Below are 57671 nucleotides of genomic sequence, written 5' to 3' on the forward strand. Positions count from 1 at the left end.
AATTGCAAAAAAATAAAAATATATTGGTTCTTCTATACGATACATTGTTTATATAAAACTTTTAAATAATGTGTTTTTTAATACGAATTCTAATAGTAAAAAGATACCTGCTAATAATACAAGTAACCTGTATTTTTCAGTATAATTATAATACTTAAATTCTTCTATTTTTGTTTTTTCAAGCTTATCTATTTCGTTATAAATAGCTTTTAATTTAGAGTTATTTGTAGCTCTGAAATACTTTCCTTCTGTTTCTTTGGCAATATGTTTAAGTAAAGATTCATCAATTTCCACTTGTTGATTTCTAAATGAAATTTTCCCAGTTCTAGGGTCTTTTGCCCAAGGAAAAGGTGCCATTCCATTAGTTCCTATTCCAATAGTATATACTTTAATGCCGTTTCCTTTTGCTAACTCTGTTGCTGTTTTAGGATCAACAAAACCTGCATTATTTACACCGTCAGTTAAAAGAATAATGATTTTACTTTTGGCTTTGCTCTCTTTTAATCTATTTACTGCAGAACCTAATCCCATACCAATGGCTGTACCACCTTCAAGTTGTCCCCATTTAATTTCAGAAATAGTTCTTTTTATAATAGACTTATCACTTGTAATAGGAGTTTGAGTAAAGCTTTCTCCAGCATATACAACTATACCAATACGATCATTAGGTCTTCTATTAACAAAATCAGTAGCAACTCGTTTAAGAGCTTCTAAACGATTAGGTTTTAAATCTTTTGCAAGCATACTTGCAGATACGTCAATTGCCATAACAATATCTATACCTCGGTTTGTTTTTGTTTTTTTACTTACAGCTACATTTCTTGGTCTAGCTAGAGCAACAATTAAACATGTTAAAGCAAGTAATCTAAAAATATATAGTGAAGGTTTAAGTTTAGGAAGTATAGAGCCTTGAGCTTTAAATCCTTTTATGCTAGAAATTGTTAAATGAGCACTGTCTTTTTTTCTAGAATAGTAATTCCAAAAAGCAAGTAAAGGAATTAATATTAGTAACCATAAAAATTCAGGGCTATGAAATTCAAAATTATTCCACTTCATCTTCTATTTCTTCTTTTTTAGGTTTTAAATTATCAATTACATTTTTAGCATCTTTACGATCTTGCTCAATTTCATTAGATAAAGGCTTAGATTTTGCAAACTTTACTAAATCCGATTCTTGTAATAACTCTTTTAATTTTTGAATTGTTTCTTTAGTCGTTTCAATTGATTTTATGTCATCAAAATCTTTTAAAGTATCTATCAATTCATCAGTTGTGCTTTCTAGTGCAGGTATTTTTAATTCTCTTTCAATATAAGCTCTAACAATACCTGTTAATTCACTGTAATATTTTTTAATATGGTTGTTTTGCCATAATAACTTATTGTCTAATTCTTGAAGTCTCTGTATAGCTTCTTCATAAGGAGGTAATGAAGGTACAACGATGGCTTCTTTTTCTTCTTTTTTCTTTTTAAATATGAAGTAATATACTAGCAATCCAATAAGAATTAATAAGGCTATAGCCCAATAAATATATCCTTTAAAGTCGTCTAGTTGGTAAGGCTCTCCTTTAATTCCTTTGATTGGGAATTTTTTAATTTTTGTTGTATCTATAGCAATTGTGGCAACATTAATAAGTAAGCTATCAGTTAAATATGCTTGGTTCTTTATAAAAATTTGTTGCTGAGGAATATAAAATGCACCACTATCAAAACCTGTTAAAATATATTTTTGAACAAGTTTATTCTTAATAGTATCAATCTTTAAAGTATCAATAACTTCTAAGCCTTTTAAATTATTCAATTTAGGAATAATTACATTTTCAGTTTCATCAACTGAAATTTTGTATTGAAATTGCTCTCCAATTTTAATATTGGTAGTGTCAACTTCAACATGTATTTTGTTAGATTGTGAAAATCCAACAGAACATATAAGCAAGAAGATGTAAAATATATTTTTTCTCATTTTATACTGTCTTTTTAAAGTAGACAATTATCCTTTTCGTTTAAAATAACCTAATAATTTTTTTACATAGCTTTCATCAACACGTGTGCTAATTGTTCCAGATCCACTTTTCTTAAAAGTGGTTTCGAAATAATCAGTTAAACGTAATGCATTCGCTTTATATTGATTTCTTACAGATGATGAACTCGTATTTACTAATTGTGTTTTTCCTGTTTCAGCATCTACCATTGGTACCATACCTAAATTAGGAATTTCCTCATCAGATCTATCATATACACGTATGCCAGTAACATCATGTTTATTACCAACAATTTTTAATGTACGTTCATAATTATCATCCATAAAATCTGAAAGCATAAAAACAATAGCTTTCTTTTTCATAATATTAGACAAGAACTTTAAGGCCTCTCCAATATTTGTTTGCTTACTTTTAGGGTGAAACTCGATTAACTCTCTAATAATTCTTAAAACATGACTTTTTCCTTTTTTAGGAGGAATATATAGTTCAACTTGATCAGAAAATAAAATTAGGCCAACCTTGTCGTTGTTTTGTATTGCAGAAAAAGCTAGAGTTGCAGCAATTTCTGTAATAGTATCTTTTTTAAATTGATTTGTAGTACCAAAAAATTCCGAACCTGAAATATCAACAACAAGCATCATTGTTAATTCACGCTCTTCTTCAAAAACTTTAATATAAGGTTCGTTATAACGAGCGGTTACGTTCCAGTCAATAGCTCTAATATCATCTCCATATTGGTATTGACGTACTTCAGAGAAGGTCATACCACGACCTTTAAAGGTCGAGTGGTATTCTCCTCCGAATATATGATTAGACAACCGACGTGTCTTAATTTCTATTTTCCGAACTTTTTTTAGTAATTCTTTTGTGTCCATTTAATTTAACCAAGCTTCTGGTAATGGCGGTAAATCCATCTCAGTATACTCAGCATCTTGTTTAATTGCTAATAAAGGTGCCTTTTGTATTGATAAATTCACATTGTTTTTCTTACCAATTTCTTTAATAACTTCGTCTAGTCTCCGTTGTTGACATAGTACTAAACTGTTCATCTTAACATTAGATTCAGTCTGTAAGTCAAAACAGTCTACAAAAAAACTAGGGGAGTCGTCTTTGTAAACAATGGCTTCAGTACTTTTTCTTCTGTTTAATTCTAAAATTTTTTTTGTTCCATTTAACGTTTTGTACGTTGTTAATTTAAATCTCATAATAGCTTGTTTAAGGGGGTAAAACTTTTGCTTAGTTGAGTTGTCGTTAAGGTTTAATTATTATTTTCTAGGTGTTTTTTGATTAAGGTACCTGAACCTCATTTATGATTGAATTAATAATATCTAATGATGTGATGTTTTCAGCTTCAGCTTCATATGTAATTCCAATTCTATGACGTAATACATCATTTACTATGGCTCTAACGTCTTCTGGTATTACATAGCCTCTTCGTTTAATAAAAGCATAGCATTTTGCTGCTTTAGCTAAGGCAATACTACCACGAGGAGAAGAACCAAAGCTAATTAAAGGCTGTAATTTTTCTAAATTATATTTTTCAGGGTAACGGGTAGCGAAAATAATATCAAGAATATACTTCTCAATTTTTTCATCCATATATACTTCGTTAACAACTTGTCGAGCTTTTATAATTTGTTCGACAGAAACAACTGGATTTACTTTACCAAAACTTCCATTTAAGTTTTGGCGCATAATTAATTGTTCGTCTTCAAGCTTCGGGTAATCAATAACAGTTTTTAACATAAAACGGTCTACCTGAGCCTCAGGAAGAGGGTATGTACCTTCTTGTTCAACAGGATTTTGAGTGGCCATTACTAAAAAAGGTTCTTGTAACTTGAAAGTTTCATCACCAATAGTAATTTGTCGCTCTTGCATTGCTTCTAATAAAGCAGATTGCACTTTAGCTGGAGCACGATTAATTTCATCTGCTAACACGAAGTTTGCGAAAATTGGTCCCTTTTTAATTACAAAGTCACTTTCTTTTACATTGTAAATCATGGTACCTACAATGTCAGCAGGTAATAAATCGGGAGTAAACTGAACACGGCTAAAACTTGCTTGAATAGCTTTAGATAGTGTGTTGATTGCTAGTGTTTTTGCTAGCCCTGGAACACCTTCTAATAGAATGTGTCCGTTACCAAGAAGTCCAATGAGTAATCGTTCAACCATATATTTTTGACCAACGATAACTTTACCCATTTCATTTGTTAGTAAATCAACAAAAGCACTTTCTCTTTCTATTTTTTCATTAATAGCTCTTACATCTATGTCCATATTAATTGAAATATATATTTGAATTTTTGTGAAACAAAGCTACAATAATAAGAAAATAACAGCTGTTAAAGTAAGGTTAAAGCAAAAAAAGGTTTATTCAATGATTATTAACTTGATTGATGTAATTAATGTTAAAAAAGTTAATTTTATAAAAATAAAATATTAAAAATGTTATTTATTTAAATAAAAGACTGAAAAACATTGTTTTTTGTGTGTATAATTTAAATATTTGTAGACTAATTAAATTTAAACAATAGTTCATGAAAAAAAACTCACTATTCAAAAAAATTCTATTTTTTAGTTTATTTTTTGTAACAATTTCTATGACAGCACAAACTGTTAAAGGACTGGTCGTTGATGAAAACAAAGAGCCATTACCTTTCTTTAATGTGCTTGAGAAAGGGACCACTAACGGTGTAACAACCGATGACAAAGGAGAATTTTCAATTAATGTAAAGAAAATTCCTACAACACTAATAGTTTCTTCTATTGGATTTAAAACAGTAGAAAAACTAATTAATTCAACTAAATATGTTACTATTGAAGTAAAGGAAGTTAGTGAAAATTTAGACGAAGTAGTCTTGGTAGGATCAAGAAACAAATCAAGAACAGCGATAGATACCCCCGTACCCGTAGACATTATTGATGTAGCTGAATTAACAGCAACATCACCACAAGTTAATTTAAATCAAATTTTAAATTACGTAGCTCCTTCTTTTTCGTCAAATACACAAACAATTTCCGATGGTACAGATCATATAGATCCAGCCTCTCTAAGAGGATTAGGTCCAGATCAAGTATTGGTGTTAATTAATGGTAAAAGAAGACATACATCTTCATTAGTAAATGTAAATGGAACATTTGGTAGAGGAAGTGTAGGTACAGATTTAAATGCAATACCAGCAGCTGCAATTAAAAGAATAGAAGTATTAAGAGACGGTGCTGCCGCTCAATATGGTTCAGATGCAATTGCAGGGGTAATTAACATTGTCCTTAATAGTAAAACAAATGAATTAAATTTAGCTGTTACTTCTGGAGCTCATGTTTCAAAAAATTCAGACAAGCAAACTGGAGGAATTGATGGTGAAAGTGTAAATGTATCTGCTAATTATGGAATTGATTTAGGAGAGAACGGTGGTTTTATAAACTTTACTGGAGACTTCGATTTTAGAAATCCTTATAACCGTATGAAGTCATACGAAGGAACTATTTTCAATGCATATAATTCTATAGAATGGGTAGCTAATAATTCAGGATTAGATCTTGCTAACTTATCTTTATCAGATATTCAATTTGCAGCTCAAGGAGTTACACATTTCGATTTAGCTACTAAAAGCGCTATTAATAATGCAGCAACAACACAAGACTTACAAGGATTGTTAAATTTTGACACTACAGAATCTGAATTAGCTGTTCGTGGTTTAGATAGAACAGATTTTACAATGAGAGTAGGGCAATCTGCACTTAGAGGAGGTCGTTTCTTTGCAAATATGTCATTGCCATTAAATGACAATGGAACAGAATTATACTCATTTGCAGGTATTAGTTCAAGAATAGGAAATTCAGCAGGTTTTTACCGTTTACCTAATCAGTCAAGAACATACACTCCATTTTATATCAATGGTTTTTTACCAGAAATTAATTCAAAAATAAGCGACATGTCTTTTGCTTTAGGAATTAAAGGTAAAATTAAAGATTGGGATGTAGATTTAAGTAATACATGGGGTAGAAATGCTTTCTTATTTGAAATATCAAATACTTCAAATGCTTCAATGTTAAATAACTCGCCAACTCGTTTTGATGCAGGTGGTTTCTCTTTTTCTCAAAACACAACAAATTTAGATTTATCTAATAATTATAAAGATATTTTTGAAGGATTAAATGTAGCTTTTGGAGCAGAATTTAGAAAAGAATTGTATGAAATTGTAGCAGGAGAAGAAGAGTCGTACACACAATACGATGCTAATGGATTACCTGTAACAGGAAATACAAACGCAACAGTAGATTTCTTTGGAAATACAAGACCAGGAGGCGCACAAGTTTTTCCAGGTTTCAATGCTAAAAACGAATTGTCAAGAGACCGTAGTAGTTTTGCTGCATATACAGATCTTGAAGCAGATTTAACAGATAAATTATTAATTGGAATCGCTGGTCGTTTTGAAAACTACAGTGATTTTGGTTCAACTTTTAATTATAAACTTTCAGGTCGTTATAAGGTTAATGAAAATTTTAATATTAGATCAGCTTTTAATACAGGATTTAGAGCTCCATCATTACATCAATTAAATTTTAGTACTACATCGACGCTATTTGGACAGAATGGAAATCCAGAAGAAGTTGGTACTTTTTCAAATGATAGTAGAGTTGCACAATTATTAGGTATACCTAAATTAAAACAAGAGGAATCTGCAAGTATAAGTTTAGGTTTTACTGCTAAAATTCCTTCAGCAAACTTAAAAATAACAGTAGATGGTTACTGGGTAGGTATTGAAGATAGAGTAGTTTATACTGGGCAGTTTAGAACAAATGATACTAATACGAATCCTAATGATGATTCAGATTCAGAATTTGGTAAGTTACTTAAAGAAGCAAATGCTACAGCAGCATCATTTTTTGCTAATGCTATAGATACGGAATCGAAAGGAATTGATATTGTAGTAACGCATAAAACAGCATTGAATGAGAAAATGAGTTTAAAATCGGACTTATCAGCTACATTTTCAAAAACAAATCAAGTAGATGATATTCACAGTTCAGAACAAATAGCGAATGCAGGTTTAATAGATACTTATTTTCCAGAGGATAGTAGAGTGTATTTAGAAGAGGCAGTGCCAAGAACTAAAGTGAATTTATCAAATACATTAAAAACAGATAAATTTAATGTGTTTTTAAGAAATGTATATTTTGGTGAAGTAACTGAGGCAACTACAAATGTAAATAGACAACAAGTTTTTAGTGGTAAGGTGGTTACAGATCTTTCTGTTGGATTTAAAGCAACAAAAGAATTAACATTTACTGTAGGTGCTAACAATATTTTGGATGTATATCCAGATAGAGCAGCACAAGCTTTAGGAGATGGAGGAAACAACCGAAGTAGTGGGCGTTTTGATTGGTCGCGTAGAGCACAACAGTTTGGTATAGGTGGTAGATTTTTATTTGCCCGTTTAAGCTTTGTTATTAAATAATATAATTTGCAGAAAAAATGAAAAAAATAAAATTATCTATATATACATTGTTACTTTCATTAGCATTAGTTTCTTGTGAAAGTGAAACAACAAACCTTGTTGAAGGAGTTGCTACTCCTACCGAACAAGTTGTTATTGAATTTAGTGATACTAACTTAAAAACAGATGTACTTGAAAATGGTGGGACAGCTACATATCAAGTAAGTTTGTCAAAACCATTACCTGTTGACGGTGTAGTAGTTTTTGATATTAGTTCATCAGATGGTTCTATAGAATCGACAGCTGGTGTAGGTGAAGTATCGCATAATGAGGTGAAAATACCAGCAGGAGAAACATCAGTAAGTGTTACGTTTACATTTACAGATGATACTGTTTCTGATGCTGAAGAAATTTATAATGTTTCAATTAAAAACCTTAATGTTTCTGAAACTCTTATAAAACACTTTATTACATTAAATGAAAAAAGTGGTGCAAGAACTATTAATGTATATGATACATTGCCTTTAGTGGTAGAAGCGCCTTTAGGAGATGCAGATATTGTATTGAATTGGCCAGGTTCTGAAGACTTGGATTTATACTTAAGGTCTGAAGCAAAAATAACTTCTACGGTAATTGCTAATAGTTGGTATTCTCAACCAGAGTCGGTTACAATTACACAAGCATTAGCAGATGGAGATTATTTTTTAGGGTTAGATAACTATAATGTTGCAACTCCATATAGTATTCCATGTACTTTAGCTATTAATTTTGCTGGAGGAAAGAGTGAAGTGCTTTTAACTAGTTTAGATACGGTTGCAACAGCGGCTGCAAATGGAGAGCCTGATATTTGGTATAAGATTAATAAAACAACCAATGGCAATAAAGTAGTTTATACAATAATTAAATTAAGCTAATTAAAATGAAATATATATATAAAATAAGCTCTTTATTAATTTGTGCAATTCTTTTATTGAGTTCTTGTGCAGTTAATGATGACGACGCAATAGTTGTGAAGTCAATGACAGATGTCATAGCTAAAACAGAAGCAAAGATTAAACGTATAATGACAACAGATACAAGTTATGATGCGGTAATTTCTTTTTCTAATCCTGTAACTAGTTTGGCTAGGTTAACGTATACGTTAGATGGAGAAGAAATGTCTATAGATGCAACTCAAGGAAGTCAAAGTGTAACAATTTCTGTTGATATGTCAGCAGCCGATGTGTATGTTAGGACAATAAAATTGGTAGATTTAAAAATCATAAATGCTAATATAGATGCAGTAAAACCAGAAGTTTCTCAAGACTTTAATGAATTAAAAATAGTTAAAGGAGAAAATACAGTGGTATTTACTTTTACTTGGGGAGATGATAGTGATTTAGATTGTGGAACAATTACTAAAACTCCCGCAGTAGCAGGAATAAATCTTTCAACAAGTACAACATCAACTACAGAAGTAGCGGTTTTACCTGATAATGTAGCAGATGGAGAATATTTCTTTGCTATTTTACCTTGGACGGTTAATAACAATTCAATTGAATGTTATGTTAATGTACTTAATGGTACAACGGAGACTGATTATACAGGTAATTTAGTAGGTGCAACACCAGGAGGATTTTTTGGGTACACAACTGTTGAAGATTTTATAAAAATAACAAAATCAACAGATGGGGTTACTGGAGAAGTAACTATCAATTTAGAGCAAGTATTATTTTAATAAAATAACTATGTTCTCATTAAGAAGTCGCCTATTTTTAGGCGGCTTTTTCATTTTAAATAAGGAAGGTTTTATCAGTATACTGACTGTTGAATTGTTTATTTTTATTTAATATGATTATTCATTTTGATATTTTTATCTAAAAAATATAATGTTTTATGAAATAAAATGACACTAACTTTTTGAAGGTGTTTTCACTCTTTAACTGTTTGTTTATGTGGTTTTTAAATTATTTTTAAGTATTATTGTTATAACTAACTATATAAATTTTTAACTATGAATTTAAAATCAACACTATTTGTATTGAGCTTCTTTTTAACCACAATAGTGGTTTTTGCTCAGCAAATTAATGGTAAAGTTATTGATGAAAATGGACAACCATTACCATTTGTAAATGTTCTAGAAAAAAATACTACAAATGGAACTAGTACGAACGATCAAGGGGAATTTGAACTCAGTGTAAAAAATATTCCTGTTACATTAGTTTTTTCTTCTGTAGGGTATACTACTTTAGAAAAAACTGTATATAAAGGAACATCTATTACAATAGTTTTAAAAGAGGACAATGTTTTAGATGAGGTAGTATTAACAGGTAATAGGGCGAAACCTAGAACAATATTAGATTCAGCAGTTCCTATAGATAATATAAGTGTAAAAGAGTTGCAAGCAACGGGTCAAACGAGTATTGATCAAATGTTAAATTTTGCAGTACCTTCTTATAATGCAAGTAATCAAACAGTTTCTGATGCAACAGCACATTTTGACCCGGCAGATTTACGCGGATTAGGGCCAAGTAGAACATTAGTTTTAGTTAATGGAAAACGTAAGAATCAAAGTGCTTTAGTGTATGTAAATGACACACCAGGTAAAGGAGAAGTTGGTGTAGATATGAAAAGTATTCCAACAGCAGCAATAGAGCGTGTAGAAGTTTTAAGAGATGGAGCATCTGCTCAATATGGTTCAGATGCAGTAGCTGGAGTTGTAAATATAATTTTAAAGAAAAATATATCCTTTACTGAAGTAAATGTTAGTTCAGGAGTTACATCAAGAGGAGATGGTTTTAATGGAGCAGCAGATGTAAATCATACATTTACTTTTAATGAAGGAGGTTTTGTAAATACAACTTTAGGGTTAAATTATCAAGATTTTACAAATAGAGCAGGAGAGCCAGGAAAAGATGATTTATTTGGAGTTGATAATCAATGGACAAAAGATAACCCAGCATTAGGAATGACAATAGGTCAACCAGAAATGAAAAAAGGAGATTTATTTGTAAATGGAGAATATCCATTAAATGATAATACTAAATTATATGCATTTGGAGGATTTAATTTGAGAAAAGGAAAGAGTTTTGCGTTATATAGAACACCATATTGGATTACAGATGATTTTGGATTGTTAACACCATCAGGTCAAACCTACAATGGATTTCAACCAACTTTTGAAACAGATATCCGAGACTTTCTGTTTACAGCAGGAAGTACATTTAAATTAGGAGCGTATAATGCAGATTTAAGTGCAAGTTATGGTAGTAATTCGGTAGATTATACTATAGGAAATACAATTAATGTGAGTTTGGGAGCAAATAGCCCAACATCCTTTAATGCAGGAGCATATGCTTTTAGTAATTTTATCGGGAATTTCGATGTCAGTCGTACTTTTGGTGATGTAAGTATTGGATTAGGACTTGAAGGACGTCAAGAACGTTTTGAAGTTACAGCAGGAGAAGAGTCTTCATATATAAATGGAGGAGCGCAATCATTTCCAGGATTACAGCCTAGTAATGCTTTAAATGAAACACGAACAAATATTGGAGGATATGGTACTTTAGATTGGGATGTTTCTGACGATTTTTTAATAGCTGGAGCAATACGTCATGAAAATTATTCTGATTTTGGAGGAAATACTTCGTGGAAAATTAGTTCAAGATATAAATTAGGAGAAGCAGGAGTATTAAGAGCTTCATATAGTACAGGTTTTAGAGCGCCTTCACTACATCAAGTATATTTAAGTAATGTACAGACATTAGTGTCAGGAAATACGATTTCAAATCAAGGAACATTTAATAATGTAAGTCAGGTAATTAAAGATTTAGGGGTTGCATCATTATTTGCAGAAACTTCAAAAAATATTTCAGCAGGATTAACAGTTAAAGCATCAAGAGATTTTACAATTTCATTTGATTATTATAATGTGCGAGTAAATGATCGAGTAGTATTTTCAGGAGAGATAGGAGCTACTGATGATAATGGGAATACAAATGCGACAGTGCAACAAATTTTAATCGACAATAGTGTAACCAGTATTAAGTTTTTTATAAATGCTGCGGATACCAAAACTGAAGGTTTTGATTATACGATGCGTCATAAAAATATTGATTTTGCAGCAGGTAAATTAGCAATAAATTTAGCTTTAAACATTAATAGAACTAAATTAGAAGGAGAAGTGAAAACACCTACGAATTTAGCGAATTATAAAAAATCTATTTTTAATAGAAAAGAGCAATCAAGAATTATAAGTGCAAGACCGAGTACAAAATTGTTATTTGGAGCAAATTATAAAATCGGAAAATTCACAACTAATTTTAACAACACTTATTTTGGTGAAGTTACATGGCAGCATGCAACAGATCCAAATAAAGATCAAACATTTAAAGGTAAAATAGTAACCGATTTATCTTTTGGGTATGATATTTCTGATAAGATTTCAGTTAATGCCCAAGTTAATAACTTATTTGATGTTTTTCCAGATGAGATTGATACAAAAGGTGATGTAGTAACTGATTTAGGAGGTCGATTTAGATATCCTTGGGAAGTAAATCAATTTGGATTTAACGGAGCAACTTTTAAAGGAGGAATAACGTTTAAGTTTTAGTAAATTAAAGAACTCATAAAAAAAGCACCTTTTAAAGGTGCTTTTTTTATGAGTTATATTCTTCTAAAAATAATTTTTGATCTTTAAAAATACCATAGGTAAAATACTTCACCCAGTCGCCAGTATTTATGTACTGACTATTTTCTTGCAATTGAATTTCTAAAGGCAGATGACGATGTCCAAAAACAAAATAATCGTAATGTTTAGTTTCTAATTTACGTTTACAATACTGAACTAACCACTCTTTATCTTCGCCTAAAAATTTTGCGTCATCATCACCAGAAATCAACTTGTTTTTAACAGACATATATTGCCCTAAACGGACTCCTAAATCTGGATGAAGCCATTTAAACATCCATTGAAAAGGTTTGAAAGTGAATACTTTTTTCATTCGTTTATAGCCCTTGTCTTCTGGACCTAAACCATCACCATGACCAATTAATAGTAGTTTGCCATTGATAGTGAATTCTTGTGGCGTATGATATACAGGGATATTTAATTCTTTTTCAAAATAATCAGACATCCATAAATCATGATTTCCAACAAAAAAGTAAATAGGTATTCCACTATCTTTAATTTCAGCAAGCTTTCCTAAAACACGAACAAATCCTTTAGGAACTACTGTTTTGTATTCAAACCAAAAGTCAAATAAATCGCCTAATAAAAAAATAGCCTCTGCATCTTTTTTAACTTCATTTAACCAGCATACAAATTTTTGTTCGCGAGGAAAACTAGCTTCAGGTGTTGGAGCTCCTAAATGTTGATCGGAAGCAAAATAAACCTTTTTATTATCAGAAGTGTTGATTGAAATCAAATTGAAATTTTTTGTAAAAATAAGTATTTTAAGCAAAGTCTGTACAATCAAATTTTAGCTACATTTGTTTAAACATCCATATAATACATAAATATGAATCCGTTTGAAGACACCTACTTTATGAAAAAAGCTTTACAAGAAGCAGAAATTGCTTTTGATAAAGGTGAAGTTCCAGTGGGCGCTGTTATTGTTTTTAAAGATCAAATAATAGCAAGAGCACATAATTTAACAGAATTGTTAAATGATGTTACTGCACATGCAGAAATGCAAGCTTTTACTGCTGCTGCGGATTTCCTTGGAGGGAAGTATTTAAAAGAATGTACATTATATGTTACTTTAGAGCCTTGTCAGATGTGTGCAGGAGCAAGTTATTGGACTCAAATAGGTAAAATTGTATATGGGGCAAGCGAACCTAAATTAGGTTTTAGTGTATTGCAAACAAAATTGCATCCTAAAACAAATGTAATTTCTGGAATTTTAGAAGAAGAATGTGGTTTCTTACTGAAGAAGTTTTTTATTGAAAAGCGAAACTTAAACTAAAAAAGAGTCTGTTGTTTACTACCACTTTCGTGTTCTAATAACCATTTTTTACGCCAAACACCACCAGCATAACCTGTTAAAGAGCCATCAGAACCAATAACTCTATGGCAAGGAATAACAATCCAAATAGGATTTTTTCCATTAGCAGAAGCTACTGCACGAATTGCTTTTGGGTCACCAATTTGTTTAGTTTGCTGTAAGTAAGTTCTGCTTTTTCCAAACGAAATATTTAATAATTCCTTCCAAACAGATTGTTGAAATTCTGTACCTTGAGGGTTTAATTTTAAATCAAATTCTTTTCTTTTTCCTGAAAAATATTCATCTAGTTGAGCTACACAGTTTTGTAAAGAAGATGGGGTTTCTGTTGAGGTTTCTATAGTATCATCTATAACAGAAATTGACTGAATTCCGTTTTCATCGCCAACAATTTTTGCTGTACCTATTGGTGTTTTATAATATGCGGTTTGTAAATTAGACACTAAAAATTTCTTTAGAATTCTGAGTTGTAATTTCGGAAATTTCATCGAAAGTTAATCCATAAATGTCAACCAGTTTATCAACAACGTTTGTTATATAACTACTTTCATTGCGCTTTCCTCTGTAAGGAGTTGGAGCCAAATAAGGAGAATCAGTTTCTAGTACAATATTCTTAATTTCAATTTCATTCAAAAATTTATCAATTTTTCCATTTTTAAATGTTGCTACACCACCAATCCCTAGTTTCATATTATATGAAATAGCTTTTTTAGCTTGTTCTAAAGTGCCCGTAAAACAGTGGAAAATTCCGAATAAATCGTCACTTTTTTCGCTTTCTAATACTTCAAAAATTTCATCAAAAGCATCACGGCAGTGAATTACAATAGGTAATTTTTTTTCTTTTGCCCATTGTATTTGTGTCCTAAAAGCTTCTTGTTGTTGTTTTAGGAAGGATTTATCCCAGTATAGATCAATTCCAATTTCACCAATAGCATAAAAATTACGTTTATCTAGCCATTCTTTTACGTGAGCTAATTCTTCCTTATAGTTTTCTTTAACAGATGTTGGATGTAGACCCATCATTAAAAACACATCGTTAGGATAATTATTTTCTAAATCCAACATTCTTTCTGTGTAAGAACTGTCAATAGCAGGGATAAAGAAACGAGATATACCAGCGTCTTTTGCGCGTTGTATCATTTCATTTCTATCTTCATCAAATTGTTCTGAATATAAATGGGTGTGAGTATCTGTAATCATAACTTGTTAAAGGCTTTTGAATGCTCTTAAGGTGATATTGTATTATTGTATCTTAGTGGCGACAAAAGTACGAGAAATGGCAAGTTTGAAAAAAGTATTAAGGAAAAAGAAATATATTAAAATAAAGCTTAAAAAGATTATCACAAATCATTTAGAGTTAGATGCTGAAATTAATGGGATAAAAGGAAAGTTTATTCTAGATACAGGAGCTTCTAATTCTTGTGTAGGAATAGATTTAATAGAGCATTTCAAGCTAATTTCTGAAGAAAGCGAAATAAAAGCAGCTGGAGCGGGGGCTACCGATATGGAAACTCAAAAATCGGATAATAATTCGTTGAAAATAGGGAAGTGGAAAACCAATCAATGTAATTTAGTTTTGTTTGATCTTACCCATGTAAATACAGCTTTAACGCAACATGATGCTGAGAAAGTTGATGGAATTATTGGCGCAGATATTTTAGAAGCTGGAAAGGCTTTTATTGATTATGATAAAAAAGTATTGTACTTAAGAAAATTAAAGAAAAAGAAGCGAAAAAAATTAATTAGAGTTCCGTTTTAAACTATTTTTTCTGTTAAAAAAAGTTAAAATTTAACTTTTAAAAACGTTCTTTTTTAGAGTGTTAAATCAATTTGCGTAAACCATTTTCATTGATTTTTCATTATTTTTTTGATTGTTTATTGTTGGCTTTTTTGAATGTTACATGTTTAAGAGATTGTAACATTTTATATTAATAGCCGTCATATTTGTGTAATCAATTTAAATCAACAACCATGAAATCATCAGTAAATAACTTAGTTTTAGAAAGAGGAATTTTAACATCCGCATACAAAAGAGAAATTCAACAAAATATCTGTACAATGAAGGCTCAATCTTTATATGGTGTAAAGAGTCGATTGAGATCTAAAGGAACAAGATTGTCAAGTGAAACAGGAGCTATTTTAAAAGTATCAATGTTTGTACTAGCTTTAGTAGTAATTGTTTTTTAAAACAAAAATCTCACCACATTGCTGTAGTGAGATTGTGTATGAATTGAGTTTTAATTTTAGCTTAAAACTTCTTTAATTCTTTTAATCGCTTCACGTAATTGCAACTCAGAAGCAGCGTAAGACAATCGAATGCAATTTGGTGCACCAAATGCCTCTCCGGTTACCGATGCTACATTAGCTTCTTCTAATAATAACATAGAGAAGTCGTTTGCGTTATTAATTTGTTTTCCTTTAAACGTTTTTCCAAAGAAAGCAGAGATGTCTGGAAATATATAAAAAGCACCTTCTGGTACGTTTAATTTGAATCCTTCAATTTCTCCTAATAAATTTAAAACCATATCTCTACGAGTTTTAAATTCATCAACCATGTATTGTACTTTACTAGGTTCTGCTAAAACAGCTGTAATTGCAGCTCGTTGAGCTATACAGTTAGTTCCAGACGTAATTTGACCTTGCATTTTTGTACATGCTTTAGCAATCCACTGAGGAGCTCCAATAAAACCTATTCTCCATCCTGTCATAGCAAATGCTTTTGCTAATCCATTGACAGTAATAGTTCTATCGTACATGTTTTCTATAGCTGCAAAACTAAATGGTTTAGTTCCGTAGTTAATATGCTCGTAGATCTCATCAGATAAGATATATATCTGTGGATGATTTTCTAAAACTTTAGCCAATGCTCTGTATTCTTTTTCACTATAAATAGATCCACTAGGGTTATTTGGTGAATTAAAGAAAATCATTTTTGTTTTAGGCGTAATAGCAGCTTCTAATTGTTCTGGAGTAATTTTAAAATCACTATCAATAGATGAAGGGATTTCAACAAACTTAGCTTCACATAAAGTTGCAATTGCAGAATAGCTAACCCAATATGGTGCTGGTAATAAAACTTCATCACCTGGGTTTAATAAAACTTGAGCAATATTTGCAATAGACTGTTTAGCTCCCGTAGATACTACAATTTGATTTGCAGCATAGGTTAAATTATTATCACGCTTAAATTTTTTGCAAATAGCTTCTTTTAACTCAACATATCCATCAACTGGAGTATATGAGTTGTAATCTTGATTAATAGCTTCTATAGCTGCATCTTTAATAAAATCAGGAGTGTTAAAATCAGGTTCTCCTAAGCTTAAACTAATAATGTCTCTACCTTCGGCTTTTAACTCTCTAGCTTTAGCTGCCATGGCTAAAGTTTGTGAAACAGGTAAACTGTTAATTCTGTCTGATAATTGTTGTGACATTGTGTTGTTAAGTTGTGTGTTGTTTATGCTAATTGTGGTTCTTTACCTAAAGAACTTAATTGTTTAAAGTGCTCGATAAGAGCTCTTGTCATTGTTTTGTATTCGTTGTAAGGTAAGTTAAATTCCTCTGCAGTTTGTTTTACTATTTTCGCTAATTTGTTATAATGAACATGCGAAATGTGAGGGAAAATATGATGCTCAACTTGATGATTTAATCCACCAGTATAAAAGTTAACTAACCAGTTTTTTGGTGCAAAATTTGAAGTTGTATATAATTGATGAACAGCCCAAGTGTGTTCTAAATTCCCGTCTTTATCTGGTAAAGGCATTTCAGTATTTGGTACTACGTGTGCTAATTGAAAAACAACACTTAAAATCATACCTGCTGTATAATGCATAATAAAGAAGCCTACTAATACTTTCCACCAAGCAATATTCATAACAAGTAATGGTAATACTATCCATAAAGAATAATATACAAGTTTAGATATCACTAATTTTGTCCATTCTACTTTAGGGTTAGGAAACTTACCGTACGATAACTTACGCTTTAAATAATTGCTCATTTGTTTAAAGTCAGTAGTTATAGCCCAGTTAATGGTAAGCAACCCATACAAGAATATTGAGTAAAATTTTTGAAATTTGTGTATTGGAAGCCATCGAGAGTGCTTTGAAAAACGGATAATTCTTCCAGCATCAATATCTTCATCATGTCCTTTAATATTAGTAAAAGTATGATGTAATACATTGTGTTGTACTTTCCAGTTGTATACATTTCCTGCTAAAATGTAAATGCTACTACCCATTAATTTATTTAACCAATTTTTACTTGAAAAAGAATCATGGTTAGCGTCATGCATTACATTCATACCAACACCAGCCATTCCGATACCTGTAACTACTATAAGTAAAGCCATTACCCATTGAGGCATGCTCACGGTTAAAATTAAGATAAAAGGAACTAAGAAAGCAGCAAACATAATAATTGCTTTAGAGTATAGTTTCCAATTACCAGTACGTTTAATATTGTTTTCTTTAAAATATGAGTTAACACGCTTATTTAGAGTTCTAAAAAACTTTGCGTTTTCTGTTCTTGAGAAGTTTATTGTATTCATTTATTCTGTGTTATAAACCGCAAAAGTAAACGTTTTTACTCGATGGTTATTGCTCAAAGAGAACTTTTTAACAAGAAATATATCTTTTGTTAGATAAATGTCTATTAACAATTAGTTTTTTATTTTTGCAGCGTAAAATTTACTTAATGGAACTTATAAAAAAATATTTTAGCAATTTAACAGAAACGCAACTAGAACAGTTTTCTAAACTTCAAGATTTATATGAAGATTGGAACCTGAAAATTAATGTAGTTTCTCGTAAAGATATTGATGAATTGTACTTGCGTCACGTATTGCATTCGTTAGGTATTGCTAAAGTGATGCAATTTAAACCAGGAGCAAAAGTAATGGATGTTGGTACAGGAGGTGGTTTTCCTGGGATACCATTGGCTATTTTGTTTCCAGAAACTCAATTTCATTTAGTAGACTCTATTGGAAAAAAGATTAAAGTAGTAAATGAAGTTGTTGAAGGATTAGGTTTAGAAAATGTAAAAACTACGCATGGTCGTGTTGAAGAGGTAAAAGATACTTATGATTTTATTGTAAGTAGGGCAGTAGCGCAAATGGAAACTTTTGTTGGATGGAACAAAGGGAAGATTGCTAAAAAGCAAAATCACGAGTTAAAAAACGGAATTTTATATTTAAAAGGAGGTGATTTAACTGAAGAGTTAGAAAAATATACTTCTTCTACAATTTACAATTTACCAGATTATTTTGAAGAAGACTTTTTTGAAACAAAGAAAGTAGTGCATTTAGCATTAAAATATAAAAGCTAGTTGAAAAACGAAGCTCTAAGTAAATTTTAAATCCATTAAATAGCGTAACGCTATTTAATGGATTTAAAAATATATAACATCTCAGAAGCTATTTCTAAACTTCGCTCTAAGTATTTATCTTTTTCTAAAGGCGTATTGTCGTATGCTTTAGGATCTTCATAGGTAACAGGTACTCTTTTTGCTGCACCAGCTATAAACGGACATCCTTCATCTGCTTGCGAGCAGGTCATAATAGCACAAAATTCATTTACAGGATTAAAAGGGTCATCATATTTTTTAGAGAAACCAATTATAGGCTGCTTATTTTCTGCATATTTTATTGCATAGATAGCGTTTTCTGTTTCTGATAAATTTTGAATTTTAAAACCTTTATCTATAAGAGTTTCTACCACATTCTTATTCATAGCAGTTGCTTCTGTACCTCCAGAGTAGCAATAAACATTTGGAATGTTTAAATAATAAGCCATTGTCTGTGCCCAAATTTGAGATAAATGACTTCTTCTAGAATTATGCGTACAAATAAAGTTAAGGTTAATAAGCTCTTTATTGTTTACTCCATTTTGGATATACGCTATTAAAGGCTGTAAAACTTTCTTTCTATCTTCTGTAATGCTTGTTGATAAGCTTGAAATAGTTTTTTCTATTTCAGAAAAAACAACTGTTTTTAATGTTTCCATAGCTTAACAACATCCTGAATTAGGTACACATGCAGTTTGCTCTTGTAAATCTGATAGTTTTACTTTTGTTTTTTCAGAAGGAATACCACATTCAGATTTTGCCAAACAATCGGTTTGTTTCGTTGTTAATAAGAAGTTTTTTCCGTCGAAATCTAATCCGTATTTACCTATGGTAGCACCTTGGTATTCCACTTCGATATTTAAATCTGGAATATTTAAAACTTTTTCTGATAGCTCAATAATGTGAACTAATTTCTCTGGGTGCAACCTATGATCGTAATCATTTGCTTCCCATAATTGAAAGTTTACCACTTCTTCATTTCTTATGGTACCCCCACAGTCAATAAAGTTCTTTGTTATTTTTCCTACTTCAGTTACGTGAAAGTGATTCGGGACTAATTCTCCGTTTGGTAACTGAAACGCTATCGTTTCTAAACTCCCCAAGTGATTTTTAATTTCTGATAATTTCATGTTTCTTAATTTTTTATTTTAATTGCAATATTACGATGAATAGATGTAAATTTTTTTAACAGCAATTGCTAGAGTTACTATTAAAATTTAAAAAGTTATTTAATAATATTCTTATTTCTTTCCAGTTTTCTTGATCTATACAATAACAAACGCTGGTACCTTCTATATTCCCTTTAATAAGATTTAAATTCTTTAACTCTTTTAAATGTTGCGAGATAGTTGGTTGTGCTAAACCAATAACTTCAACCAAATCGCCACAAACACAAGAGTTTATTTTAAATAAATGTTGCAGAATAGCAATACGAGCAGGGTGACCTAGCACTTTGGCTATTTTTGCAAGGTTGTTTTGCTCTTGGGTAAATATTTCTGATTTGGTAACTCCCATTGTGTTAATTATTATATTGCAATATTACGATTAATAATTGATTTAAAACAAAATGCTCCGATATTATTTTGTTATCGGAGCATTTTGATAATTTATAATAGGAATTAATACCAGCGTTTCTTCTTCTTTTTAGAAGCTTCAGATTTTCGTCCTTTTTTATTCTTACTAATAGTGTTCGGTTGTTTTTTGTGCTTTGGTTTTACTAAAAGAAAAGGATGGTCTTCAATAATTTTTATAGGCCTTTTCATAAACTCCTGAATGGTTTTTATGTATGAAGTTTCATCAGCACTACAAAATGAGAAGGCAATTCCAGATTTTCCAGCTCTACCAGTTCTACCTATTCTATGCACATAGGTTTCTGGTACGTTTGGTATGTCTACATTAATAACAGCATCTACTTTGCTAATGTCAATACCACGAGCAGCAACATCAGTAGCAATTAATATATTTACTTTATTGTTTTTAAAATCTTCTATCGCTTCATTTCGTAAAACTTGCGATTTGTCTCCGTGTACACTCGTTACTTTGTATCCGTTTTTTAAAAGTGTTTGTTCTAATTTATCAACACCAAACTTCGTACGTCTAAATATAATAATACGTCCTTTTATAGTGTTGCGTAATAAATGTAAACATAAGTCTACTTTATTCTTTTTAGGGGTGTAGTATAATAACTGACCTATATTATTAGCTGTTGTTTCAGTAGGAATAATAGCTACCGTTTCTGGCTTATACAACATTGATGCAGCTAATTGAGTTACCTTGTCTGGCATGGTTGCAGAAAACAATAAGGTTTGTTTTTTACGAGGACATAGTTCTTCAATTCTTTTTACATCTTGAATAAAGCCCATGTCTAACATTAAATCGGCTTCATCTAAAACAAAGGTATTTAGCAAATCTAAATCAATACTACCTTGTTTGTGTAAATCAATTAATCTACCAGGAGTGGCAATTAAAATATCAACCCCTTTGGTTAAAACATCTTTTTGTGGTTTGGTAGATATACCACCATATACAGCCGTTGTTCTTAAGTTGGTGTATTTACTATAGGTTTTAAAGTTTTCTTCAATTTGTATCGCTAATTCACGGGTAGGGCTTACAATTAAAGCTTTTATTTTCTTAGCTCCTTTTTCTACATCGTCTTCTTTAGCTAAATGATGTATAATAGGTAAGGCAAAAGCGGCTGTTTTACCAGTACCTGTTTGTGCCCCCACAATAACATCCTTTTTATCTAATACCAACGGAATCACCTTTTCTTGTACTAAAGTAGGTGTATGATATCTTTCCTCTTCTAGTACTTTTAATATAGATTTATTAAGCTGTAATTCTGAAAACTGCATTGATTCTTTTTTTGCAAAGGTACTCTAAAAGAAACAAGGATGTTTATCCGTTTAATAAATTAAGAACTTTTAGAAAAAAGTTAGTAAATACCCTAGGAATGAACCTCCTAGTACTATAAATGCACTGTTTAGTTTTTTAAAACCAAAAACGGTAATTAAACTAGCAATAGCTATTACAATTGTTCGCCAATCAATTAAAGTATCTTTTCCCATTTCTATACATACCGCTATAATTAATGCAACTGCTGCTACATTTACAGCATCTAAAACAGCACGAATGGTTTTAGATTTTCTCATTTTTGGCATTAATGGGTTTAGTATTAATACAAATAAGAACGATGGTAAAAAGATTCCCAGTGTAGCAACAAGGGCTCCAGTAATTCCATGCATTTGCCAGCCAATAAATGTTGCTGTAGATAACACAGGTCCTGGTGTTATTTGACCAACTGCAACCGCATCTATTAATGCCTGCCTAGTTAGCCAACCGTTTGCTACTAATTCTGAATCTAAGAAGGCAAACAATACATAGCCACTACCATATAGTATTGCTCCTATTTTTAAAAAGGTAAGGAATATTTTTATGTTACTTAAATTAAATGATTCACTTGCTTGGAATGCGAGCAGTGGTATAAAACTATGTAGGTTTGAGGTGTTTTTTTTAAAATAGTAGATACTTAAACCCAACAAACCACAGCCTACTAGTGTTATAATTTCATTTACGCCCAGCAAGCATGCCGCCAATGCAATAGCGCCTAAAATAGCGAGTTGGGTATTTTTAATTGCTTTTTTACCCAATCTGTAAGCTGCCATAACAATAATAGCAATTACAGCTGGTTTTATACCGTAAATAAAGGGTGCTACTTTGGGTAATTGTCCGTATTCTTGGTATAACCATGCGAATATTGAGGTGATAACTACCGCAGGAAAAATAAAACAAAATCCAGCTACGATTAATCCTTTCCAACCCGCTTTTTCATGTCCACAGTGCATGGTCATTTCTGTTGAGTTTGGACCGGGAATTAAATTAGTTGCTCCAATAAGGTCTAAAAAGTGCTCTTGGGTCATCCATTTACGCTTTTTAACTACTTCATCTTCCATCATGGCAATATGAGCAGCGGGACCGCCAAAGGCTATGCTTCCAAGTTTAAAAAAGAGTTTTGCTATTTCTTTTAAATCGTTTTTTTGAGACATCTTTTGTGCTGTGGTTTTTTTAAAAAATGTAGTTACAAATCTATCAATTTATTAGCTAAAAGTATTGTTGTTTTTACCAAGTGGTTTTATATTTCAGTGAGTTTAGCCATATATTCTACAGAATATGGAAATTCCTCTGTGAATTGTCTCATCAAATTTTACAATTCCCCTGTTTTTCTGAGGCGTTTTATAGTTTAATAGGTTGGTTTTAAAGGTAAATGTATTTACAAGATTATAAACGTATTGCTTAGCCATATGGTGAATTGAATAGTGAATTTTGCACTTTTTTTACATTTGATTCACATATTTCACAGCAAGCTGCCTCTATATTCGTACAAATATTAAATGTATTATGATGAGTAAAATTAAAAAGAGTGTTTTAGTAGTAGCTGTATTGGTAACCGTATTTATGGTGAGTGGGTATTCTAAAATTACATTGACAGATAAGAAGGTTGAAACCATAAAAGCAGCAAACCAAACCATTAACATGTTTGTTACCCATGGGCATTGTAGTACACCATTTGCTGGTAAGGTAAACGATTTAAAAGTTGAGTATCCAACACGATTGGATTTAGGAAACCCATTAGAAGATATGGTAATTTCGTTTGAAGTAGATCCTAACTCATTTAATGTATGTAGAGCTAAAGAATTAACACCAAGAATTAAAACGCCTGGTTTGTTTATTAGTGAAAAGAATGAGAAAATTACATTTACATCTACCAATGTGTATACGATGGGGCTAGATTGGTATCAGGTTAATGGTAAAATGGCTATTAAAGGCGTAGAAAAAGACGTGAAGTTATTTGTTACGGGAATTAGAAAACCAAACGAACAAATAGCAACAACCTTAGTGTTAGACGGACAAGTAAATTTATTTGATTGGGGAATTGATTATGATTTGATTGTTAACGGAAAGTCAAGCGAAGTATCCACCAAATGGTTGTATTTGAATATGAAAATTGAATTAGTATAGAAATAGAAAACACTCTTGTTAAAGAGTGTTTTTTGTTTTGGCGTTGTCTGCTTAAAAAACTGGACTTTCATTTTATTACTAAATGTTTTATTGGCTATGCGCCTAGTTATGTTTTTTTTAATTTAAAGAGCTAGGAAATTCTTCTTCTATTTCTTGTTGAACAGTTTTTTGAGTGTCAGGTTCATTCATTTTCTGAAGGATTGCTAATGTTTCTCTATATTCAATTGCTTCAGGTAGTTTTGTAAATTCTGCTTCTATTCCTGTTTCTTTAATTTGGGTTTCAATTTCGTCTAATGTTACGTTGAAAAATTCTTTACGGTAATTTAACATATTCACTTTTTTGTCCTCAAAAGCTCTATGCAATTCTTTTTCTAAAGTCGGTGCTTCATCAGAATATATCATTGCATGAATGTCAAATTTGAAAGGAACAGAAGCATCTCCTAATTCTTTAACTCTGTCTGTTGGTTCCAATCTTCTTGTCATTCCAATTTTGTATACATCTTCCCCAAATGAACCAATGTTGGAGATAATGTAAACGTGACCTCTTTTTGTTTGTTGAGCCATTGACATTGCACGTTCTTTTTTTTCTTGAGATTCTTTTAGTTCTTGTTCAAGTTTTTCTATTTGTGCTTGCAATTTGTCATGTTTGGCTCCCGTAACTTTTTCAATTTCTTTTCTTGCTTTTTCTAAAGCAGAGTGATAATTTTTTTCTTCTTTTTCTGCATCTTTTTGTGCTTTTTCGAATTCTCTTTTTGCTTTTTCTTCTTCTCTAATTTGTTCTTGGATTGCCCTTAACTCTTCTTTTTCTTTTTGTTTTTTCAATTGAAATTCGTGTTCAAGAATTAATTCTTTGACTTTTAAATTTAAGTATCTATCTTGAATTGAAATAGTAGAGCTTTTACCAAGTTTATTAATGGCTTCAAAAGATTTTTTAATTCTTTCTTGCATTTGATTAACGTTATTCCACTTAACCTTAGTAATTAAAGAGTTACATTCACCATTAAATGCACGCAATACCAATTTAATATTTCTTTTAGTTGAAGCACGTCCTTTAGCTTCACTTCCATCTACTGTCCAATTGGTGGCACAAATTGCAGCAGTTTCGTCTTTTATCATATCTTTTTGGAGCTGAATAATTCTTTTTTGTTCAGCTCTATATTCGTCAGATTTCTCAAAATCATAAACGGGTTCGTAAACTCCAAATTCTATTAAGTCAAGTTTTGATTCATAGAGACTAACTTCTTTTCTAAGTTTTCTATAAGTCTCTAATGAGTTTTTATATTTATTGCCTAATTCAGAAAGTTCTTCTTGCGATTTTTTGATTTCAGTAGATTGTCTCTCTGTTAATTCCTTGAACTCATTAGTCTTTTTCTCTACTTCTAAATCAATATTAGAGATAGGTTTGTATTTTTCTAACTGAGTTTTTAACTGCTTTATTTCTTCAAGTTCTTTTTTCTTTAAAAAATCAAATAACCCCATTTTTCTTTGTTTTAATTAGTTTCGTGAATAAGTACAAACTTTTTGGTTTAGCATTTATTAGCTATGTTTTATACACGTTTTTGATAGCTGGTTTTTCGGTCTGTGAGAATTAAATTTCGATATTTTGCCCATCCATAAATATATTCACGAATTTCTTGAACTCTGCTATTCAAATCTATTTTTCCGTTTCTAATTCCAACGGTAGAATTCAAACCAATTAAGTAATTAAAAACTCCAAGAGTATCAAATTGAGGCAGTTCATTTTGGTCATTAAATCCAGGATTTAACCATTGGGTATAAATTTGATAATCTTTGTCAGTAAAGTAATCGATTGTTTGCGAAACATCTTTTCGATATTGCATTGAACAAAGTACTATAGCTGGGTTTTCGATTGTAATTAATTTGCCAACGTATGTTTCTCGTTCTTCTGGACTTCCGCTAACCAAAAACACGTTTACGTATTCGGTTTCATTTAAATATAATTTTTTTAGTTTAGTTCCCGTTTTCACAGTTCGACTGAATAATGAATTCCAAGTTGAGGATTTTCCTGAATTTCTTTTTCCGATTACAGAGACTAAAAGTTTATTCATAATTTATTTTAAATATTTGTTGTAGTCTGATTCAGATTTTATTTTCTGAAAAACATCAGAAATTTGAGCGTCATTTAATCTTTTCAGAGCAAGATGTATTGCTAATTTGTTTTTTTGTTCTTCAGTTAAAGTAAATTTATCCATTTTATTTTTCTTGACGAGTGTTTTTTTACTTGTGGCTAACGGTCTCGTTTATGAGTAGTAAGCGAGAACAAGCAATTATTTATAGCCATTGTTGTGCGTTCGTTTTTATTCTTCATTAAGCAATTCTTGAAAACTTTCAATCTTCGCTTTTAATTCATCAAAGGTTATTATTTCAACATCTTTACTGTTACTTCTTGATAATTCAAATGAATATCTCTGGTCTTCATCTAAGTCAGCTAAGTTTCCAATTAGTACAATGCATTTAGAATTAAAGGTTTCAAAGTTTCCGTTTTTTCTACTTTTTGCTTTCAATGCATAAAATTCTTTTTGAAAATTATCTCTTTGATTCAAAACTTGAGCAGTTGAACCGGAAAGGTCCTTTGAAATACTATAAACGTCTTCTCCTCGATAGGAACTGTTCTCAACAAGTTTTGTTTTATGCGTCTTTATCTCTAAAAATGAAACGTTGTCGCTAAGACTATTTTTTATCAAAAAGTCGTTCATCTTTCCATTCTTGTTGTCTAGACTTTTTCCACCTACATATGCCTCTCTTTGATATAAGATTATTGGTTGAGCGAAAATTGATGAAAATACCCAACTGTTTTCTTGAAGAAATATTTGCCAATGTTTTTCAAGACTTTCCCCATCTGTAACTAAAGAAAACAATTCATTAAATCGCTCTATTGTTTTTTGAATAAACTTACTATCAACAATTTCCTTTGTTTTTGCTAAAGATTCTTTGCTTAAAAAATCTGTGCCTATTGATAGTTTGTCGAATAAATCTTGTATTGCTTTTTTATCTCCATCTGAAAATTCGTCAATTGAATTTCCCCAACTTGACAATGATGAAGCAAGAGCATTTGCAATATATGTCTTTTCAGGTTTGTCAATTACCTTTGGAAAAAGGCTATTTAAAGTCAATTGTAAAACAAAATCTACTTCAGAACGATTTTTCTTATAAATTGCACTAAATGCATCTTGAAGTTCTTGTAGACTTGTCTCATTAAGGTAAAGTACTTTGTTTGCTACATCTAATTCTGTTTTTCCTTTTTTTTCTATAATTACTTCCTTGACTTCATAAGTTTCGTCAATAAAATAAGTAAAAGGATTTAAAGTTTTAGTAAAACCCCAACCATATGACACAGCCTTTACAACTCCAATTGGTAATTTATCTCCAAAACCTAAGTAAGTAAACTTTTTGATAAACTTATATTTTTCTCCACCTTCAAACCCTCTTGGATAATGAATTACTTTGTCAGTTTTTTTAAATAATTCCTTAGAGATTTGCTTTATACCAGCTTCCGTATCATAGTAATACCAAACCTGTTTTGAAACTAATTCTTTTTCTATTTTTTCTCCTTTAAATTCTTCTGACATAGTTTTTAGGTGTTCTTTGGTCAAATGACGCACAACTTGTTTATACGCGGAACATTGTTCCAGTTATTAACCTAATATGTCCGGCTAAGCGGAACTTTTAGGTGTTTTTATACAACTCAAAATAGTTACTAAATTTTTGAGCATTCGAATGTAATATAAAAAAAGAAGCTGTTTCTACGGAAAACCGTACTATAAGTAAGGTTTTTCCCTATTTTTATATAGGGGTAATCACTTAGTGGGTGTTAAAAGGGGCGTAATAGGCTAAAAAAATGTAGTTTTCTTAGTTTTTTCCTTCAGCGAAGCTCGCTGGTGGTTTCGTTCTATATTTATTGCGTCAGCGAAGTTCGCTGATGGTTTCGTTCTGTATTTATTTCGTCAGCGAAGCTCGCTGGAGGTTTTGTTCTATATTTATTGTGTCAGCGGAGTTCGCTGATGGTTTCGTTTTATATTTATTGTGTCAGCGAAGTTCGCTGATGGTTTTGTTTTATTTTTGTTAGATGAGCGTAATTTTATGGATATAACCAAACAAAAAAGCAACCTTAGTTGAGGTTGCTTTTTGTTGTTTTGTAACATGTTTGTATATGGTTAGTTGTGGCTTTTTATCAAATGCAACTAAAAATTATTGGTATTAGTTTTAGTGAGTGTTTTCTATGTTGGATTGAGATTAGCAATTAATTATACATTTTGTTGCATACTGGCTTAATCATTATTATTTCCAAACTACCCTATTTGCATTTTTGAATTCACTTGTTAATTCTTCAATAATTCTTTTCAATTCGATTTCGCCCATTTCAAACTCTATAAACGATTTTTTGAATACATCTTCATATTTTAGACCTGAAGCGAGGGAATAAGCTCCATTTTCGAGTATTGGAATACTAGTATCATGAGTTATTCTAATTCTTTTAAATTCCGGATTATTCTCAAGTAAATCAAATTGTAATTGCCTTTCGTTTGTTAAAACCTGTTTATTTGGAATCTTATTTAATAAAAGATTTTTAAACCACTGAATTAATTCTTTGATTTCTGAAATCAAAATACTTGTGTGCCAAACGGAATTGTCAATTCCGAGATGTAAAGGTAAATTTATTAATTTTGGTTTTTCAGTATAGACGAATCCTGTCTGTTCGCAAACTTTAGGTTTTTTTATGAAAATTAAGGAAAATGTTAATTTTTGTCCGTTAGTTCCTTCTATTATCATGCAACTTTGTTTTAATTGTATACAGTGTTGTAGCCAGTTATTCTTTATTGTTTAGGTTGCAAATTCTAACTAATTCGTCTCTATTTAAATCATTTAATGCTTTAATCAACTCTTGTTTGTCTTTATGTTTAAAATTGATTCTATAATGATTTTCCCCTTCTAAAATACTCTGTTCGTGATTAAGGCTTTCAATTTCTGTTTTTTCATTTAAAGTATCGTTAATAAAGTTAAACAATTCTGTACCTTCTATTAATAAATAAAGTTCTTCCCAATCAGATTTGTATAGTATTACGTGAGGAAGCTCTAACAGTTTCTGGTCAGTTAATGGAAGGTCAACGATTCTAATTCCAATATCAAAAGGATTTTCATCAGTATAACCACAATCATTAAAATCAAATGGGTTTTCATCAAAACCTTCCCAAGTATCGTAGAATTTACTTGACATTATATTCCAAGCGTGATTTGGTAATTCAATCCAATTATTCTTATTTCTATCTTCTGTTATGTAATCTGACACTTTTAATGTCAACTTTCCAAGCTTTACTTTATCTCCGTTATCTAATTCAGATAATCGTCTAAATTCTTTTATAAAAGGAAATAATTCATCTTTTGTACCAACAAACCTTACTTTATTTGCAAACCATTCTTGTTGTATTCTATTAGGAATGTCAATTTCGAATTTAGTTTTATGTCGATTGAATAGGTTCATTTTTTAATTGGTTACAACTTGTTTATAAATGGAACATGGTTCCTGTTATTTGCCTAATATATCTGGCTAGGCCGGAACTTTAGGTGTTTTATACAATAACAAAATAACCACTAAATTTTTTAAGGATACTAATGTCGCATAAAAAAAGAATCTGGTAGTGCGGAAAACCAGGGAGGATTTTCGAGAGTAGGCTTGTATTAGCAATTAATTTTATATGGAGTTACTCAATTTTTTTTAGTCGTGAACTTGGAATATTAGAGGCGTTTTATAGGAAACGTTAATTGGTTTTCCGTCTTGCATTCCAGGGCTCAATTTTGGTAATAGCCCGATAACTTCAATTGCATTTTGGTTCATGATTTCTGGTCCACCAGTAGCGCGAATGTTGATTGGTTTCCCATTTTTATCAATTATAAATTCTATTATTATTTTTATTCTTCCCGTAAGGTCAACATCATTTACAAGGTTAGTATTAAACTTTTTCATTATGTGTTTCTTAATAAACTTGTTTGTGCACTTTTTTCTTTTTTCGATGTCCCATTTTGATTTACAGTCAGGTGCTAACGGTGGGGCTTCAACTTCGTTGAATTCTATAATTTTAGATTCGTCAATTTCTTTAGTTACTATTTCTGCTTTTGAGTAATCAATACTTTCCGTTTTTTCTGATTTTAACCCAATGACTTTAGGCTTTGACGGTTTGTTACTACTAATTTTTTTCATTTCTAATCGAATGATAGGAAGTGTGAAATACGTTTTACCCTCTAATTTTTGAACAGTAATATGCATTAAAGAAAACCCGTCATTTTCTGTTCCAATCATTACTTGGTTTTCTTTTATTATCCAATTTTTATTATCAAGAAAAAGTAATTCTTTCATTCTTTCATCAGTTAGTTTTCCAAACTTAATCCTAAAAACTTTGTTTCCCTTGAAATTGAATTTTGAATTTAAAAAGGCATTTTCAATCATTTTTAAAGCTTCTTTTTGTTGAACGATACCAGAATTTGGAATATCAACATTAATAGCTTTCCATTCTCCCATTAAGTTTTCATCATTCAGGTTTTGAGCTTTCGCTAAAAAGCAAAAAATAAATGTTGTAACTAATAATAATTTTAATTTCATAGTGTTTTTTTAAAATGTTGAGTAACTTGTTTATATGCAGAACATTGTTTCTGTTATTTACTTAATGTGTCTAGTTAAGCGGAGCTTTAGGTGTTTTTATGCAACTAAAAATAGTAGCTGATTTTTTAAGGATACTAATGTAGCATAAAAAAAGAATTTGGTTGTGAGGAGAGTTAAACAAAAAAAGCAACCTCAATTGAGGTTGTTTTTTAGTTGTTGATAAATTATAAGTTGTTTTATGAGAAAGGGGCGTGAGTTTTACTTGTTTTTTACCACGGTTCTTTGTTGTAAAACGTTTTTTTATTCAGTTGTATTATTTCTATAAATTCTTCAGGTGTGACATTTAACTCTGAAATGTCAATTTTCTGTATTCCAGTAGAGATTGTTCCTATCATTATTTTTTGCTCCATTGAATTATCCCCTTTACCTCTTATAATTCCGTAATCTAATATGTTATTCCAATATAATGTTCTTTCTTTTTGATGAATTCCATTTTTATCAATGATTATTAGTGCTTCATACTTGTGAAAAAATGCTTTGTAGAAGAAATAAATTGATATAACAAGGAATACTAAAACTCCGATTATATTAGGAGAGTTTAAATCCCAAGTGTAGTCATTTTTATAATTTCCGTATAATAGCATTAAAATTATTACTCCAAACATAAATAGGAGCTGTTTGTCATAATTTTTGTCTTTTTTAAACTCTAAACCGTGAGTTTTCTCTTTAGATAAATATCTTCTGTGGCGAAGTTTTTCTGGTTTTTCAAATACTCTTTTGCTAAGAAAACTGTCCACTTTTGTTGTTAAATAATTATTTTCTACTACTGATTCGAAATGATTTTTTATTTTTTCTAATTCAAGATTATCAGTTTTAAAATCAGTACAATATTCTTCAAAATCAGCAATTTTTTCAGTGAGACTACAAATTACCCCCTCTTTTAATGATTTCTTTCTGTTTTTACAGATTTTACAAAATGGTAAATGATATTTTCTGTTCACTCTTTTTTAATGTTTTACAACTTGTTTATATGCGGAACATTGTTCCTGTTATTTGCTTAATATATCTGGCTAAGCGGAATTTTAGGTGTTTTTATGCATTGTTGGCATTAGTATTTTATCAGTTACTTCTTTGGTCTGAGATTTTCAATAATCTGTACATCTAGCCAATAAGGGTTTCCAACCCAATATGCACTTCCATCTTCTCTAAACTTCTCATATCCCCTCCAAAAAAATAAATATTTTCCATCAGGTGTTACCTGAGCGCCATTTTCTTGATGTACCGTATTTATCTTATTTCCCATGTTAATTGCTGCTCCCCATGATCCATCTTTCTGTCGAAAACTAATATATAAATCGCTATCACCATATCCACCATTTCTCTCAGCATCCCACATTAAATAAGATTCATCTGGGGCAATGTAAGGATGGGCAACCCATTTTCCTGTGTTAATTTCCTTACTTGCTATTTGTGGTTCTTCATATTTTCCGTCTATTAACCTTGAAAAACGAATGGTACCTTTCTCTGTTGCCTCATCAAAATAGCGTGTTCCAATAGATGAAGTAGAAAGTCTCATAATAGGAATATCTTTAAACTGGTCACCTATACTTTTAGGCTCTGACCACCCTAATTTAGTTCGTTTCCTATATTTATTTCCTTTAAAAATAGTATCACCATCTGGTGAGAAGGATGGATATCTTATATTTGTTACAGATTCTTTCTTCCATTCATTATTTTCAAATTGAATAACAAGATTGGTGCGTTTTTCATATTTTCCGCCCCTCCTAACGAAATAAATTTCTTTCATATTTGGTGAAAATGAAATACCACTCTGAAATTCTTCCACAGAAACAATACTTGGTGCAAAAACTTCAGGAATTAAATCAGGTAACTTTTGCTCAAAGTAGCGGTCTTTTATTGAAGGAAAATCATTTTGCTTTGAAGTATTACAGCTACTCAAAAAAAGTACAGAAAAAATTAATGAAATTATAAAGCTATTAGTTTTCATTATTAAATTTTTAAAATGTTTGATAATGTGTTTGTGTATGATTTTGTTGTGTGGCGTTATTTATATTCATTAAGTCTTAGTGTTTCATCAACTTTTTCCATTTTGAGTCATTTATAAGTGAGGATAAATTATTCATTTGAATTATTTTGTTAACCTTAGTTTTCAATCAAAATTAATTTTTAATAGCGCTGCGATTTTAAAGTTATTTTATATTATTTGCTATTGTTTAAAATCTCTATAAACAAATTTTAAACCATCATAAGCTGTTTTTAAAATAATAGTAAAATGGGTTTCGTTTTTGTATGCCACGCTTTTCCATCCGTTTTCTTTTAATATGCTTTTTTCTAAAACAGCATCCATTGCATTGGTACCCATAGCTATGTAACGTTCTCCTTTACGTCCAGATATAAACAGTGAGATATCTATATTTGATATCAGCGATAGTTTTTTTTCTGCTAGTTTAGTAACATATTTATCATCCCAATATAAAGAGGGGTCTGCTAAAATATAAGCGTTAAAAAGCGTTGGTTCTTTTAATAATGTGTACATGGAAAATGTTCCTGCATGTGAATGACCAAAAAGTGTCTTGCGATTTGATGTAGGGTACTTTTTATTGATGTATGGAATTAAATCTTCTTTAAAAAAATTAATATAATTATCCGCTTTACCTGAAAGAGGAGAACGCTCTAAATTTGTTGGCAATAAATCTCTATTGCGTTGTGTTACACCATCTATATATTTATTATCTACCCCTACAATAATGCATCTGGGTATTTTCTTCCAATCTGAAGTCATATCATGTATTGCCGAGATTTTTCCGGCAACTCTTTTTCCATCAAGAACATATATAACGTCATATGTCTCTTTAGAATTTGGCTTATATTCTTTAGGTAAAATTATCCTAATATTACGTTGCTCATTAAGTACGTTGGAATACAATGAATCTTGAATAAGCCTATCTTCTTGTGAATAGATGACATTAATATTTCCAAGAATAATAAGAACTGTAAGAAAGAATATTTTTTTATAAGATTGCTTCATTTTTGTTTTACCGTTAAGTTAATTACTTTAGATTACGCCTATTTTTGGCGCTATTATTTCGTGTTTGGTCAGTAAGTCATTGCTTTTTTCATTCCATTTTTTAAATCGAAAACCCCTCCCTTGTATTCTCCAGAGTATTGTTGATTTATAATTTTAGTTTTCATAATATCTTTCTCAAACAGTACACAACGTTAGTATATAGCGAATATACTTAAAAAGTGAATTTTAACTATTTCAATCATGAGTTATCGAACACCTTTTTAATCATTTTAACATAACCTTATTAAAAATAAGTTATGTTACATTTTTAAAATCCCAAGCGAAGTTCGTTGGTATCTTTGTATTGTTTCTGTTAGATGAGCGTAATTATCCCTTGCTTCTGTATTCTATGGATAAAACCAAACTAAAAAGCAACCTCAATTGAGATTGCTTTTAAAATATACTTTTAAGAGTAGCTTATTTACCCTTGTAGTCTTTTAAGTTGTTTTTTGAAATAATTAGAATTAGGAGATGCTTGTTTGTTTGCAATTGAGAGCGCAGTTTTATAAGCTTCTTCTGCTTTTTTTAATTCTTTAGTTTCTTCGTATGCTCTAGCTAAGCGGTTATAAGCTCTCATAGATTCTGGATAATCTTTTGTAGCTTGCTTTAAAATACTAATGGCTTTCTTTTCTTGTTTATCATTTAGTAAAACAGTTGCTAAACGAGCCATTGTGTTCTCCGGTATTTTATTCTCTGTATTGTATTTTTTTGCTCTTTTTGTATAGTGTGATTTTAGTTTTTCCATCCCTCCGCGATCTTTGTAGTTTTGATAACTTGAATACCTAGGGGCTTGAAAATCGTTGAAAACTTCCGTAAAACCTTTATACATGGTTAAATAAGGAGTGGTCATATGAACTTGATTTTCTATAAAATCATATTTCCAATCCAAACTTTTTGGTGCTTCTTTTTTGAATATTGTTACAAGTTTATTTAAAGCATCTGTTGCACGTTGTCCTTCTGCTGTTGCATCCGTTATTGTAAAATACAGCGATTGATCTAGGTTCTTATTGTTGTTGAATAGTTCTTGAAATTTAGTTAACAATTCAGAATTAAATATTTGTACAACCGGGCTTGCTGCAATATAGTTTTCAAATAGAGAAGGCTCTGTAGCTAAATAATTTAAAACAAATGCACCAGCCATTGAGTGTCCAAATATTGTTTTATGTTCTGTTGTACGGTAATTTTTATTTACAAAAGGAATTACTTCTGTTTTTATATACTTTTTAAAATTGTCTCTTCCGTTCCCTAAATCTCTTCTACGTGTTCCTTGGTTATTCGGAATAGCAACCACAATGCTTTCTGGCATTCTTTGATTTTCACTTAAAAGAGTAGCAGCATTGGTAGCGTGATTAAAATGATTATTACCATCTAAAACATAAACAACAGGATAGTTTTTTTTAGAAGTAGCGTATCCTTCTGGGGTGTGAATCATTAAAGTACGTTCTTCTTTTAATATTGAAGATTGCATTTTAAATTCTTTTCCTAAGTTTTGATTGATTGGAGTTGAAGTAGGTTGCTGCTGAGCATGTATGCTTGCTATAAAAAATAATGCAATAAAAGGTGTAATTAGTTTAGTCATTTTGTTATTGGTTTTAATCAAAAGTAAAAGACTCTTTTTTAAGTTGTTATACTATTAAGAATATGTTACAAGTATTTTAACAGTAATTGATAATTGTATGTTAAAGGTTATGGGATATTTGTATTGCTTTATTTTTTAAACTAAAGAAGAGCTGTTTATATGTTTTTTAGCCTGTTAAATAATAAAAAGAAGATAGGATTTAAATTATAAAAGCAACCTCATTTGAGGTTGCTTTTATAGTAAATGAAAAGAATTTATTTTTAAGGCTTAATTTCTTCTTTTGTTTTATTTAATAATACAGGTTTTCCAAAACCTAATCCATTTAAGCGATCTAATTGTGTTTCTGCATCTCCAACAAATAACCAAATCATTTTATTAGGATTTGCATATTTTTTTGCTAATTCTTGAATTTTTTCAACAGTCATTTCGTTTACAATTTTCTCTCTATCCTTTACATAGTTAGCATTTAAATTGTATTCACTAATGTTTTGTAGCATCCTTAATTTAGCACTCATGGTTTCAAAACCTCTCGCATTACTTTTAATTAAGAAACCTTTTGTAGTTGCTAAATCTTTCTCAGAATAATTAACTGGATAGTCTGTAACTATTTTCTTTATCAATTGAGCAGATTCTAAGGTTACGTTAGATCTAACTCGACTAGCAATAGTAAAAGGACCAACAGCTTTTGTTCCTGAGAATTGTGAGTAAATACCATAAGTATATCCTTTTCCTTCTCTTAATTCTTGCATTAATTGAGAAGCAAAACCACCACCACCAAGAATGTAATTCATTACGGTTGCCGAGTAATAATCTTTATCGGTTGCAGATAAAGCTGGGGCACCAAAACTTAGTACAGACTGCTTTGCTTTAGGCACATCATAAAAATACACTGTAGGTTTACTTGGCGCTTCAGGAGTTTTAAATACAGGAATAGTTACTGTTTTTGCAGTCCATTTTGAATTTAAATTATTTAATGACGTGATTACTTTCTCTTTATTAATGTCTCCAACAATATGTAGTTTAGCAACTGAAGGAGAAATATAATTAGTATAATAGGCCTTTAAATCTTCTAAATTAATTTTATCAATAGAAGAGATGCTACCTAAAGTGTTTTTTGAATGAATATTATCTTTACCGTAAATTAATTCATTATACACATTTTGAGTAATTGAATTAGGGTTTGCTTCCTGCTGACGTAAATTACCAACTACAGATTTTTTTATCAATTCAAACTCAGTTGCATCCCAACGAGGTTCTAATAACATTTCTTCAACTAAGGCTAATGTTTTAGCATAGTTTTTTGCTAGTGAATTACCGCTTATTGTTATATGCTCTTTTGAAGCATAAATATTAATAGAAGCACCTAGCTCTTGTATAGCTTCTTCTAATTCCGCAACGGTTTTGTTTTTTGTACCTCTATTCATTAAACGAGCAGTAAGATTCGCAAGGCCTAACTTATCCATTTTCTCTAATAACTGGCCACCGTCAATTACTAAATTGAAACGAACTAAAGGAACTTCACTATTTTCAATACCATACACCTTAATTCCGTTTGCTAATTCATCAGTCCAAACATTTGGCACATTTAAGGTTGGAGCTTTTCCGTAAGGAGGCTCTACAGCACGATTTATTTTTGAAGGAGTTTTTGTGTACTCAGCTGCAATTTTTGGGTCGAATTTCGCTTCTGCTCCCAGAACAATTTTCTCTTCTTTAATAATTGCTTCTTTAGAATCTTTAATAGCAAGATTCGCCATTCCTTTAGGAACAAAACTTGTTGCAATAAAGTTTTTACCTTTAATGTACGTGTTATAAACACGCATTACATCTTCTTTCGTAACGCCAAGCGTAAGATCTATTTCTTTGTTAATGAAATTAGGATCACCTGCATAGGTGTTATAAGAAGCTAAACTTGTTCCTTTACCAATTACGCTAGCTAAACTATTGTAAAATTGAGTTTCTAAACCTGCTTTAATTCTGTTTAAATCTTTGCCAGAAATACCTTCTTTTTCGAAGTTCTCAAAAGCTTTATGTATTCCATTATTGATTTCATTTAAGTCAACATCTTTAAATCCACGAATACCTAACTGAGTTTGACCAGCTAATTCAGAAGACCAGTTCCACATACCAGTAGAAGCAGTAAGTTTTAAATCATCAACTAAAACTTTATTTAAAGGAGCTTTTTTTCCTTGTGATAAATATTCGGTTAAGATATCTAAAGCATAAGAATCTTTATGGTATAATTCTACCGTAGGCCAAGCTATTGTTAACATAGGCAATCTAGCAAAATTATCTTCAAAGTATAAAAATTTAGATTCATTTACAATTCCAGACCTTTTTTCTAAAGGGGTAATTTTTTCTCCTCTCGGAATTTCATCAAAATATTTATGTACCCATTCTTTTGCTTCTGTTGGGTCAAAATCTCCTGATAAAACCAAGGTTGCATTATTTGGAACGTACCATTTTTTAAAGAATGTTTTTACATCATTTAAAGTGGCATTCTGTAAATGTTCTAAAGAACCTATTACTTGCCAGTTATATGGATGATCTTTTGGGTATAAGTTTCGATCGATAATTTGTTGATTAAAACCGTAAGGAGCGTTGTCTACTCGTTGTCTTTTTTCGTTTTTTACAACTTCTTTTTCTTTTGCTAAAACAGGATCGGTTACCGTATTTATAAACCAACCTAATTTATCTGCCTCTGCCCAAATCATTTTTTCTAAAGCATCATTTGGTACCGTTTGTAAATAATTTGTTCTGTCTCTAGAGGTTGATCCATTAGCGCCAGAACCACCAATTCGAGCACTCATTTTATCTAAGCCTCCTTTTCCTAAGTTTTCTGATTCTAAGAATAATAAATGTTCGAATAAATGCGCAAAACCAGTTCTTCCTTCAATTTCTCTAGCAGAACCAACATGTGCCATTAATTCGACAGCAACTACAGGATCAGATTTATCGATATGAAATATAACTTGTAATCCGTTTTTTAATTCGAATTTTTCAAAAGGAACATTTAAGGATGTTTTAGCTTCGCTTTTATCAACTTTTTTGTCATCTGTTTTACAGGAAGCTATAGAAATAGCAAAGACAATGAATAGAAAGTTTTTAATCATTATTTTAATTGTTTGGTAGTAATGTTTTTATGTGTGGATAAATATACAAAAAGAGAAAACCGCATACTGTTAAAGAAATGCTAGGGTTTTTAACAAACTAAAAAAGCAACCTCAAATGAGATTGCTTTTTATTATAATTTAAAAGATTATAAACCTATCCTAAGAAAGGGTATTTATAATCTGTTGGTGTTACAAATGTTTCTTTAATTAAACGAGCAGATGTCCAACGTAATAAGTTTTGAGGAGAACCAGCTTTATCATTTGTTCCAGAAGCTCTAGCGCCTCCAAATGGTTGTTGTCCTACTACGGCACCTGTTGGCTTATCGTTAATGTAGAAGTTTCCTGCTGCATTTTCTAATGCTTTAGAGGCTTTTTCAACAATGTATCTATCTGTAGAGAAAATTGCTCCTGTTAAGGCATATTCTGTAGATTCATCAACTAGTTTTAATGAAGCTTCCCATTCAGCATCTTCATATACGTAAATAGTCATTACAGGGCCAAATAACTCAGTACACATAGTTGCATACTTAGGTGAGTTACTAACGATTACTGTAGGCTCAATAAAGTATCCAACAGATTTGTCGTGACCACCACCAATAATTACTTCAGCATCGGCATCCGCTTTGGCTGCATCAATATATTTAGCAATTTTGTCAAAAGAACCTTCGTGAATTACAGCATTTATAAAGTTAGATGGATCTTCTGGAGAACCCATTTTTAATTCAGCAGCTTGCGCAACTAAATGACCTTTAACCTCTTCCCAAATAGAAGCAGGAATGTAAGAACGTGAAGCTGCAGAACATTTTTGACCTTGGTATTCAAAAGAACCTCTCGTAATTGCTGTAGCAACTTGTAAAGGGTTTGAAGAATTGTGCGCCCAGATAAAATCTTTACCACCAGTTTCTCCAACAATTCTTGGATATGTTTTATACGTATCTATGTTGTTTCCTATTTGTTTCCATAAATGTTTGAAAACATGTGTAGAACCTGTAAAGTGTAATCCAGAGAAATCTGGAGAAGCTAATACAGTATCAGTAATCATAACAGGATCACCATATACAACGTTAATTACTCCGTCAGGTAAACCAGCTTCTTTAAATAAGTCTACAATTACTTGTGCAGAGTATGCTTGATGATCAGAAGGTTTCCAAACAACAACATTCCCCATTAAAGCAGCAGCTGCAGGTAAGTTAGCAGCAATAGATGTAAAGTTAAATGGAGTAATTGCATATACGAATCCTTCTAAAGGTCTGTATTCAACTCTGTTCCATATTCCAGGTGCAGAATCTGGTTGCTCTTTAAAGATGTCAATCATGAATTCTACGTTAAAACGGAAGAAATCAATCATTTCACAAGCAGCATCAATTTCAGCTTGGTGTACATTTTTAGATTGAGCGATCATTGTAGCAGCATTCATTTTTGCTCTATATGGACCCGCTAACAATTCAGCAGCTTTTAAAAATATAGAAGCACGTTCCATCCAGCTAACACTAGACCATGCTTCTCTTGCAGCTAAAGCTGTTGAAATAGCAGCATCTACATGAGATTTATCTGCTGTGTGGTATTGACCAACTACATGTTTATGATCATGTGGAGGTGTAATATTTTTAGTGTTTCCAGTTCTAACTTCTTCACCATTAATATGCATTGGTACATCAATATTACTATTGAACATTGATTTGTAAGTTGCCAATAATTCTTCTCTTTCAGGAGAGCCAGGAGCGTATCCTTTTACAGGTTCGTTTACTGCTTTAGGAACATTAAAAAATCCTCTTGCCATTTTATTATGTTGTTTGTATGTTTAAAAATATTTTTCTTGAAAAAGCAAAAACAAAATCTAATACTATTAATTTGCAGAGATTAAGTTGTTTACATAATCAAACAATCTAGGATTGTTTTGAGGTACAAAGTTAACACTTATTTTTAGTAATAACTAAGTAGTTTTTATGTCTTAATTTACCAAAAGAGATACTATATGTGCACGGTAACTTATTTACCTTTAGGAAATAATGATTTTATATTAACATCTAATAGAGATGAAGATCCTAAACGAAGAACAATACCACCCAAAGAATACAATGAAGAAGGGGTGAAGTTACGATATCCAAAAGATGCATTGGCTGGAGGTACTTGGATTGGTTTGTCTGAAAAAGATAGACTAATTTGTTTGTTGAATGGAGGTTTTACAAAACATGTAAGAGAAACTTTCTATAAAATGAGTAGAGGGGTAATTGTAAAAGAATTACTAAAAGTGAGTAATCCAGTTGAAATTATACGCAATTTTGATTTCAATGGCATTGAACCTTTCACTATAATCTTGGTAGATTGGAAAAATACTTTAAAGGCTTACGAACTAATATGGGACGGTGTACAAAAGCATTTTGTAGAATTGAAAAATGAACCTAAAATTTGGTCATCATCAACTTTATATAATGAAGAAATAAAACAATTACGACGCGAGTGGTTTGCAGATTGGCTTCAAGAAAATAGCGAGTTTTCTCAAACAGAAATTGTTGCTTTTCATCAGGATGAAACTAAAGGTAGTTCTGAAATTTCATTAAAAATGAAACGTTCAAATGTTGAAACTGTAAGTACTACTTCTGTAAAAAAAGAGCGAGATATTATAACAATGGATTACTACCCGGTTGAAGTTATAAAATAGCGTAAAATCACTATTAAATATTGACTGTGAAATAAGAGTTTTTAGTATTTTTGCGAAAAAAACTATGTGTAAAAGGCAGTTGCTTATTTTGTGCTCAATTATTCTTTTATTGTTTACAAGTTGTTTTGAATTTGTTGAAGAAATAAGTTTTAATAAAGACGGATCGGGTAGTGCTACATTGACTTTAAACTTAAGTAAAAACAAAACAAAAATAACCTCTATACTATTGCTAGATAGTATTAATGGATATAGAGTTCCTTCAAAAAATACAATTCAAAAAAAGATAGCTGAGGTAGTTAAGAAAATAAAAAAAACCAAAGGAATTCATAATGTAAATAGTACGTTGAATTTAGATGAATACATCGTTGCTATTTCTTGTGATTTTGATACTGTGGATGCTCTTAATTCTGTATTAATAGCTTTTAGTTCTAAAAAGCAGGGCCAAGCGATAAAGAACCGAAAACATTTTACTTATAATAAAACGAATAAAACATTTGTTCGTAGCCATCATTTTAATATTGGAAGAGAATTTCAAAATACAAAAATGAAAGACAGAAAGGTTTTTGAAACGGCTACTTATACTGGGGTATATCGTTTTCAGGACTTCGTAAAATCATGTGAAAATAAATTAGCAAGAATATCAAAAAGTAAAAAAGCCGTTATGTTACGAGTGAAGGCTCAGGATATAATAACAAACAACCAAACAATAAAAAATAGAATACAACTACAGAATTAAAAATTATGATGAGAAAAATTATTGCAGCAATACTATTGGTGAATACATGTATTGTTTTACAAGCACAAAAACTAGAAAGTAAAATACCTAATAATGTAGATGTTGTTATTGCAGCAAATGCAGATAATTTATTTAGTTTAATTGATATTTCTGATATAGATAACAGCTTTATCGGAAAAGGAGTGTTGAGAGGAACAAATAAAAAAAACAAAGTTACTTCGGTAAGTAACATGGGAATTGATATTGAATCGAATTCATATTACTTTTTTAAGAAAACCGATAGTATATCATACCATACTGTTTTAGTTGAATTAAATGACAGAACACTGTATGAATCTACACTGAAAGAGCGAAAAAAGAAAAAGATTAAAAGAGAAAATGGTTATAATTACATAGAAGGGTATGGTAGTTTAACAATTTGGAATAACACGATGCTTGTTGTTGTTAATGGAAGTAAATCTTATAGCTATTTTAAAGAGCATAAAGATCGTTTTGATAAGTTAAAAGGAGAGAAGGAGTCTAGTTATTCTTTTAAAAAGAGAGTTGTAAAATCTTGGATTAAAAAAGAAGCATTACATGTTCTAAATAATAATTTATCAAATTCAATAGCTACGAATAAAAAATTCCAGAAAGGGAAAAAGAAAAATGCTTCAGCTACACTTTGGGTTCGTAATTATGGGATGCTAATGTCTAGTTTTATAGAATCTTTTGGAAGAAAAATGCGTTCAACGATGTCGTATTTAATGCCTCAGAAAGGGAAAAATATTTATGGAGTAGAAGAAGTAACAGCAAATTTATTTTTTGAGAAATCAGACGCTCGAGTTTTATTAGAAATGACAGTTAGTGACTATATGAAAAAGTCATTTAAAAAGATTTATAATAAAAGAATGAATAGTGCTATTGTAAATGGTTTTGATCATGATAAGGCCTTAGCTTTTTGTAGTATGTCTATGAGTACAGAAGAATTACTTGTGCAATATCCAGAAATGATGAACAAATTATATGGAGGTATTTTACCAAAGTTTAAACAAGAATTTGATATTATTGGTGATATGTTATCATTAATAATAGATGAAAAAGCAATAGCTAAATTAGTAACTGGAGATGCTCTTTTTGTATTGAATAAGTTTGCGGAAAAAGAAGTTGAGTATACAACTTATGAGTATGACGATGATTATAAGCGTAAAGAAGTAACTAAAACAAGAGAAACATTAGTTCCTGACTTTACAATAATGATTGGATCTGAAGAGAAAGAATTACTAACAAAAATATTTAAGTTAGGAGAAAAGTATAAAGCTGTAAAAGCAACGAATAATGTTTATGAACTAGTTGTGAAAAAAGCGAAATTACCATTTAAAATTTATGCAGTAGTTAAAAATGAGGTTTTATATTTTACAACTTCTAAAGGTAACGCTTTAAATATTGAGAGAGGAAGAGTTAAGTTTAAATCAAATAAACATAGTAAGTTAATTAAAAATAACGCTACTGTAATGTTTGCAGATATTAATGGGTTAATTAATAGTGTGCCTGCAGGATGGTTTGGTAAAAAAGAAGATAAAATGATTCGTTTTTCAAATGAACACTTAACCAATATTCATTTTAGAGTTTCAAAAATGAAAGGAGCTAAAATATCTTCTGAACTAAAATTAAATACAAAAGGAAAAGAAGAAAATACATTAAAATTAGTATTTAGGTTAATTAATGATATGACTAAATAAGACTGATGAAAAAAAAGATAGTATATCTTATCTTAATTATACTAGGTATGGTATTTACAGTTGGATATTTTCGGTATAATCCAACTGTAAATATTATAAATACAATACCAGCTTCTGCAGATTCAGTTATTAGAATTAATTTACGTGAAGTTGAGTATACTATGATAAAGGATGTTTTAAAACACCCTTTATCATATTTTGATTTTAAAAAAACAACATCGTCAGAGTCAAAAAAAACAATCTCTTTAATTAATCAAGTAGAAATACCTAAGAATATATTTTTTTACACTAATTCTAAAAATTTAAAAAACACTTGGATAAGCAGTGTGCTCAAAATAAAAAATAAAGAAAAATTATTTAAATTCTTTAAACAAGAGGGAGTTGTTAAAAAAAATAAAGAAAATGTAGCGTATTTTGCTTATAAGAAGTTTAATTATTTTGTAAAAGGAGATGAACTTAAAATGATGTTTAGTTATAATGATATAACTAAAACAGAATTGATAATTGACACGATTTTTAAGGAAGGAAGTTACTTAAAAGAAAGTAATAAGGACTTGTTGAAATTAAAAAACAACAAAGGGCTTATTGCCATGTATGTTAAAAACAATGGCTTTTTTGAACTGAAAAAACAGAGTCAGAAAATACTAATAGAAGGGGAACTAAGTAATAACCTTTTTTTGCCTTATGAAGCTGTTGAAAATGAACAGGTTTTAGCATTAGTTTCAGGGAGGGTTAATCAGGAATTTGCATCTGGTTTTATAAAGAAAAGACAAAAAGATAAGTTTAAAAAGTTAACAAATTTATCTTTAGACTCCATCAATAATTATTGGAATGGAGAGTTAGATTTTAGTATTAAGTCTTTTGAAAATAAAACGGATACAATTACTACATATGAATACGATGATGATTTTAATAAGATAGAAAAAAAATCGATCGATGTAAAGATAATCCCTAATATCAATTTTAGAATTGGAGGCAGTACATTTTTTGATTATTTGTATTCGAAAAAAAGCATCCAAGATGTTGAAGGAGAAAATATAGCTGTTATAAATCCATTGTTTAAAACGTATGCAAGTAAGGGGGAGAAAGAAGTTGTTTTATATTCAGCAGCTAATGATGGTTTTAAAGAAAGAGGAAGTAATAAGTTTTCATTTTTTTTTAATGTAGAAAAGTATTCAGGGAAAAATAGAGGCTTTTATTCAGTTGCAAATAAATATTTAGAACAAATACAAAAAGTTAGAGCAGCAATAACCCAAAACAACGAAATTAAGGTTGTTATTGATTTAAAAAGTACTTCATTAAAAGCAATATCTAAAGTATTAGAATAACGAAATTTGTTGTATTTATTAAAACAGATAGAAATATTTAGGTTTTAGAGAAAGGCAAAAGATGCAGCTCCAACAACTACAACTCCTATTGTAGCTAAGAATAAATAGACTAGATTTATTAACGAAAATTTTATAAAAGTTTTAAAATATCCTTGCTTATAAAAACTTTTCATAGCTATAAAAAGATAAAGTAAGAAGAGTAGAACGAAAATCCCTTCTTGAGCACCTTTAGTAAAAAAGTCTAGAATAATAAACAGTGTAATTAGTAGAAAGAAAACTGTTTGAGTATGAAAAACAAAAATTAAGTGTTCTACATAAGTAAATGTACCTCTGATATAAAATATCTTCAAGAAAAAAGTAAAAATAGGTAATAGGATAAATAAAGAAATAGATCCATAAGAAAGCATTTGTTTTAAGAATTGATCTCTTTTTTCTTTCTTATCTACAAAAGAATTAGCTACTTCGGCTCTACTATAAAAAAACCTATTTAAAAAGGTCTTTTCGTATTTGAGACTATCTAATGCAATATCTGTTTCAACGTCAGGGTTTTTGCGATTAAATGAAATAAATTGATCTAATCTAGAGCTTCCTCCAAATGATATGTTTCCCGGAATTTTGTTATTTGTAGTGTCATTAGCTTGTTTGTTAACCTCGTCTATAATTGTTTTTTTAGTTACAGAATCGAGAGGTATTTTTTCTAGTTGTTTATTGGTTTCAATTTTTAAAGAATCAATATTAATATCCTTAGGGATATTGGCCATTAAAGAAGTGTTCTTTTTGATGTTTCCCTTACTAAAGTCTTGAAATTTGTTGTAGCTAGAAATTAGACTAAAAATTAAAAAGAAAATAATAGAAGTGGTTATGTAAAAACGAAAAGGATTAACATATCTAGTACGCTTTCCATCAATATAATCTCTAGATACCTTTCCGGGTCTTATGAGTAAAGGAATAAGGGTTTTCCAAAATTTAGCATCCCAAGAGATAAAGCCAGCAAAAACTTCACGAATAAAGCTTATTAAAGTGATTTTTTTCCCTTTATTTTTTTGACCACATTCTGGGCAAAATTTTTCGTCTTGAATAAAAGGATGTCCACAGTTTAAGCAATTAGGGTCTTTTATAATTGCTACTTTATTTTTTTTACCCATTAGTTTAAAGTAGGAGTACTAGTTAGTTGAAATGTTGGTATGATCACAAGAAATTCTTCTGAAGTTTCAAAGTTAATCATTTTATAATTTCCTTTCATAGCTCCAGTTGTAGAAAGTAGAAAGCAGTTTGATTTATAATTATAAGATTCATTAGGTCTTAAGGTAGGTGTTTCTCCAACGACACCTTCACCTTCAACTTGTTCAACAATGCTAAGTGCATCAAAAATCATCCAGAAACGCCCTAAAAGTTTTACGGTATCTTTAGATGTGTTTTCAATGGATATATAATAGCTAAAAGCATTGCGTTGGCGATTTTCATAATAAATCGGACCATTGAATGTAGTTTTAACAGATATTTTTATCCCCCTAGTTATTTGCTGAAACATAGTTTAAATATAAGGTTTTTTAAGTCTTAAGTCAATTAAGACGTGTGCAAATTACCTATTTTGATTAAAATAACCCATACCTACTCCGATTACTCGGTCATAAGTTTCGCCGAAAGGTTTGTAATATACGACGACAGTGTATTCGTTTTCAGTTTGATAAAAAGAGCCATCGATTTCATTTAAATTTATAGTATTATTCTTGTCAAGTGTAACGTAATTGTAATTGTAAAACCCTTGTTTAAATAAGATAGCTGTTTCATAAATTTTATTTGCAGCATTATATTTCATCTTATTTTCATCAGATAATTTGTAATTGTTATAAGCACCATAAACGTAAATTTCTTTATTATCTATGGGTTCAAAAGCGTCTAAAGAAAAATGAACTAGTGAATAATCAGCTTCTGTACTGGCATCATTAGCTTCTAGTGTTCTCACTATAAATTGCCCATTAATATCAGGGTTGTATGTGTAAATTTTATCGGCTCGTTGCTCGTTGGTATATAAATAACTATTGTAAATATCTTTTCTCTCTGTTTTAGCGATGTTTAAACTAGTGCTTCTTATGTATTTACTGTCGAAATTTAAAAATTCATTACCTCCCCAAAAATTAGTTTTAAGAGTATGGTTGTAAAGTAATTGTTGAGGTTTTATAAATTGAGGTTGAATATTATTGATGGCAGTGGTCCAGTTGTGATTTTGAAATAAAGTAACATTTACTTCTTGGCTCGGGTTGTTAATTTGCAAATTTGGATGATTAACCGAAAATTGAACTGTTTGTTTTTGGTTATTAGATTTAGTGTCTCTACTCCTAAAAACAGCAACACCTACTGTGGTAATGTTTTCATAAAAAACACATCGTCTAGAAAAAACTATATCATAATTTTCATCAAGAACAGAAATTAAATAGTTGCCACTTTTGGTGATAATGGTATTTTGATTCGGAATCTCTACTGAATAATGCGTGTAAGGTTGTAGTGTGTTAAAAGAATTGCTAAAGTTGATAATTTCATTTTGATCAAAGCCATCAATATACTGATTGGTTGTTAGATTACTAGGTTTCCAATCATGAGTCATATGCTCAATTTTGTATTGGTATTCTTTACTATCAGCATCTAAATCATCAAAAGACAATTTTAAAATATTGCCTAAAGGAACAATAGCAGAAAATTGATTAGAATTGTTTTTAGGACGTAGTTCAATGGTTTTTATATTCTGAGCATTCAGAAGTAATGAAAAGCCAAAAGAAATTAAAAATAAAAGATGTTTTGTCATAGACTACAAATGTATCAAAATGTAGACCAAAGACAAACTCGTCTATTTAGAATAGGTATAAATAAAGAGAAGTGTAAAAGATAAAAATATAAATACTTACTCGAAAAATTGAAAATCTGTAAATTTGCATGTTTTTTAAGAAAATCAATTTAATCAGTTCCTATGTCAAAAGACATCCGTATTAAGAAAGGCTTGGACATCAAGCTAGTCGGCGAGGCAGAACAAAATACTACCGAACTTCCATTGGGTAGTGTGTTTGCCATTAAGCCAAACGATTTTCACGGCGTTATTCCTAAGATTTTAGCTAAAGAAGGTACCGAAGTAAAAGCAGGTCAAGCACTTTTTCATGCAAAAAGTGATGAGCGAATTTTATTTCCAAGTCCAGTTAGCGGAAAAATTACAGAAATCGTTCGTGGAGCAAGAAGAAAAGTATTAGAAATTAAAATCACTGCTGATGCACAGCAGGAATACAAAGATTTTGGTAAGCAAGACGTTAACACAATGTCTGGTGAAGAAGTGAAAAATCACTTGTTTGCTTCAGGTTGTTGGCCATTTGTAAAGCAACGTCCATATGACGTAGTTGCAAATCCAAATCAAGCTCCAAAAGCAATTTTTGTATCAGCCTACGCAAGTGCACCTTTAGCAGCAGATTATGACTATGCTCTAAAAGGTAAGGAGGCTGAGTTACAAGCAGCTTTAACTGCGTTAACAAAGTTAACAGAAGGTAAAGTACATGTTTCAGTAGCAAAAAATTCAACACTATCTCCGTTTAAAGAGCTTAAAGGAGTTGAGTTACATAAAGTGTCTGGACCACATCCAGTAGGAAATGTAAGTACTCAAATAGCACAAATAGATCCGATAAATAAAGGAGAAGTTGTGTGGGTAGTTACACCTCAAGACTTAGTGATAATAGGCGAACTATTATTAACAGGTAAGTTTAATGCAAAGCGTACAATAGCTTTAGCAGGGTCTAAATTTAATAAGCCGCAATATGTAACTGCAATAGTAGGATCTAAGATAGCTGAGCTTGTAAAAGGAAATTTAGAAGCTGATAGCGCTAGAATTATAAGTGGTAATGTGTTAAGTGGAGAACAAGTAGGAGAAGAAGGGTTTTTAGGGTACTATGAAAATATAGTAACTGCAATTCCAGAAGGAGACGATTATGAATTATTTGGTTGGAATAAACCAGTTTTTGATAAAGTTTCTACCTCAAGAGCATTTACATTTTCTTGGTTAACTCCAAAGAAAAAATATGACTTAAATACAAATACAAACGGTGAACACAGAGCATTCGTGGTTACAGGAGCGTATGAAGAAGTATTTCCGTTAGATATTTACCCGATGCAATTATTAAAAGCTTGTAAATATAAAGACCTTGACGAAATGGAAGGGTTAGGAGCTTATGAAATTGCACCAGAAGATTTTGCATTAACAGAATTTATTTGTGTGTCTAAACAACCTCACCAGAAAATAATTCGTGAAGGATTAGATTTAATGAGAGAAGAATTAGGATAAGATATGGGCTTAAAACAAAACTTACATAATTTAAAAGAAAAGTATAAAGGAACTAAAATGGCACCGCTATTTAATGGTTTTCATACTTTTTTATATTTGCCAAATGAGACAACTCACGGAGGAACTCATATAAAGGCAGCAGATGATTTAAAACGTACAATGAATATTGTAATCATGGCATTAGTTCCATGTTTATTATTCGGTATGTTTAATGCAGGGTATCAACACTATGCAGCAATTAATGGATTTACTGAAGGAATGTCTTTCTTTAGTGGTAATTTTTGGAACTTAGACAATTTATTAGTCGGAGCTGTTAAAATTTTACCATTAGTAATTGTTTCATACGTAGTTGGTTTAGCAATAGAATTTGTGTTCTGTATCATAAAAGGACACGAAATAGAAGAAGGATACTTAGTAACAGGAATGTTAGTTCCATTAATTGTACCAATCGATTTACCATTATGGATGTTAGCTGTAGCAGTTGCATTTGGAGTAGTAATTGGTAAAGAAGTTTTTGGAGGTACAGGTATGAATATCTTAAATCCAGCATTAACAATTCGTGCATTTTTATTCTTTGCATATCCAACATGGATGTCTGGAGATAAAGTATGGGTACAAGGAGCAAGAGAATTAGCAGGATCTGCTGATGCTATTTCAGGAGAAACAATGTTAGGTAGTTTAGCACAAAATGCAACACCTAATTTCTCAGTATCAGATATGTTCTTTGGATTTATTCCTGGTTCAGTAGGAGAAACATCAACATTATTAATTTTACTAGGAGCTTTATTTTTAATTTTTACTAAGATTGGAAGCTGGAGGATAATAGTATCATCAGTATTAGGAGCTTTAGTAATGGGATTCATTTTTAATCAAGTAGTTGAAATGGGATGGATTGGTGAAACAAGTAAGTTTTACGGATTAATGAGTTTAGATTTCTGGAAACATTTATTAATTGGAGGTTTTGCGTTTGGTGCAGTGTATATGGCAACAGACCCAGTATCGGCAGCGCAAACCAATAAAGGTAAATGGATTTACGGTTTCTTAATTGGATTTATTTCAATTATGATACGTGTATTCAATCCAGCATATCCAGAAGGAGTAATGTTAGCTATTTTATTAATGAACGTTTTTGCTCCAACAATTGACCATTATGTGGTTCAAGGAAATGTAAAGAAAAGATTAAAACGTGCTAAAGTTAAAACTGCCTAATTATGAGTAAGAGAACAGATAGTAATGGATATACGCTACTTTTTGCCATCGGGATGGTATTAATAGTAGGTGCGTTGTTAGCTTTTACAGCTTCATCGCTTCGCCCAATGATTGACGCTAACAAGCGTATTGAAAAGCAACAAAATATTTTGTATGCTATGGGTGTAAATGAAAACGATGAAAGCAGTGCAATCTTTGTATCAAAAGATAAAGTGGCTGATGAGTTTTCAAAATATATTAAAAAGCAATTAGTTATTGAAGGAGATAAAACTACTGAAGATGCAAATGCTTATTTAATCGACGTAAAAAAACAGCAAACAGCTGCAAAAGCAGGAAAAGTAAGGAAATTGCCATTATTTGTTGGAGAAAAAGACGGTAAAGCGTTTTATATAGCACCAATTAGAGGTAAAGGTCTTTGGGATGCTATTTGGGGATACGTTGCTATGGATAAAAACATGGTAGTTCAAGGAGCTTTCTTCGATCATAAAGGAGAAACACCAGGACTAGGAGCTAACATAAAGCAACGTTATTTTATGGATGATTTCATCGGAGAAGATTTAATGAACAATGGTTCTTTTAAAGGAATCACCGTTTCAAAATCAAATAACGATCCGAAGAACGAAGATAAAAATGATAACGAGGTAGATGCAATTGCAGGAGCAACAATTACTGGAGACGGTGTTGCAGCAATGATTAAATCTGAATTAGGTTTATACGTACCTTACTTTAAAACATTGAAATAATTATGGGACTTTTATCAAAAAAAGACGCAGCATTAATTACTGACCCATTAGCAGATAATAACCCAATTACTATTCAAGTATTAGGTATTTGTTCTGCATTAGCAATTACAGCGGAATTACAAGCATCAATTGTAATGTCTGTATCTGTATTGTTTGTATTAGGAATAGGAAATGTGGTAATTTCTTTATTAAGAAACATTATTCCATCAAAAATTAGAATTATTGTACAGTTAATCGTAGTTGCTGCTTTAGTAATTATAGTTGATCAAGTATTAAAAGCATTTGCATACGAGTTGAGTAAAACACTTTCGGTTTTCGTAGGGTTAATTATTACCAACTGTATTATTATGGGACGTTTTGAAGCATTTGCTTTAGGAAATGGACCATGGAGAGCATTTTTGGATGGAATAGGTAATGCTTTAGGATATGCTGTAATTTTAATAGCAGTAGGTTTCTTTAGAGAATTATTAGGTTCAGGTACTTTATTAGGATTTAAAGTATTAGGAGACCCAATTGAAAAAACTGGACTATATTCTATTGGATATGAAAATAACGGATTCATGTTATTATCGCCAATGGCATTAATAGTTGTAGGTATTATTATATGGGTACAACGTAGTAGAAACAAAGCATTAATTGAAGACTAACCTAGTTAGGGTTCATTAAAAATATAGAAAAATGGAACATTTAGAATTATTTTTCAAGTCGATATTTATTGATAATATGGTATTTGCTACATTCTTAGGGATGTGTTCTTACTTAGCAGTATCTAAAAAAGTAACAACAGCAGTAGGTTTAGGAGCTGCAGTTATTTTTGTATTAGCTGTAACAGTACCTATCAACTGGTTATTAGATCAATATTTATTACAACCAGGAGCATTATCTTGGTTAGGAGAAGAGTATGCAGATTACGATTTAAGTTTCTTATCATTTATCATGTTTATTGCAACAATTGCAACTATGGTACAATTGGTAGAAATTATTGTCGAAAAATTTGCACCAGCATTATATAACTCTTTAGGTATTTTCTTACCATTAATTGCCGTTAACTGTGCAATTTTAGGAGGGTCTTTATTTATGCAATCTCGTGAAATTCCAACCTTAGGTTTATCATTAACATATGGTGTAGGATCAGGAATAGGATGGTTTTTAGCAATATTAGCAATTGCAGCTATTCGTGAAAAAATCAGATATTCATCAGTGCCACCAGCATTAAGAGGATTAGGTATTACTTTTATTATTACTGGTTTAATGGCTATTGGATTTATGAGTTTTGGAGGAATGTTAACAGGAGGAGATGATGAAGCAAAGAAAGAAGAAGCTCCAAAAGCAGAAATCAAAATAGAAAAGAAGGAAGCCGTAAAAGAGGATGCTGAAAAATTAGCAGATAACACTAAAAAAATTACAGAATAATGGTATTTTTAGAAGTAAGTACTGGAGGAACAGTAGCTGTAACTGTAGTCGCATTCTTAGCAATTTTATTAGTTTTAGTAGGGTTGTTATTATTTGTAAAACAAAAATTAGCACCATCGGGTCCAGTAAAGATTACGATTAACGGTGATAAAACAATTGAAGTTGCTTCAGGTGCTACATTGTTAACAACCTTAGGAAACGAGAAAATATTCTTGCCATCAGCATGTGGTGGTGGTGGATCATGTGTACAATGTGAGTGTCACGTAAATTCAGGTGGAGGAGAAGCTTTACCAACAGAAACACCTCACTTTACACGTAAGGAATTACAACACGGTATTCGTTTAGCATGTCAGGTAAAAGTAAAGCAAGACATGGATATTTCTATTCCAGAAGAAATTTTTGGAATTAAGAAGTGGGAAGCAACAGTTGTACGTAACTATAACGTAGCAACTTTTATTAAGGAATTCGTAGTTGAAATTCCAGAAGAAATGGATTATAAAGCAGGAGGATATATTCAAATTGAAATTCCAGAATGTGAAATAAAATATGCAGACATGGATATTTCAGCACATCCCTCAGATCATCCAGGAGAGCCAGATAAATTTAAAGCAGATTGGGAAAAATTTGGTTTATGGCCGTTGGTAATGAAAAATACTGAAATTGTAGAGCGTGCATATTCTATGGCTTCTTACCCGGCAGAAGGGCGTGAAATCATGTTAAATGTTCGTGTAGCAACACCTCCTTTCGACCGTGCTAAAGGCGGATGGATGGATGTTAATCCAGGTGTAGCTTCTTCTTATATTTTTAATCAAAAGCCAGGAGATAAAGTAACTATTTCAGGACCTTATGGAGAATTCTTTATCAACGAGTCTGAAGCAGAAATGTTATATGTAGGTGGTGGAGCTGGTATGGCACCAATGCGTTCACATATTTATCATTTATTTAGAACTTTAAAAACTGGTAGAAAAGTAACATATTGGTACGGAGGTCGTTCTAAAGCAGAGTTATTTTACATTCACTACTTTAGAGCATTAGAAAAAGATTTTCCAAACTTTAAATTCTACTTGGCATTATCAGAACCATTAGAACAAGACAACTGGAAGCCTAAAACAGATATTAATGATGAGGCTGGAGATGGTTTTGTTGGTTTTATTCACCAAGTTGTAATAGATCAATATTTATCTAAACATGATAGTCCAGAAGATTTAGAATTATATTTCTGTGGGCCACCATTAATGAACAAAGCAGTACAAAAAATGGGTGAAGATTTTGGTCTTGATGACGAAAACATCCGATTTGATGACTTTGGAGGATAAAACTTCATTGATAAAAATTATAAAGCCGATACAGAGATGTATCGGTTTTTGTTTTGTATGAGTTTCATTCATAAACTAAAAGTAACCATTCGGAAACTTTTGATTAATAATTGTTTCTTTTTTTTAAAATTGGAAAAAACAATAAGATGCACTGCCCAAAATGTAACTCGAAATATTTAAGAATAAAGCAAAAAACTACTTTTCAAAAAGTCTTTTTTTTAAGTAAAAAATATAAATGTTTCCATTGTAAAACAGTTTTTATGAGAGCATTCCTTTTGAAGAAAACTTATTTGTTTTCAAAATAACATACATGTTGTATGTGGAGATAGAAAGCGTACCTTTGCACAAATTTTTGCATAAATGATTTCTTTTCAGGATTTAGACTTATCAAACGCATTACGTAATTCAATTGAAGACCTTGGTTTTGTTAATCCAACACCAATACAAGAAGAAGCTTATCCGATTATAAGATCGGGTAAAGATGTTGTGGGTATTGCTCAAACAGGTACAGGTAAAACATTTGGATATATGTTACCTATACTTCGTGATTTAAAATTTTCAAAGCAACGACACCCTAGAGTACTTGTTTTAGTACCAACACGTGAATTAGTAGTTCAAGTGGTTGATGAGATTGAAAAGTTATCGAAATACATGACTTTGCGTACAATAGGGGTTTATGGAGGAGTGAATTTGAATCGTCATAAAGAAGCCGTAATGTTAGGTGCTGATGTTATAGTAGCTACACCGGGTCGTTTATATGACCTAGCATTGAGTAATGTGTTAAAATTGAAGTCAATACAAAAATTAGTGATTGATGAAGTAGATGTAATGCTAGATTTAGGATTTAGGTTTCAATTGTTAAATATTTTTGATGTCTTACCTAATAAACGTCAAAACATCATGTTTTCTGCAACAATGACTGAAGATGTAGAAGCTTTAATAGATGATTTTTTCATTGGGCCTAAAAAAATAGCAATAGCAGTTAGTGGAACGCCATTAGATAACATACAGCAAGTTAGTTATAGTGTACCTAATTTTTATACAAAGGTTAATTTATTAAACGAATTATTATTAGATAAATCAGCGTTTAGTAAAGTATTAGTTTTTGCTCCAAACAAACGAAATGCTGATCGATTATTTGAATGTATAAAAGAAGAGTTTCCATCACAATCATGTGTAATACATTCGAATAAGACGCAAAATTATCGTTTACGATCTATAGAGCAATTTAATAAAGGGGAAAAAAGAATTTTAATAGCAACAGATGTTATTGCACGTGGATTAGATTTAGAAGAAGTAACACATGTAGTTAACTTTAATACACCACATTTTCCAGAGAATTATATGCACAGAATTGGTCGTACTGGACGTGCAGAACGTGAAGGGAAAACAATTTTATTTTCAACAGAAAAAGAACAAGAAGCAAAAGAACGTATTGAGGAATTAATGAATTATAAAATTCCTAAGTTAGAAATTCCTGAACAAGTTGAAATAACAAAGCAACTAACAGAAGAAGAACGACCTAAAGAGGAACGAGAAGTTTCTAAAAATAGAACATCACAAGAATATGTTCCAGGACCAGCTTTTCATGAAAAAAGTGAAAAAAACAGTAAAGTAAATTTAGGAGGTTCTTATCGTAGAGAAATTGCTAAAAAATATAAGAAGCCAAAAACAAAAGGCGATAAAAATTACAATAAAAGAAATAAGAAAAAGTAATGAAAGCACTAACGGAGCAAGAACTTCATAACTTAGGAATGAACATTGTAGGGAAAAAACTACAAGAAAAAGGTTATGAGTTTGTTGCAATAAATAGTGAGCTTAAAAAGCATCCTCAATTTGTTTTATACAAAAAAGGTGAACCAACAATTTTTGTGTTGGTAAAAACTTCAAATAATATTCAAACACCAGAAGAATATGATGTTTTATGGATGGAAACATTTAAAGAACATGCAAAAAAACAAAATGCAAAAGTTTGGTTTGCAGGAATAGGAATAGCAAATGCAGAAAGCGTTGACTTACCAGTTTTTAAAGACCAACCATACTATGTTGCATTCAATGATTTTTTAAAATTATAGCATAAGAATACTTTTTACAAGATTGTGTTTAACTAATTATAAAACACATAATACCATTTATACATAATAATTTACCATTTACACATTGAGTTCTATTTCGTTGTGATACAGTGTTTTAAATTCGTAAATTTGCATAAGGGGAATTAATAAATATAATCATGAAAAAAAAAATACTTAAGGGGATTCAAAATTTTTTTAAAAACATTTTAGCTCAGTTAGCTGAGTTTGGAAAAGCTGCTGGTTACGCAATTAACCATTAAGCTATAACAAATTTTGAAAAAGGAACACTCGTTTTATCATAAAACGGGTGTTTTTTTGTGCTTTAATGTTAACTTTATAAAATGAAAGAATTACTATTAGACATACATAAATGTAAAATATGTGAGAGTTTTTTAGAGCCAAGACCTGTTGTATTTGCAAATGAATCTTCAAAAATTATTATTATAGGACAAGCACCAGGAACAAAAGTTCATAAATCTGGAATACCTTGGGATGATGCAAGTGGGAAGCAATTAAGAAAATGGCTAGGAGTTACAAACGAACAATTTTATAATGTTGAGAATTTTGGAATTATACCCATGGGGTTTTGTTATCCAGGAAAAGGAAAGTCGGGAGATTTACCACCAAGAAAAGAATGTGCTCCTGAATGGCATCAATTGTTGTTAGACAAAATGCCCAATGTAGAGCTGGTATTATTAATTGGAATGTATGCGCAAAAATATTATTTAAAGGAGAAAGCAAAAAAAACGTTAACAGAAACAGTAAACTATTATGAAGAATATTTACCTAAGTATTTTGCATTACCACATCCATCTCCAAGAAATAGATTTTGGTTAACTAAAAACCTTTGGTTCGAAAAAGATATACTGCCACAATTAAAAAGAAAAGTAACACAGATAATATCGAGTAGCTAAGTTGATAAATTTGTACTTTTGTACTCTATGATAGAAACACGTGAAGCCATATCTGAAAAAGCGGTTTTAATAGGTATTATAACCCAACATCAAAACGAAAAGCAATCAGAGGAATATTTAGATGAATTAGATTTTTTAACTTTAACGGCTGGAGGTATAGCAGTTAAACGTTTTGTGCAAAAATTAGAAAAGCCAAATCCTAAAACTTTTTTAGGAACGGGAAAGCTAGAGGAAGTAAAAGCATATATTGAGTCACATAATATTGGAACAGCAATCTTTGATGATGAATTATCACCTGCGCAATTAAGAAATATAGAAAATTTTCTGGATTGTAAAATATTAGATAGAACAAATTTAATTCTAGATATTTTTGCAAATAGAGCCCAAACTAGTTCAGCAAAAGCTCAAGTAGAACTTGCTCAATACCAATACTTGTTACCACGATTAACTAGATTATGGACTCACCTTGATAAACAAAAAGGAGGTATAGGGATGCGTGGACCTGGAGAAACAGAGATTGAAACAGATCGTCGTATTATTCGAGATAAAATAACATTGTTAAAGAAAAAGCTTATAACTGTAGATAAGCAAATGGCAGTGCAAAGAAAGAATAGAGGTAAAATGGTGCGTGTTGCTCTAGTTGGTTATACAAATGTTGGAAAATCGACTTTAATGAATGTAGTGAGTAAAAGTGAAGTCTTTGCTGAAGATAAGTTATTTGCTACACTAGATACTACAGTTAGAAAAGTAGTTATAAAAAACATTCCTTTTTTAATGACAGATACAGTTGGGTTTATTAGAAAATTACCAACTCAATTAGTAGAATCATTTAAGTCAACATTAGACGAAGTTAGAGAGGCAGATTTATTATTGCATATAGTAGATATTTCTCACCCCAATTTTGAAGACCACATAGCTTCTGTAAATAAAATATTAGATGAAATAAAATGTGCTCATAAACCAGTAGTGATGGTTTTTAATAAAATTGATGCATATAGTCACGATGTTATTGAAGAAGATGATTTGATAACAGAGAAAACGAAAGCTCATTACACTCTTTCAGATTGGGAAAGAACATGGATGAAAGAT

Annotated in this window: 55 protein-coding genes (2 of these 55 running past the window's edge); 23 read left to right on the forward strand and 32 right to left on the reverse strand. The window is 30.8% G+C overall.

The genetic code is table 11. The features are described from left to right. The 6 genes from Q0881_RS02865 to Q0881_RS02890 form a co-directional block, all read right to left on the reverse strand. A protein-coding gene (locus Q0881_RS02865; protein WP_299156776.1) for a VWA domain-containing protein crosses the window boundary here: on the reverse strand, positions 1-45 show its 5' portion. 999 nt of this gene lie to the left of the window's left edge; the window shows 45 of its 1044 coding nt (coding positions 1-45); its start codon is at positions 43-45; its stop codon lies off the left edge, out of view. 3 nt (positions 46-48) lie between these two features. Continuing rightward, positions 49-1056: a VWA domain-containing protein gene (locus Q0881_RS02870; protein WP_299156778.1), complete on the reverse strand. Its 1008-nt coding sequence runs from the start codon at positions 1054-1056 to the stop codon at positions 49-51. Further along, positions 1043-1960, reverse strand: coding sequence for a BatD family protein (locus Q0881_RS02875; protein ID WP_299156779.1), 918 nt, complete (start codon positions 1958-1960; stop codon positions 1043-1045). Before Q0881_RS02875 ends, Q0881_RS02870 begins: the two co-directional genes overlap by 14 nt. Before the next feature lie 27 nt (positions 1961-1987). Beyond that, the gene (locus Q0881_RS02880) at positions 1988-2854 is read right to left on the reverse strand and encodes a DUF58 domain-containing protein (protein ID WP_299156781.1); all 867 of its coding nucleotides are present in this window, start codon (positions 2852-2854) and stop codon (positions 1988-1990) included. Beyond that, entirely contained in the window at positions 2855-3184 is a 330-nt protein-coding gene (locus Q0881_RS02885; RefSeq protein WP_299156783.1) for a hypothetical protein, read from the reverse strand. 82 nt (positions 3185-3266) lie between these two features. After that, complete coding sequence (locus Q0881_RS02890; protein WP_299156785.1) at positions 3267-4256, reverse strand: MoxR family ATPase; 990 nt, start codon at positions 4254-4256, stop codon at positions 3267-3269. Positions 4257-4516: 260 nt separating this feature from the next. On the opposite strand from Q0881_RS02890, the gene Q0881_RS02895 reads away from it, so the two are divergent. The 4 genes from Q0881_RS02895 (at position 4517) to Q0881_RS02910 (ending at position 12011) form a co-directional block, all read left to right on the forward strand. Next, entirely contained in the window at positions 4517-7441 is a 2925-nt protein-coding gene (locus Q0881_RS02895; protein ID WP_299156787.1) for a TonB-dependent receptor, read from the forward strand. Between the two features lie 17 nt (positions 7442-7458). Continuing rightward, positions 7459-8334, forward strand: a complete 876-nt coding sequence (locus Q0881_RS02900; protein ID WP_299156789.1) for a hypothetical protein — start codon at positions 7459-7461, stop codon at positions 8332-8334. 5 nt (positions 8335-8339) lie between these two features. Next, positions 8340-9137 carry a hypothetical protein gene (locus Q0881_RS02905; protein ID WP_299156791.1) on the forward strand — a complete coding sequence of 266 codons (798 nt, stop codon included), beginning with the start codon at positions 8340-8342 and terminating at the stop codon, positions 9135-9137. Positions 9138-9413: 276 nt separating this feature from the next. Continuing rightward, on the forward strand, positions 9414-12011 hold the full coding sequence (locus tag Q0881_RS02910) for a TonB-dependent receptor (protein WP_299156793.1): 2598 nt from the start codon (positions 9414-9416) through the stop codon (positions 12009-12011). A gap of 46 nt (positions 12012-12057) precedes the next feature. On the opposite strand, the gene Q0881_RS02915 is transcribed toward Q0881_RS02910, so the two are convergent. Beyond that, positions 12058-12825, reverse strand: coding sequence for a UDP-2,3-diacylglucosamine diphosphatase (locus tag Q0881_RS02915; RefSeq protein WP_299156795.1), 768 nt, complete (start codon positions 12823-12825; stop codon positions 12058-12060). Positions 12826-12918: 93 nt separating this feature from the next. On the opposite strand from Q0881_RS02915, the gene Q0881_RS02920 reads away from it, so the two are divergent. Beyond that, entirely contained in the window at positions 12919-13365 is a 447-nt protein-coding gene (locus Q0881_RS02920; protein ID WP_366139553.1) for a nucleoside deaminase, read from the forward strand. On the opposite strand, the gene Q0881_RS02925 is transcribed toward Q0881_RS02920, so the two are convergent. Together Q0881_RS02925 and Q0881_RS02930 are read right to left on the reverse strand one after the other, a co-directional pair. Beyond that, complete coding sequence (locus Q0881_RS02925; protein WP_299156799.1) at positions 13362-13844, reverse strand: methylated-DNA--[protein]-cysteine S-methyltransferase; 483 nt, start codon at positions 13842-13844, stop codon at positions 13362-13364. The genes Q0881_RS02920 and Q0881_RS02925 overlap by 4 nt on opposite strands. Next, complete coding sequence (locus Q0881_RS02930; protein WP_299156801.1) at positions 13837-14601, reverse strand: TatD family hydrolase; 765 nt, start codon at positions 14599-14601, stop codon at positions 13837-13839. The genes Q0881_RS02925 and Q0881_RS02930 overlap by 8 nt, the downstream gene beginning before the upstream one ends. Before the next feature lie 76 nt (positions 14602-14677). On the opposite strand from Q0881_RS02930, the gene Q0881_RS02935 reads away from it, so the two are divergent. Together Q0881_RS02935 and Q0881_RS02940 are read left to right on the forward strand one after the other, a co-directional pair. Continuing rightward, a complete protein-coding gene (locus tag Q0881_RS02935) occupies positions 14678-15160 on the forward strand; it encodes a retropepsin-like aspartic protease (RefSeq protein ID WP_299156803.1) in 483 nt (160 codons plus the stop codon). Between the two features lie 212 nt (positions 15161-15372). Beyond that, positions 15373-15588, forward strand: a complete 216-nt coding sequence (locus Q0881_RS02940) for a hypothetical protein (RefSeq protein ID WP_299156805.1) — start codon at positions 15373-15375, stop codon at positions 15586-15588. A gap of 56 nt (positions 15589-15644) precedes the next feature. On the opposite strand, the gene Q0881_RS02945 is transcribed toward Q0881_RS02940, so the two are convergent. Together Q0881_RS02945 and Q0881_RS02950 are read right to left on the reverse strand one after the other, a co-directional pair. Further along, positions 15645-16832 (reverse strand): pyridoxal phosphate-dependent aminotransferase, encoded by a 1188-nt coding sequence (locus tag Q0881_RS02945; RefSeq protein ID WP_299156807.1) that lies wholly within the window; start codon positions 16830-16832, stop codon positions 15645-15647. A 23-nt stretch (positions 16833-16855) separates the two neighbouring features. Next, on the reverse strand, positions 16856-17947 hold the full coding sequence (locus Q0881_RS02950) for an acyl-CoA desaturase (protein WP_299156809.1): 1092 nt from the start codon (positions 17945-17947) through the stop codon (positions 16856-16858). Between the two features lie 146 nt (positions 17948-18093). Here Q0881_RS02950 and rsmG point away from each other — a divergent pair, with 146 nt between their 5' ends. After that, the gene (rsmG, locus tag Q0881_RS02955; protein WP_299156811.1) at positions 18094-18723 is read left to right on the forward strand and encodes a 16S rRNA (guanine(527)-N(7))-methyltransferase RsmG; all 630 of its coding nucleotides are present in this window, start codon (positions 18094-18096) and stop codon (positions 18721-18723) included. A 50-nt stretch (positions 18724-18773) separates the two neighbouring features. Here the strand turns inward: rsmG and Q0881_RS02960 are convergent, their stop codons facing one another. From Q0881_RS02960 to chrA, 5 genes are all read right to left on the reverse strand, one after another. Beyond that, on the reverse strand, positions 18774-19400 hold the full coding sequence (locus Q0881_RS02960; protein WP_299156812.1) for a protein-tyrosine-phosphatase: 627 nt from the start codon (positions 19398-19400) through the stop codon (positions 18774-18776). A 3-nt stretch (positions 19401-19403) separates the two neighbouring features. Then, positions 19404-19871: a DUF6428 family protein gene (locus Q0881_RS02965; protein WP_299156813.1), complete on the reverse strand. Its 468-nt coding sequence runs from the start codon at positions 19869-19871 to the stop codon at positions 19404-19406. Between the two features lie 55 nt (positions 19872-19926). Then, positions 19927-20256, reverse strand: coding sequence for a metalloregulator ArsR/SmtB family transcription factor (locus tag Q0881_RS02970; protein ID WP_299156814.1), 330 nt, complete (start codon positions 20254-20256; stop codon positions 19927-19929). A gap of 104 nt (positions 20257-20360) precedes the next feature. Beyond that, entirely contained in the window at positions 20361-21593 is a 1233-nt protein-coding gene (locus Q0881_RS02975; protein ID WP_299156815.1) for a DEAD/DEAH box helicase, read from the reverse strand. Positions 21594-21662: 69 nt separating this feature from the next. After that, positions 21663-22784 carry a chromate efflux transporter gene (chrA, locus tag Q0881_RS02980; RefSeq protein WP_299156817.1) on the reverse strand — a complete coding sequence of 374 codons (1122 nt, stop codon included), beginning with the start codon at positions 22782-22784 and terminating at the stop codon, positions 21663-21665. Positions 22785-23139: 355 nt separating this feature from the next. On the opposite strand from chrA, the gene Q0881_RS02985 reads away from it, so the two are divergent. Beyond that, entirely contained in the window at positions 23140-23757 is a 618-nt protein-coding gene (locus Q0881_RS02985) for a YceI family protein (RefSeq protein ID WP_299156819.1), read from the forward strand. Positions 23758-23874: 117 nt separating this feature from the next. On the opposite strand, the gene Q0881_RS02990 is transcribed toward Q0881_RS02985, so the two are convergent. The 13 genes from Q0881_RS02990 to pruA form a co-directional block, all read right to left on the reverse strand. After that, the gene (locus tag Q0881_RS02990) at positions 23875-25236 is read right to left on the reverse strand and encodes a DUF4041 domain-containing protein (protein WP_299156821.1); all 1362 of its coding nucleotides are present in this window, start codon (positions 25234-25236) and stop codon (positions 23875-23877) included. Positions 25237-25304: 68 nt separating this feature from the next. Then, a complete protein-coding gene (locus Q0881_RS02995) occupies positions 25305-25745 on the reverse strand; it encodes a hypothetical protein (RefSeq protein ID WP_299156827.1) in 441 nt (146 codons plus the stop codon). 84 nt (positions 25746-25829) lie between these two features. Beyond that, on the reverse strand, positions 25830-25970 hold the full coding sequence (locus tag Q0881_RS03000) for a hypothetical protein (RefSeq protein ID WP_299156829.1): 141 nt from the start codon (positions 25968-25970) through the stop codon (positions 25830-25832). Positions 25971-26075: 105 nt separating this feature from the next. Continuing rightward, entirely contained in the window at positions 26076-27347 is a 1272-nt protein-coding gene (locus Q0881_RS03005; protein ID WP_299156831.1) for a Shedu immune nuclease family protein, read from the reverse strand. Between the two features lie 709 nt (positions 27348-28056). After that, on the reverse strand, positions 28057-28548 hold the full coding sequence (locus Q0881_RS03010; RefSeq protein WP_299156836.1) for a hypothetical protein: 492 nt from the start codon (positions 28546-28548) through the stop codon (positions 28057-28059). Between the two features lie 37 nt (positions 28549-28585). Continuing rightward, positions 28586-29257: a hypothetical protein gene (locus Q0881_RS03015; protein WP_299156838.1), complete on the reverse strand. Its 672-nt coding sequence runs from the start codon at positions 29255-29257 to the stop codon at positions 28586-28588. 234 nt (positions 29258-29491) lie between these two features. Next, a complete protein-coding gene (locus Q0881_RS03020) occupies positions 29492-30373 on the reverse strand; it encodes an energy transducer TonB (RefSeq protein ID WP_299156840.1) in 882 nt (293 codons plus the stop codon). Between the two features lie 269 nt (positions 30374-30642). Next, complete coding sequence (locus Q0881_RS03025) at positions 30643-31374, reverse strand: hypothetical protein (protein ID WP_299156842.1); 732 nt, start codon at positions 31372-31374, stop codon at positions 30643-30645. A gap of 122 nt (positions 31375-31496) precedes the next feature. Further along, the gene (locus Q0881_RS03030; RefSeq protein ID WP_299156844.1) at positions 31497-32381 is read right to left on the reverse strand and encodes a hypothetical protein; all 885 of its coding nucleotides are present in this window, start codon (positions 32379-32381) and stop codon (positions 31497-31499) included. Positions 32382-32600: 219 nt separating this feature from the next. Next, positions 32601-33422, reverse strand: a complete 822-nt coding sequence (locus Q0881_RS03035) for an alpha/beta hydrolase-fold protein (RefSeq protein WP_299156846.1) — start codon at positions 33420-33422, stop codon at positions 32601-32603. 460 nt (positions 33423-33882) lie between these two features. Beyond that, on the reverse strand, positions 33883-35040 hold the full coding sequence (locus Q0881_RS03040) for an alpha/beta hydrolase-fold protein (RefSeq protein ID WP_299156852.1): 1158 nt from the start codon (positions 35038-35040) through the stop codon (positions 33883-33885). A gap of 260 nt (positions 35041-35300) precedes the next feature. Then, positions 35301-38150, reverse strand: a complete 2850-nt coding sequence (locus Q0881_RS03045) for a pitrilysin family protein (RefSeq protein WP_299156854.1) — start codon at positions 38148-38150, stop codon at positions 35301-35303. Positions 38151-38304: 154 nt separating this feature from the next. After that, on the reverse strand, positions 38305-39930 hold the full coding sequence (pruA, locus tag Q0881_RS03050; protein WP_299156856.1) for an L-glutamate gamma-semialdehyde dehydrogenase: 1626 nt from the start codon (positions 39928-39930) through the stop codon (positions 38305-38307). A gap of 195 nt (positions 39931-40125) precedes the next feature. Between pruA and Q0881_RS03055 the strand changes: the two genes are divergently transcribed. The 4 genes from Q0881_RS03055 (at position 40126) to Q0881_RS03070 (ending at position 44594) form a co-directional block, all read left to right on the forward strand. Continuing rightward, on the forward strand, positions 40126-40812 hold the full coding sequence (locus tag Q0881_RS03055; protein ID WP_299156858.1) for an NRDE family protein: 687 nt from the start codon (positions 40126-40128) through the stop codon (positions 40810-40812). Positions 40813-40921: 109 nt separating this feature from the next. Continuing rightward, the gene (locus tag Q0881_RS03060) at positions 40922-41548 is read left to right on the forward strand and encodes a hypothetical protein (RefSeq protein WP_299156860.1); all 627 of its coding nucleotides are present in this window, start codon (positions 40922-40924) and stop codon (positions 41546-41548) included. Positions 41549-41553: 5 nt separating this feature from the next. Further along, entirely contained in the window at positions 41554-43266 is a 1713-nt protein-coding gene (locus Q0881_RS03065; protein ID WP_299156861.1) for a hypothetical protein, read from the forward strand. A 5-nt stretch (positions 43267-43271) separates the two neighbouring features. After that, a complete protein-coding gene (locus Q0881_RS03070) occupies positions 43272-44594 on the forward strand; it encodes a hypothetical protein (RefSeq protein WP_299156862.1) in 1323 nt (440 codons plus the stop codon). 44 nt (positions 44595-44638) lie between these two features. Here Q0881_RS03070 and Q0881_RS03075 read toward each other — a convergent pair whose 3' ends face one another. From Q0881_RS03075 to Q0881_RS03085, 3 genes are read right to left on the reverse strand one after another with little or no spacing between them, the layout of a single operon-like run. Then, positions 44639-45739: a DUF3667 domain-containing protein gene (locus Q0881_RS03075; RefSeq protein ID WP_299156863.1), complete on the reverse strand. Its 1101-nt coding sequence runs from the start codon at positions 45737-45739 to the stop codon at positions 44639-44641. Then, positions 45739-46125, reverse strand: coding sequence for a Co2+/Mg2+ efflux protein ApaG (gene apaG / locus Q0881_RS03080; protein ID WP_299156864.1), 387 nt, complete (start codon positions 46123-46125; stop codon positions 45739-45741). The genes Q0881_RS03075 and apaG overlap by 1 nt, the downstream gene beginning before the upstream one ends. 51 nt (positions 46126-46176) lie before the next feature. Then, positions 46177-47397 (reverse strand): DUF5103 domain-containing protein, encoded by a 1221-nt coding sequence (locus tag Q0881_RS03085; RefSeq protein ID WP_299156865.1) that lies wholly within the window; start codon positions 47395-47397, stop codon positions 46177-46179. 162 nt (positions 47398-47559) lie between these two features. Here Q0881_RS03085 and Q0881_RS03090 point away from each other — a divergent pair, with 162 nt between their 5' ends. The 10 genes from Q0881_RS03090 to hflX form a co-directional block, all read left to right on the forward strand. Next, the gene (locus Q0881_RS03090; protein WP_299156866.1) at positions 47560-48912 is read left to right on the forward strand and encodes a Na(+)-translocating NADH-quinone reductase subunit A; all 1353 of its coding nucleotides are present in this window, start codon (positions 47560-47562) and stop codon (positions 48910-48912) included. A 3-nt stretch (positions 48913-48915) separates the two neighbouring features. After that, on the forward strand, positions 48916-50121 hold the full coding sequence (locus tag Q0881_RS03095) for an NADH:ubiquinone reductase (Na(+)-transporting) subunit B (RefSeq protein WP_299156868.1): 1206 nt from the start codon (positions 48916-48918) through the stop codon (positions 50119-50121). A gap of 2 nt (positions 50122-50123) precedes the next feature. Further along, positions 50124-50864: a Na(+)-translocating NADH-quinone reductase subunit C gene (locus Q0881_RS03100; RefSeq protein WP_299156871.1), complete on the forward strand. Its 741-nt coding sequence runs from the start codon at positions 50124-50126 to the stop codon at positions 50862-50864. Positions 50865-50866: 2 nt separating this feature from the next. After that, positions 50867-51511 (forward strand): NADH:ubiquinone reductase (Na(+)-transporting) subunit D, encoded by a 645-nt coding sequence (locus Q0881_RS03105; protein ID WP_299156873.1) that lies wholly within the window; start codon positions 50867-50869, stop codon positions 51509-51511. Positions 51512-51542: 31 nt separating this feature from the next. Next, entirely contained in the window at positions 51543-52277 is a 735-nt protein-coding gene (gene nqrE / locus Q0881_RS03110; RefSeq protein ID WP_299156875.1) for an NADH:ubiquinone reductase (Na(+)-transporting) subunit E, read from the forward strand. Next, entirely contained in the window at positions 52277-53593 is a 1317-nt protein-coding gene (gene nqrF / locus Q0881_RS03115; RefSeq protein ID WP_299156877.1) for an NADH:ubiquinone reductase (Na(+)-transporting) subunit F, read from the forward strand. Before nqrE ends, nqrF begins: the two co-directional genes overlap by 1 nt. Before the next feature lie 363 nt (positions 53594-53956). Continuing rightward, positions 53957-55309, forward strand: coding sequence for a DEAD/DEAH box helicase (locus tag Q0881_RS03120; RefSeq protein ID WP_299157016.1), 1353 nt, complete (start codon positions 53957-53959; stop codon positions 55307-55309). Then, entirely contained in the window at positions 55309-55668 is a 360-nt protein-coding gene (locus Q0881_RS03125; RefSeq protein WP_299156879.1) for a Na(+)-translocating NADH-quinone reductase subunit F, read from the forward strand. The genes Q0881_RS03120 and Q0881_RS03125 overlap by 1 nt, the downstream gene beginning before the upstream one ends. A 341-nt stretch (positions 55669-56009) precedes the next feature. Further along, positions 56010-56582, forward strand: coding sequence for a uracil-DNA glycosylase family protein (locus tag Q0881_RS03130; RefSeq protein ID WP_299156881.1), 573 nt, complete (start codon positions 56010-56012; stop codon positions 56580-56582). 27 nt (positions 56583-56609) lie between these two features. After that, on the forward strand, positions 56610-57671 hold the 5' portion of the coding sequence (gene hflX, locus Q0881_RS03135; RefSeq protein ID WP_299156883.1) for a GTPase HflX. It continues 138 nt past the right edge of the window; 1062 of the gene's 1200 nt are visible here — the first part of the coding sequence; it begins with the start codon at positions 56610-56612; its stop codon lies off the right edge, out of view.

The sequence above is a fragment of the uncultured Tenacibaculum sp. genome, assembly GCF_947494125.1.
In the GTDB taxonomy this organism is placed as follows: domain Bacteria; phylum Bacteroidota; class Bacteroidia; order Flavobacteriales; family Flavobacteriaceae; genus Polaribacter.

Coding starts and splice junctions, on each gene's coding strand:
- Q0881_RS02870 (WP_299156778.1), bottom strand. CDS start 1,056: ATGAAGTGGAATAATTTTGAATTTCATAGCCCTGAATTTTTATGGTTA.
- Q0881_RS02875 (WP_299156779.1), bottom strand. CDS start 1,960: ATGAGAAAAAATATATTTTACATCTTCTTGCTTATATGTTCTGTTGGA.
- Q0881_RS02880 (WP_299156781.1), bottom strand. CDS start 2,854: ATGGACACAAAAGAATTACTAAAAAAAGTTCGGAAAATAGAAATTAAG.
- Q0881_RS02885 (WP_299156783.1), bottom strand. CDS start 3,184: ATGAGATTTAAATTAACAACGTACAAAACGTTAAATGGAACAAAAAAA.
- Q0881_RS02890 (WP_299156785.1), bottom strand. CDS start 4,256: ATGGACATAGATGTAAGAGCTATTAATGAAAAAATAGAAAGAGAAAGT.
- Q0881_RS02895 (WP_299156787.1), top strand. CDS start 4,517: ATGAAAAAAAACTCACTATTCAAAAAAATTCTATTTTTTAGTTTATTT.
- Q0881_RS02900 (WP_299156789.1), top strand. CDS start 7,459: ATGAAAAAAATAAAATTATCTATATATACATTGTTACTTTCATTAGCA.
- Q0881_RS02905 (WP_299156791.1), top strand. CDS start 8,340: ATGAAATATATATATAAAATAAGCTCTTTATTAATTTGTGCAATTCTT.
- Q0881_RS02910 (WP_299156793.1), top strand. CDS start 9,414: ATGAATTTAAAATCAACACTATTTGTATTGAGCTTCTTTTTAACCACA.
- Q0881_RS02920 (WP_366139553.1), top strand. CDS start 12,919: ATGAATCCGTTTGAAGACACCTACTTTATGAAAAAAGCTTTACAAGAA.
- Q0881_RS02930 (WP_299156801.1), bottom strand. CDS start 14,601: ATGATTACAGATACTCACACCCATTTATATTCAGAACAATTTGATGAA.
- Q0881_RS02935 (WP_299156803.1), top strand. CDS start 14,678: ATGGCAAGTTTGAAAAAAGTATTAAGGAAAAAGAAATATATTAAAATA.
- Q0881_RS02940 (WP_299156805.1), top strand. CDS start 15,373: ATGAAATCATCAGTAAATAACTTAGTTTTAGAAAGAGGAATTTTAACA.
- Q0881_RS02945 (WP_299156807.1), bottom strand. CDS start 16,832: ATGTCACAACAATTATCAGACAGAATTAACAGTTTACCTGTTTCACAA.
- Q0881_RS02950 (WP_299156809.1), bottom strand. CDS start 17,947: ATGAATACAATAAACTTCTCAAGAACAGAAAACGCAAAGTTTTTTAGA.
- rsmG (WP_299156811.1), top strand. CDS start 18,094: ATGGAACTTATAAAAAAATATTTTAGCAATTTAACAGAAACGCAACTA.
- Q0881_RS02960 (WP_299156812.1), bottom strand. CDS start 19,400: ATGGAAACATTAAAAACAGTTGTTTTTTCTGAAATAGAAAAAACTATT.
- Q0881_RS02965 (WP_299156813.1), bottom strand. CDS start 19,871: ATGAAATTATCAGAAATTAAAAATCACTTGGGGAGTTTAGAAACGATA.
- Q0881_RS02970 (WP_299156814.1), bottom strand. CDS start 20,256: ATGGGAGTTACCAAATCAGAAATATTTACCCAAGAGCAAAACAACCTT.
- Q0881_RS02975 (WP_299156815.1), bottom strand. CDS start 21,593: ATGCAGTTTTCAGAATTACAGCTTAATAAATCTATATTAAAAGTACTA.
- chrA (WP_299156817.1), bottom strand. CDS start 22,784: ATGTCTCAAAAAAACGATTTAAAAGAAATAGCAAAACTCTTTTTTAAA.
- Q0881_RS02985 (WP_299156819.1), top strand. CDS start 23,140: ATGAGTAAAATTAAAAAGAGTGTTTTAGTAGTAGCTGTATTGGTAACC.
- Q0881_RS02990 (WP_299156821.1), bottom strand. CDS start 25,236: ATGGGGTTATTTGATTTTTTAAAGAAAAAAGAACTTGAAGAAATAAAG.
- Q0881_RS03000 (WP_299156829.1), bottom strand. CDS start 25,970: ATGGATAAATTTACTTTAACTGAAGAACAAAAAAACAAATTAGCAATA.
- Q0881_RS03005 (WP_299156831.1), bottom strand. CDS start 27,347: ATGTCAGAAGAATTTAAAGGAGAAAAAATAGAAAAAGAATTAGTTTCA.
- Q0881_RS03010 (WP_299156836.1), bottom strand. CDS start 28,548: ATGATAATAGAAGGAACTAACGGACAAAAATTAACATTTTCCTTAATT.
- Q0881_RS03015 (WP_299156838.1), bottom strand. CDS start 29,257: ATGAACCTATTCAATCGACATAAAACTAAATTCGAAATTGACATTCCT.
- Q0881_RS03020 (WP_299156840.1), bottom strand. CDS start 30,373: ATGAAATTAAAATTATTATTAGTTACAACATTTATTTTTTGCTTTTTA.
- Q0881_RS03030 (WP_299156844.1), bottom strand. CDS start 32,381: ATGAAAACTAATAGCTTTATAATTTCATTAATTTTTTCTGTACTTTTT.
- Q0881_RS03035 (WP_299156846.1), bottom strand. CDS start 33,422: ATGAAGCAATCTTATAAAAAAATATTCTTTCTTACAGTTCTTATTATT.
- Q0881_RS03040 (WP_299156852.1), bottom strand. CDS start 35,040: ATGACTAAACTAATTACACCTTTTATTGCATTATTTTTTATAGCAAGC.
- Q0881_RS03045 (WP_299156854.1), bottom strand. CDS start 38,150: ATGATTAAAAACTTTCTATTCATTGTCTTTGCTATTTCTATAGCTTCC.
- pruA (WP_299156856.1), bottom strand. CDS start 39,930: ATGGCAAGAGGATTTTTTAATGTTCCTAAAGCAGTAAACGAACCTGTA.
- Q0881_RS03055 (WP_299156858.1), top strand. CDS start 40,126: ATGTGCACGGTAACTTATTTACCTTTAGGAAATAATGATTTTATATTA.
- Q0881_RS03065 (WP_299156861.1), top strand. CDS start 41,554: ATGATGAGAAAAATTATTGCAGCAATACTATTGGTGAATACATGTATT.
- Q0881_RS03070 (WP_299156862.1), top strand. CDS start 43,272: ATGAAAAAAAAGATAGTATATCTTATCTTAATTATACTAGGTATGGTA.
- Q0881_RS03075 (WP_299156863.1), bottom strand. CDS start 45,739: ATGGGTAAAAAAAATAAAGTAGCAATTATAAAAGACCCTAATTGCTTA.
- apaG (WP_299156864.1), bottom strand. CDS start 46,125: ATGTTTCAGCAAATAACTAGGGGGATAAAAATATCTGTTAAAACTACA.
- Q0881_RS03085 (WP_299156865.1), bottom strand. CDS start 47,397: ATGACAAAACATCTTTTATTTTTAATTTCTTTTGGCTTTTCATTACTT.
- Q0881_RS03090 (WP_299156866.1), top strand. CDS start 47,560: ATGTCAAAAGACATCCGTATTAAGAAAGGCTTGGACATCAAGCTAGTC.
- Q0881_RS03095 (WP_299156868.1), top strand. CDS start 48,916: ATGGGCTTAAAACAAAACTTACATAATTTAAAAGAAAAGTATAAAGGA.
- Q0881_RS03100 (WP_299156871.1), top strand. CDS start 50,124: ATGAGTAAGAGAACAGATAGTAATGGATATACGCTACTTTTTGCCATC.
- Q0881_RS03105 (WP_299156873.1), top strand. CDS start 50,867: ATGGGACTTTTATCAAAAAAAGACGCAGCATTAATTACTGACCCATTA.
- nqrE (WP_299156875.1), top strand. CDS start 51,543: ATGGAACATTTAGAATTATTTTTCAAGTCGATATTTATTGATAATATG.
- nqrF (WP_299156877.1), top strand. CDS start 52,277: ATGGTATTTTTAGAAGTAAGTACTGGAGGAACAGTAGCTGTAACTGTA.
- Q0881_RS03125 (WP_299156879.1), top strand. CDS start 55,309: ATGAAAGCACTAACGGAGCAAGAACTTCATAACTTAGGAATGAACATT.
- Q0881_RS03130 (WP_299156881.1), top strand. CDS start 56,010: ATGAAAGAATTACTATTAGACATACATAAATGTAAAATATGTGAGAGT.